The organism is Lysinibacillus sp. NPDC093190 (assembly GCF_050280425.1).
Lineage (GTDB): Bacteria > Bacillota > Bacilli > Bacillales_A > Planococcaceae > Lysinibacillus.
The window spans coordinates 57,672-115,342 of sequence record NZ_JBNNVG010000001.1; the positions used below are offsets into that span (position 1 = coordinate 57,672).

Genomic DNA, 57,671 nt, shown 5'->3' on the forward strand with positions numbered 1-57,671 from the left:
ATTTGGCTTCTTCGGCTTAAAACGTGAAGAAATTCAATCAGCAAAAGCTGGCGATTTAATTGCCGTTTCAGGTATGGAGGACATCAACGTTGGTGAAACTGTATGTCCTGTAGAACACCAAGAAGCTTTAACACCGTTACGTATCGATGAACCAACATTACAAATGACTTTCTTAGTAAATAACTCACCATTTGCTGGCCGTGAAGGTAAATGGGTAACAGCCCGTAAAGTAGAAGAGCGCTTACGTTCACAACTACAAACGGACGTTTCTTTACGCGTTGAAGATACAGATTCTCCAGATGCTTGGACTGTTTCTGGTCGCGGAGAGCTTCACTTATCTATCCTTATTGAAAATATGCGCCGTGAAGGATTTGAGTTACAAGTATCAAAACCACAAGTAATCATTCGTGAAGTTGATGGCGTTAAATGTGAGCCATTTGAGCGTGTACAAATTGACGTTCCAGAAGAAAATGTTGGTTCAATTATCGAATCAATCGGTACACGTAAAGGTGAAATGTTAGATATGGTGAACAATGGCAATGGCCAAGTTCGTTTAACATTCTTAGTTCCTGCACGTGGTTTAATCGGTTATACAACTGAATTCATGTCAATGACTAAAGGCTTTGGTATCATCAACCATACTTTCGATTGCTACCAACCATTTATTCCAGGTCGTATTGGTGGTCGTCACCAAGGTGTACTTGTATCAATGGAAACTGGTAAATCAACAACTTATGGTATGATGCAAGTAGAGGACCGTGGTACACTATTTGTAGAACCAGGTACTGAAATTTATGAAGGTATGATTGTTGGTGAAAATACACGTGATAATGATATCACTGTAAACATTACAAAAATGAAGCAAAAAACGAATGTTCGTTCTGCGACAAAAGATGCGACAAACGTTATTAAAAAGCCGCGTTTATTAACACTAGAAGAAGCATTAGAATTTTTAAGTGATGATGAGTACCTAGAAATCACGCCAGAATCTATTCGCCTTCGTAAACAAATTCTAGACAAAAATGAACGTGAGAAAGCAGCGAAAAAATTAAAAAACGCTGAACAATAATTTTTTGCTTCCATGAAAGGAAGAGGAGTCTTGGATATTAAGTCCGCTTTATTGGGTGAACTAAATGTTATTCAAGTTGCTACACAAGCAAATACAGAGGAAACAGTAAAGGCCTATGAAAAAATGGCAGGAATAACGCGTTTGTTATATGAAAACTTACCGAGCTATGATATGGCAGGCTATGTTCTGTTTGCTCTAGTGTTTTTGCTTTCTGCACTTGTTTATAAACTAGGCTTTGCAAAGAAATTAAAACTATCACAAAATATTGTTATTTATATTTTCCTGTTTTTAGGTTGTATTATATTAACATTTTTTGCGTTATATCTTCCGATGGTAGAAGGGCTCATTGTAGCAGCTTTAATTTTGATCATCTATAAAACACGTTTATGGCGTGAAAAAAGAGAAGAGCAACAAGCTACTAATCAGTGAAATAACTTTACCTTAATAGAAACAGTCTTAGCTTTGAATAGCTAAGGCTGTTTTTTTATAGAAACAAAAGTGATGAATAGAAGTACCAAAGTGACTGATAGAAAGTAATAAAGAGAGGGGCGGAAAGTGTCACACTGTAGAACAATTTGAAAAGATAGGCACCGAAATCTTCCGATATGAATAAGTTAATGCGATAGGCTTATATTCATCAATCAAGGAGGAAATGGAATGCGTTGGCTTAAAAAAGGTTTATTATTTAGTGTTGTCGCTTTGTTACTCCTTTCTTTGACAGCGTGTAATAAAACGGAGCTTGAAAAAGTCAAAGTTGGAGAAGTGACGCGCTCGATTTTCTATGCGCCGCAGTATGTAGCACTTGAAAAAGGGTACTTCAAGGATGAAGGGCTTTCCGTTGAGCTACAAACAATTGCCGGTGGCGATAAGACAATGACGGCGTTACTTTCTGATGGAATTGATATCGCCTTAGTTGGATCGGAAACATCTATATATGTAACGCTACAAGGCGCCAATGACCCGATCCAAAACTTTGCGCAATTAACACAAACGGATGGCACATTTTTAGTTGCGCGCAAAAAGATGGATAATTTTTCGTGGGATCAGTTAAAAGGCTCTACATTTTTAGGGCAACGTAAAGGAGGAATGCCACAAATGACGGGTGAGTTTGTCCTGAAAAAGCATGGCATTGACCCTGCTAATGATTTAAAGCTTATTCAAAACATTGATTTTGCTAATATTTCTACAGCCTTTGCTTCTGGAACGGGGGACTATGTACAGCTATTCGAACCAACAGCGAGCATGCTTGAAAAAGAAGGTAAGGGCTATATTGTCGCTTCGTTTGGTACTGAATCTGGGCAATTACCTTATACATCGTTTATGGCGAAGAGCAGTTTTTTAAAGGACAAAGCGAAGACGGTTCAATGCTTTACAAATGCATTGAAACGAGCACAGGATTTTGTACAAAAAGCGAGTCCGGCCGAAATAGCGAAAATTATTCAGCCATACTTTGAAAATGTAGATGTTGGATTAATTGAAACTGTGGTAGAGCGTTATAAATCACAGGGTTCCTATGCTACAGATCCTATTTTGAATAAGGGAGAATGGGATAACTTGCAAACGATCATGGAGGAAGCAGGTGAACTTCCTCAACGGGTGGATTATGAAAAGCTTGTGAATACAACCTTTGCTAAAAAGGCAGCTGAGTAATATGGAATTTTTAAAAGTAGAAAATATTAACCATAGCTATTTTTCGAATACGCAGGCAAAGGAAGTTTTACGTGATATCAGTTTAGATATTCGCGAAGGTGAGTTTGTTTCTTTTATAGGACCGAGCGGATGTGGGAAAACGACGTTATTATCAATTATTGCGGGCTTATTTTCGTCTACAGAAGGCAAGGTATACATTGATGGTGAGGAAATTTCAACACAAAATCAGTCTCTCATAGGCTACATGCTTCAGCAAGATTATTTATTTCCTTGGAAAACTATCGAAGAAAATGTCACTATAGGTCTGAGAATCATGGAGCGAAGCACTAAAACTCATAAAGTAACTGCAAATGCACTTTTGCGAGAAATTGGTTTACCGCATGTAGGGAACAACTATCCGAGAGAGTTATCAGGTGGCATGCGTCAACGGGTTGCACTTGCAAGAACTTTAGCAGTGGATCCTAAAATTTTATTGCTAGATGAACCATTTTCGGCACTTGATTATCAGTCAAAATTAAAACTTGAGGATTTGGTTGTTGAAACGTTAAAGGCCTATCAAAAAACGGCAGTTCTCGTGACACATGATATTGGTGAAGCGATTGCGATGAGTGAACGGGTATTTCTATTCTCTGCAAATCCAGGTACATTGCATAAAGTATTTGCTATACCTCCAGAGTTACAAGAGCTTTCACCTTTTGATGTTCGACAGCATCCAGCATATTCAGATATATTCCAAACTATTTGGAAGGAGCTGGAGAATCTTGGATAATACATCATTTAAACAGTATCAGCAATTGCTAAAAAAAGAAAAGCGCTATGTTCGATTATATCAGCTGATCATCTTACTCGTATTTTTCGGTGGGTGGGAGCTTCTTTCAAGATGTGGATGGATTGACCGTTTAATATTTAGTTCACCAACGAATGTATGGCACACATTAGTAGAAAAAGTGAGTGATGGTACGTTAACACTTCACGTTGGTGTTACTTTAATGGAAACGATCATTGGCTTTATTGCGGGAACACTAATAGGTACATTAATAGCAATAGTATTATGGTGGTCACCGATGATATCAAAAGTACTTGATCCATATTTAGTTATCTTAAACGCCATGCCGAAAGTTGCTTTAGGACCAATTTTAATAGTCGCACTTGGTCCAGGTTATTTTTCTATTGTAGCAATGGGCGCATTGATTTCAATAATTATTACAACCATCGTAGTTTATACAGCTTTTAAAGGGGTGGATCCAAACTACAGCAAAGTATTACAAACTTTTGGGGCAACCAGGTGGCAAATATTTAGAGAAGTTATTTTACCCGCTTCATTTCCAACGATTATTTCTACTTTGAAAGTAAATGTAGGACTTTCTTGGGTAGGTGTCATAGTTGGTGAATTTTTAGTTGCCTCAAAAGGGCTTGGTTATTTAATTATTTATGGCTTTCAGGTGTTTAATTTTAATCTTGTGCTTATGTCACTTCTCATCATCGCCTTTTTTGCCACGATTATGTATCAGGTTGTCGAGTTGATTGAGAAGGCGATTATAAAAAATAATGGTTAGACGGTTAAAGAGGCTGGGATATAAGTATATTTTATTGAAAAAATTTGACATCAGAAAAGCGCGAAAAATCAACGTTTTTTAAAATTGATTTCTCGCGTTTTTAAAGGTTTTGACAGGATTTGTCCCAGCCTCTTCATAATGTTGAAAAACAAAATGATCAAGGAATTTTTTGTGAATGTTGTGGCTTTTGAGGGTGGCTTCCGTTCTGGGCTACTTGCTTTCACTGCAGGAAGCTTTGCTATGTGACGAAAGTGAAACGACAGGAGCACTCGAATAGCCTTCCACTCCAATCAGCGGTAGAGTAGAGCTTTTATAAATTTTATTCATTTCAAAAGTGATCACTATGGCTACTCACCATAATCGAACAGAAAATATTTATAACAGTGACGCTAATGTACACCTGTTGTTGCTGCCGCTACGTTAACACTTCGCTTTCGCACAGAAGAGACCCTTTTACTATTTGGAAGGTGGATGTCGATAAAAATTAAAAGATGGGTGATAAAATGTGAAAGTTTATCGATAAAATTTAAAAGTTGGGCGATAATTCCTGAAAGTTCCGATAAAACTAAAAAGTTGGATATCATTTTGTTAAAACGCATGTTATGTGAAGAGATTGATTGAAGTGAAGGCTGGGCGACTCCTTGGGGATCAGCGGTAGGGGAACGAAGGCTAATACTTAATAGGACCCTTAATTTCATTGACACAATAGTTTTCAACAACAAAAAGGAGGTGTCTCAAATAATGAGTCACCTCCTTCAGTTGCTGTTAAAATTCTTTATCCATTTGTGGTGAAGTACGATAAAAACGGAAATTTCCTGTTTCAATGCGTGCAACGGTATTTTCTTCAATACGATCATGGCATGTACCACACATATACGTATGAATTGGTCGATTGCGTAATTTTTTCGCTAACGGTAAATTATCATCTAAATTGTTAATTGTATCGCAAATAACGCATTTTACGCGCATTGCATTCCCTCCTACTCAGCACGAATAGCTAATACATTTTTGATAGGGTTGTCTACATTGGAACCGTCTCTAAATAGCACATGAACAGGACCATCTTCTAGTAATGGCTTGCCATCTTGGCTATACTTTAAAATTAATGTATGAGCTTCTTCGATTGTAAATGGATATTCTTTGCCATCTTCACATTCAATGACGATTGTTGTTGCTTCAGGTTTAATTTCAGCATTTTTTAAGAAGGGACTTAATTCGATCCCGAAAGTACCTGTTTCCATCCCTTTGCGGTCAAATTTTCGTTCTGACTTCAATGTTGGCGGGAAAGTAGCTCCTTCCATAATCTCACGTGACCAGTGAGCACCTACTTCACGCATATATTTAATATCCGAATCTTCCTCAATTTCTTTTGCATCGAAGTACGTTTTTAAATCTAATTTACGATCATCGAAAATCCAAACAGTGGGATCTAATGTTAGTTGGAATGTAACTGCGCCTTTAATAGGAATTATTGTTTCCATAATAGAAATCCTCCTCAAATCTTGTATATCCATGAAATAGTATAACGCTAATGACTAGTGATAATAAAGAAATATAATTCGATTTCTCTATTTTCCAATGTAGACACTTGCATTTTTAACGACTAAAAGATAAACTTTATTAAGATAGAATCGAAGAAATATCAGATAATGGGGGCGTCCTCATGGATACTAAATCACAAACTTCTTTTCAAGAGAAGGCTTTGGAGCTTTTAGTTGCTGATGCAGATAAAATTGCTCGCCTCATTCGAGTACAAATGGATCATTTAACAATGCCACAATGCCCTCTATATGAAGAAGTATTAGATACACAAATGTTCGGCCTTTCACGTGAAATTGACTTTGCTGTGAAGCTTGGACTCATTGATCGCGAAAAAGGCAAAGAAATTCTCGATTCACTCGAGAAAGAACTTTCTGTACTACATGACGCGTATACAGACAAATAAAAAGAAAAAACTCAAACGCAATTTGCGATTTGAGTTTTTTTTCTAGAATGAGGTTTTCCGATGAAACAATATTTAAAACGTTATGCACAAAATTTTGATTACCCATTATTTTTTACTTTCTTATTATTAAGCTTATTTGGATTAGTAATGATTTATAGTTCAAGTATGATGGTAGCGATTGCAATAAAAGGAAAGGCGCCAGATTATTATTACCACAAGCAAGTAATCAATTTAACTGTAGCTTTTCTTGGATTTTTAGCAGCGGCATTTTTTCCGTATAAGCATTATGCAAATAAAAAAGTTATGTTGATACTTACGGCTGTATTAGTTGTACTATTTACTTGGGTAAAAGTTGCTGGTAATGGTGATGAAGCAGGAATAGGGTCTAAAAGTTGGATTTCCGTCCCCGGTTTTGGGAACTTTCAGCCTTCTGAATATGCAAAGCTATTTATAATTTTATATTTTGCTGCTGCCTTTTATCGGAAAGGACAAAAATATACACTTGAAAAGCTACAACCAAATGAAATATTTTATCCAATTTTCCTCTGGATTCTAGTTGTTGCTGGTGTTGCATTTGAAACCGATTTGGGAGCAAGTATTATTTTATGTGGAATCGCTGTTTGTGTTGTAGCAGCGAGTGGTATTCCGTTTAAAACATTTTGGAAGTTTTTCGGGGTATTAGGTGCGTTTGGAGGAGTCATCTTTGGTATACTATGGTTGTTTAAAGGGGATATGTTAACGGATAACCGTATGGGCCGTATTAAATCATACATAAACCCGTTTAATTATGAAAGTGGTAGTGGTCACCAGGTTGTTAATAGTTATTATGCCATTGGCGGAGGCGGTTTAGAGGGAAGAGGCCTCGGTCAGTCGATTCAAAAATTGGGGTATTTGCCTGAACCACAAACCGATTTTATTATGGCGATTATTATGGAGGAACTAGGAGTTTGGGGAGTTCTTATCGTTTTAGGTGGTTTAGGATTTATTGTATATAAAGGATTTTCGATTGCGTTACGCACGAAAGATCCACTAGCACGTATGATTGCGGCTGGCATTGCGAGCTGGATTGGCTGGCAAACGTTTATCAATCTTGGGGGTGTAACTGGGTTAATCCCGTTAACCGGTGTAACGCTACCTTTTATTAGCTATGGCGGGACATCTATAATTATTCTATCTTTAGCGATGGGAATATTGATCAATGTTTCTATGTTTGAAAAGATAGAAAGGAGAAAGACACAATCATAAAGGGGGATATCAATGGAATCAATCAAAAAAATTCTTGTAGCCAATCGAGGAGAAATTGCAATTCGTATTTTCCGTGCATGTACGGAGTTGAATATCCAAACTGTAGCCATTTATTCGCGGGAGGACAGTGGGGCATTCCATCGCTTTAAAGCAGATGAGGCCTATTTAGTGGGAGCTGGCAAGAAACCAATTGATGCTTATTTAGATATTGAGGGCATTATTACGATTGCTAAAGATGCTAATGTTGATGCGATTCATCCGGGTTATGGTTTTTTATCGGAAAACGTAGAATTTGCACGTCGTTGTGAAGAAGAGGGGATTGTCTTCATTGGGCCGACTTCCCAGCATTTAGATATGTTTGGAGACAAGGTGAAGGCGCGTGAACAAGCAATTGCTGCAGGTATTCCTGTTATTCCTGGTACAGATGGTCCAGTAGCTGATTTAACAGAGGTAGAGGCTTTTGCTAGCTCACATGACTATCCAATTATGATTAAGGCAGCGCTTGGCGGCGGTGGTCGTGGAATGCGCCTTGTTCATACAGAAGAGGAGCTAGCTTCCTCCTATGAACGTGCTAAATCAGAGGCGAAGGCAGCATTTGGCTCTGATGAGGTGTATGTAGAAAAGGCTATTATTAAGCCGAAGCATATTGAAGTCCAAATTATTGGCGATCAACAGGGTAATATCATTCATCTATATGAACGTGATTGCTCGATTCAACGTCGTCATCAAAAGGTTGTTGAAATCGCACCATCTAACTCAATTTCGGAAGATTTAAGAAACCGAATTTGCGATGCTGCGGTTCAATTAATGAAAAATGTCTCATACATAAATGCAGGGACAGTAGAATTTTTAGTTGCTGGCGATGATTTTTATTTCATCGAGGTCAACCCTCGTATTCAAGTAGAGCATACGATTACTGAAATGATTACGGGTGTTGACATTGTGCACGCCCAAATTAAAGTGGCAGCAGGCTACGGTCTTCACAGTGAGGAAATACACATTCCACAACAGGCGGATATTCCAATGATCGGCTATGCGATTCAAGCACGTGTCACAACGGAAGACCCAGCGAATGACTTTATGCCAGATACAGGGAAACTTATGGTGTACCGTTCAAGCGGAGGCTTTGGCGTTCGTTTAGATGCCGGTAATGGCTTCCAAGGGGCAGTAGTAACACCGTACTATGATTCATTACTAGTGAAAATTTCAACAACAGGAATGACGTTTAAAGAAGCCGCAGCAAAAATGGATCGAAATTTAAAAGAGTTCCGTATTCGTGGCGTGAAAACGAATATTCCATTCTTAAATAATGTCGTAACACACGAGAAATTTTTAACGGGTGCATTTGATACAAGCTTTATCGATACAACACCTGAACTATTTATTTTTCCTGAGCGCAAGGACCGTGGGACAAAGCTTTTAAGTTATATTGGCAATGTGACGCTAAATGGCTTCCCAGGAGTAGAGCAGAAGGCGAAACCAATTTTTGTACAGCCGAGCATCCCAAAAGTCGATAAATTAATCATTCCTCCAGCAGGGACAAAGCAAATTTTAGATGCCCGAGGAGCAGACGGGCTTGTGAAATGGATTCAAGAGCAAGAGGATGTGCTATTAACGGATACAACTTTCCGAGATGCACACCAATCCCTTCTTGCGACACGTGTACGTTCACAGGATATGTTCGGAATTGCAGACGCAACAGCGCGCATGATGCATGATTTCTTCTCACTCGAAATGTGGGGAGGCGCGACGTTTGATGTGGCGTATCGTTTCTTAAAAGAAGACCCATGGGAGCGCCTTGCCAAACTGCGTGAACAAGTACCGAATGTGCTATTCCAAATGTTATTGCGTGGTGCAAATGCAGTTGGGTACACAAACTACCCAGACAATTTAATTCGAGAGTTTATCGCTGAATCAGCGGCATCAGGCATTGATGTTTTCCGCATTTTTGATAGCTTGAATTGGATTAAAGGAATGGAAGTAGCCATAGATGCTGCACGTCAATCTGGTAAAATTGCTGAAGCTGCGATCTGTTACACAGGAGATATTTTTGATGAAACAAGAGCAAAATATTCAGTTCAATACTATAAGGAAATGGCGAAGGAGCTAGAGGCAGCAGGTGCCCATATTTTAGCGATAAAAGATATGGCTGGATTATTGAAGCCAGAAGCAGCGTATCGTTTAATTTCCGAATTAAAAGAGACGACAAGTCTGCCGATCCATCTGCATACGCATGATACAAGTGGCAATGGTATTTATTTATATGCCAAGGCGATCGAGGCAGGAGTGGATATCATTGATACGGCGCTCGGTTCGATGGCAGGCTTAACGTCACAGCCAAGTGCAAACTCCCTGTACTATGCAATGAAGGGCAGTAAGCGTGAGGTTCGTGCCGATATTGATGCGCTTGAAAAGTTATCGTACTACTGGGAAGATGTACGTAAGTATTATAAGGATTTTGAAAGCGGCATGATCAGCCCACATTCTGAAATTTATGTCCACGAGATGCCAGGTGGCCAATATAGTAACTTGCAGCAGCAAGCCAAAGCAGTGGGTCTTGGGGACAGATGGGAAGAAGTGAAGCACATGTATTCCCGCGTAAACCTTCTATTTGGCGATATTGTCAAAGTAACACCATCTTCGAAAGTAGTCGGTGATATGGCGTTATTTATGGTACAAAACGATTTAGATGAAAGCTCTGTACTGACAAGAGGGCAAACTATCGACTTCCCAGATTCTGTGATTGAGTTCTTCCAGGGCTATTTAGGACAACCACATGGTGGCTTCCCAGAGGCACTTCAAAAGGTAGTGTTAAAGGATCGTGAAGCAATTACGGTACGTCCTGGCGAGCTACTAGAGCCTGTGAATTTTGAGCAATTAGAGGCGGTACTAGAGGAAAAATTAAATCGTGCCGTTACGAAACAGGATGTGCTAGCGTTTGCTTTGTATCCGAAAGTGTTTGAAGAGTATGCAAAAACAGTGAACTCCTTCGGTAATATTTCGGTATTAGATACGCCAACATTCCTTTACGGATTAAAAATAGGCGAAGAAATCGAAGTCGAGATCGAAAAAGGAAAAACACTGATTATTAAACTTGTTTCCATTGGTGAATCGCAGCATGATGGTACACGTGTTATTTACTTTGAGCTAAACGGTCAATCCCGTGAACTAGTCATTCAAGATATGACTGTCGAAGTAGATGGCAGCCTGGCATTAAAAGCAGATCCAAGCAATCCAAATCAAATAGGAGCAACGATGCCAGGTACGGTCTTAAAGGTAGTCGTATCGAAAGGAAGCCCTGTAAAACGGGGTGATCACTTATTAATTACCGAAGCGATGAAAATGGAGACGACTGTTCAAGCGCCGAAAGACGGTATCGTGAAAGAAGTACACGCTAGTGCGGGTGACGCCATTTCAACAGGTGATTTGTTAATTGAAATTGAATAATCGATAAAAAAGAAGGTTATTAGATGGCTTTTATAGCATACTAATAACCTTTTTTATTTTGTTATAGCTCTTCACTATAATGTAGGGTTAATTTCCGTTCCGGCTGATTCACATGACATACGTTTTAACAAATGCCATTCCCAACTTTTGATGATGTGCCTATCAATTTACTATTTTTCAATAATAAACTTGCAAATTATTTTACATTTTATTGAGGCAGAAGCGTTTGGAAATAAAAAGATTCGCCATCCAAAAATATGGCGAATCTTTTTCTACTATTATTTGTTTTTTTCATTATAATTGCTACGTGCAACTAGCATTACCATATAGCAAAGTAGACCAAATAGAATTGAAATAAATAATGAATGAAGTAATGCGACTGTTAAATTCAATTTAGTTAGGACTACTAGCATACCAGCAATCACTTGGAAAATTACTATTGTAAAGGCAATAATCCAGCCATAGTAAATAACACGTTGATGTTTATATTCTTTTACAGCGTGCCAAGTTATGTATGCAATCCAAATGAAAAAGATAAGAACAGCTAGGCGATGTCCCATTTGCACCCATTCATACATATTATTAAAAGCTGCGAATGGTGTATCGTTATAGCAAAATGGCCAGTCAGGACATATTAAGCTAGAGTCTGTATGGCGAACAAGCGCCCCTGTATAAACGACTAAATAAGAATAAATTGTGACAGCAATCGTATGCCAACGTAATTTTTTTCCAATAAAAACGTTGTCAGCATCAAATTTCCGATCGACTTCAAATACAATCATAGAAAGAAGGAGAACAGCAGCAAAGGAAATAAGAGAAATCCCAAAGTGGAGTGCTAGTATGAAATCACCTTGTCCCCACAACACTTGAGCTGCTCCAATAAGAGCTTGTGCGATTAAGAAAAAAATCGCTAAGAAACCTAATAATTTTACTTCACGAATATGACCGAGTTTACGCCATGTCCAAACTGTTAACGCAAGAATTGAAAGAGATACGACCCCAGTTACAAGACGATGTGAAAATTCAATTAAGACTGCTGGTGTAATTTCTTTTGGAATAAGAGAACCATTGCAATCTGGCCAGTTTCGACCACAGCCTAAGCCACTATCTGTTTTGGTAACAAGTGCTCCACCTAGTAAAACAAGGAGCATTCCAACTGTAGCGGCAACAGCAAACCATTTCATATACCTGTTGTGTTGCATAAAATGAGTCACCTACTTTATCTATGAACATTACATGAAAGTAATGTTTCTGCTACTAGATGATATCGAAAATACAGGTAAAAAACAACTTGTAAAGAGTAGGGAGTATTAGATGTCGATTCCATTTCACAAATTGTTCATAATTTCGTACTCTAACCTTCACAATTCATTTTAGAAAATGTTTTACTATAGATATGTTGTTTTTAATTATTTTTCTAGACAAAGTTAATTTTTACAACTTCATCTAAATTTCACTTAATGTCTAGAAATCAATCGCAAATTTCGCTATAGTAATTGGTAGCGGAATATGCTTACAAAAATGAAAGGAGAGGTATCATGTCAAACGGTCGTGCACTGACGGCTACTAGAAATAGTGGACCAGCATCAACATCTGTTGTAAAAGATTTCTTAGCACTAATAAAAATTGGCATAGTTAACTCGAATCTTGTCACAACGTTTACAGGGATGTGGCTGGCATTTCAATTTACTAGTAGACACTTCTTGCAAGAGCTCGATGTCATATTGTTCACCATGCTGGGTGCGGCATTAATTATAGGTGGCTCAGGCGCAATGAATAACTTTATTGATCAGGATATTGATCCAATCATGAAAAGAACGAAGGGTAGACCGACAGTAACGGGTAGATTTAAGCCGAATTTTGTATTGACTATTGCCCTCTCATTTTTAATTGTAGGTGAAATTTTGTTATTTGCGGCATCGTTTGCGGCCGGCATGTGGGGACTAGTAGGAATATTTGCTTATGTCGTTCTGTACTCAATGTGGTCAAAGAGGAAGCATGTTAGTAACACGGTTGTAGGAAGTATTTCAGGGGCGATTCCACCAGTTATTGGGTTTGCAGCTGTTGAACCTGCATTAGGTCCTGGAGCACTTGCCTTATTCCTTATCATGTTTGCATGGCAACCACCGCATTTTTATGCACTTGCTATGAAACGTACTGAGGAATATCGTGCAGCTAATATACCAATGCTACCTGTAGTAAAAGGATTTAAACGTACAAAGTACTCGATGTTATTCTGGATTCTTTTATTATTACCATTACCATTCCTTTTACCAGAGCTTGGAGTAGGCTTCTTAATTCTTGCCACTGCATTGAACTTGGGCTGGTTGATTCTAGCTTTTAAAGGCTTTACTACAAAAGATGATATGAAATGGGCAAATAAAATGTTTATCTATTCGTTGAATCATATGACCATACTATTTGTATCCATCATAATTTTTGCGTTGTTTAGCTAAATTTAGGAATTCTTTCTTTTCCTAAAGAATTCATATAGACAGAACTTATTTCCTAGGTACACATGAAAATACAACAAAGAAAGAGGGGTTTAATTAAGCATGATGAAAGGGCTTAAAAAATGGAGTCTTTTTTCACTACTAGCAGTGATGATGGTTTTCCTTTCTGGTTGTGGTGAAGATTATATTTCTGCACTGAAACCATCTGGTCAAGTAGGTAAAGAACAATTCAATCTATTAATGCTAGCTACTGGGATTATGACGTTAGTTGTAGTAGTAGTATCCGTTATCTATTTACTTGCATTCTTAAAATTCCGCCGTTCAAAAGTTGGCGAAAATGTTATTCCTAAGCAAGTAGAAGGAAGTCACACTCTTGAAATAATTTGGACAGTTATTCCAATTATTTTATTATTAATCTTAGCTGTACCAGTTGTTACGGCTACTTACAAATTTGCAGATGTTGCTGCAATGGACGAAGTAGATGAAAACGGTGACAAAACAGCACTTACAGTAAATGTAACTGCTAAATTATATTGGTGGGAGTTTGAATACCCTAACCAAGGTATTGTAACTGCACAAGAATTAGTTGTACCAACAGGTCAAAAAGTTTACTTTAACTTAAAAGCTGCCGATGTTAAGCACTCATTCTGGATTCCTGCTATAGGCGGTAAAATGGATACGAACGTAGATAACTTAAACAAGTTCTATCTAGAATTCGATAAAGAATCAAAAGACCTTAAAGACGGCGTATTCTATGGTAAATGTGCTGAGTTATGTGGTCCTTCACATGCTCTAATGGACTTCAAAGTTAAAGCATTAAGCCCAGATGCATTCGATGCATGGGTAGCTTCAATGAAAGCAACAGATGGAAAAATGCCAGACAAAACTTCAGCTGATCTTGGGGAAGCAACATTTGCTAAGAGCTGTATGGGTTGTCATGCTGTATCTGGTACAAGCGGTTCAGGTTCACAAGGTCCTAACTTAACTGCATTTGGTGACCGTAACCGTGTTGCTGGTTTCTTAGAACATAATGAAGAAAACTTAAAAGCTTGGATTAAGGATCCTGGGCAATTCAAACCAGGTAACTTAATGATGAATGCAGATGGTACTGCGCCAATTTATGGCGACTTAACTGACGAAGAAATTCAAGCTCTAGCAACGTATATCATGGGCTTATCTGTTGAGAAATAATTTTAAGTTTTATGTAACAAACTTTGAGGGAGGTAAAAGTTGTGAGCTCATACACACAGAAAAAGGGCTTTGGAGCAACTGTCTGGGACTACATTACAACTGTTGACCATAAAAAGTTAGCAGTAATGTATTTATTAGCCGGTACATTGTTCTTCGCTATCGCTGGTTTTGAAGCGTTATTAATGCGTATTCAATTAATGAAACCAAATAACGATTTCATCTCAGCTGGTTTTTTCAATGAATTATTAACAATGCACGGAACGACAATGTTATTCCTAGCTGCGACTCCATTACTATTCGCATTTATGAACATGCTTGTACCATTACAAATTGGTGCGCGCGACGTAGCATTCCCGTTTCTTAACTCTTTAGGGTTTTGGTTATTCTTCCTAGGTGCATTATTCCTTCACCTGTCATTCTTTATGGGTGGCGCTCCTGATGCGGGCTGGACATCTTATGCATCATTATCTTTATATTCTCCTGGACATGGTATTGACTTCTATGTTCTCGGTTTACAAATATCAGGGGCAGGTACATTAATATCAGGTCTTAACTTTATCGTTACGATTATTACAATGCGTGCTCCAGGTATGACATTCATGCGTATGCCATTATTCACTTGGACTGCACTTGTTTCAAGTGCATTAATTTTATTCGCATTCCCTCCATTAACAATTGGTTTATTAATGATGTTATTTGACCGCATGTTCGGTGGTAACTTCTTTGACCATACTATGGGTGGTAACACAATTATTTGGGAACACTTATTCTGGATCTTCGGACACCCAGAGGTTTATATCTTAGTATTACCGGCGTTTGGTTTATTCTCTGAGATTATTCCAGCGTTCTCTCGTAAACGATTATTTGGATACTCTTCAATGGTATTCGCAACAATTTTAATCGGTTTCTTAGGGTTCATGGTTTGGGCTCACCACATGTTTACGGTTGGTCTTGGGCCAACAGCCAACGCAATCTTTGCTGTTGCAACAATGGCAATTGCCGTTCCAACAGGTATGAAAGTATTTAACTGGATCTTAACTATTTGGGGCGGATCTATTAAAGTTACAACACCAATGCTTTATGCACTTGGCTTCATCCCGTCATTCGTTGCGGGTGGTGTTACAGGGGTAATGCAAGCATCTGCACCTCTTGACTACCAATTACACGATTCTTACTTTATCGTTGCTCACTTCCACTACGTAATCGTTGGTGGTATCGTAACAGCGTTATTTGGTTCAGCGCACTTCTACTGGCCAATTTTCTTCAACCGTATGTTAAACGAAACACTTGGTAAAATTACGTTCTGGGTATTCTTTATTGGATTCCATTTAACGTTCTTCGTTCAACACTTCTTAGGTTTAATGGGTATGCCACGTCGCGTATTCACTTACATGGAAGGTCAAGGTTGGGATCAGTTCAACTATATCTCTACAATCGGTGCATTAATGATGGGTGTAGGGGTTATCTTAATGGTAATCAACTGCTTAATGTCAATCAAAGGCAAACCAGCAGGTCGCGATCCATGGGGCGATGGACGTACTTTAGAATGGTCAATTCCACAACCAATCCCATTCTATAACTTCCGTCAAACACCACTTGTTCGTGGTTTAGATCCTTGGTGGATTGAAAAACAAGAAGGTAATAAAGAAGTGACATTTGCTGAGCCAATCGGTGATATTCATATGCCAAATAACTCAGCTATCCCATTTGTTATTTCTATCGGTATGTTTATCGCGGCATTCGGTGCTCTTTATAATCCAGATGCAGATAAACCGTGGTCAATTTATATTTTAATTGCAGGTCTTGCAATTACATTTGGTGCTATGATTTTCCGTTCTGTTAAGGACGATCACGGCTTCCACTTACACAAAGAAGAAATTCTTGAAATTGAAGAACATCTTTACGGCAAAGGAGGAAATAAATAATGGATTTCAATACTAAATTTACTCCTCATACTTGGCCAGACCATCCTGAACAAGCTACGATGGAAGGGAAAAATAAAGTTGTTGGTTTCTGGATTTTCCTTGCCTGTGAAGTTGTACTTTTCGCAAGTTTATTCGCTACTTACCTAGCGCTTAAGAACAAAGGGCCTGCTGGCATGGAGTTCACAACACAAGATTTGTTTGAATTACCTTTAGCTTTCGCTATGACGATGTTATTATTAACATCTTCACTAACGTCTGTTTATGCAATTTACCATATGCGTAACTTTAACTTTAAAGCTATGCAAACTTGGTTTGGTATTACGGTACTTTTAGGTCTTGGATTCTTAGGTCTTGAAATCTATGAATTCAATCACTATGTGGGTCTTGGTTTTACATTTGACCAATCTGCATTCTCAACTGCGTTTTATTCATTAGTTGGTACACATGGTTTCCACGTAACATTAGGTCTTGTGTGGATTTCTACGTTAATGCTTCGTAATGCTAAGCGTGGCCTTAACTTATACAATGCACCTAAATACTTCGTGGCTGCTTTATACTGGCACTTTATCGACGTAGTTTGGGTATTCATCTTTACAGTAGTATACTTGATGGGAGTGATCGGATAATATGTCTTCACACGATACACCTATAGTTGCTAAGTCTCAGGCACAATACGAGTATGATCGTCATCATAATGCCGTTCATATGCGTAAACAAGTAATTAACTTTGCGATTATGATTTTCTTTACGTTTATCGCATTCGCAGTAGTTGCAGCTGATTTTTCTAAATACTTAATATTACCACTCATTTTATTGCTTGCTGGTGTTCAAGTTGTTCTTCAACTGTACGCTTTCATGCACTTAGAAGACAAAAAAACACACTTCGGTGGTGTAATTGGCTTCTTCATGTGGATGGGTATATTAATCGCATTTACTTTCTTCTTAGCTTTTTTAACAATTATTTGGTGGTAATCACCAAAGAAGCACGTTCCCTACTTTCAGTAGGAACGTGCTTTTCTTTTTGGGTTCTATTCACGTTATAGTGAATGAGCCGGTAAGAAATAAAATAATTCATGTGAGAGTGATTTTCGTCCAGGCTACTCGCTTTTCTGTGGGCGAGCGTCGAGCCGCTTCCTCCGCTTTTGCTGCGGCTTCGTTAACACTCCGCTTTCGCACAGAAAACATCCGCTCTGTGCAGGGTCTCGCCTGTCTCACTTTCACACAGACAAACTCTTTTGCTAAAGTTAAGTTTTATTACTTAAATTATAGTGACATGGCAGAGGATACATGCTATGTGAATCAGTTGATTGGAGTGGAGGCTGGATGACTCCTTGGGGATTAGCGTCACAGATGAGACCCTGGAGCGAGCTTTGCGAGTGAAGCGGCTCATCGTACGCCCCCAGGAAAGCACCCAGCCGGAACGGAAATCAACCCCACGTTATGATGATGAGCTAGCAAAAAATAATATAATTCATGTTGGGTTATTATACTTTGAATATTTTTTCTATAGATACAATAATCTTGTAAGAAAGGTAAACGATAGATAGTAATTTGTTCACCTTTCGTTCATTGCAGAATAAGTGTAAGCGTTCTATAATAGGAGTACTGAAGTTTAAAGGAGTGCGTTTTGTATGCCACTTAGTATATTTGGTTTCCAAGCTTTATGGAGCCCATACTTAATAGGGGTTCTTGTTTTTATAACAGTCATCTATTTTCTAGTCACAACAAAGTGGCGCAAGGATTTTAAAGTAAGTGAGCCTTTGAAAAAGGAAGAGGCTATTTATTTTGTACTGACAATGGTAACGATTTATATTATTAAAGGATCTCCAATAGATTTAATGGCGCACATTATGTTTACGATGCATATGGTGCAAATGGCTATTTTATTGTTACTTGTACCGATTTTCTTAATTAAGGGGATTCCTTGGTGGGTATGGAAAGTTGCGATTGAAGCACCGGTAGTTAGAACTTTATTTAAAACATTTACAATCCCTGTCGTTGCGGTATTTGTGTTTATTGGTTTATTTTCTTTTTACCACTTACCTGCAGTATTAGACTACATTAAATTAAACGAAACTTTACATAGTACATATACGTTTGTATTATTCGTTTCTGCAGTTTTAATGTACTGGCCTTTGATTCAAAAGATGCCTAATAGTCCACAAATGAAACCTTTGTATAAATTAGGCTATATCATTGCTAATGCGGTATTAATTACACCTGCTTGTGCGTTAATTATTTTTGCATCAGACGCTATGTATGAAACATATACAAATGGTGAGGCATGGTTAAAAGCAATGGAACTTTGTGTACCAGCTTCTACATTATCTAGTTTATCTCTTTCCGGACCAGAGCTCTTTACAAATATGTCAGCTGTTGCCGATCAGCAACTAGGCGGTGTTTTAATGAAGATTTTACAAGAGCTTATTTTTGGGGTATTACTTGGATCAATCTTTATTAAATGGTATCGTTCAGAACAAAAGGATCCGGAAAAAATTACTGCTGATGCATTAAAAGAGCATCAAAAGAAATGGGAAAGTCAGCAGCAACATTAATTATAAAAATAGAAACTTTAATTTGTATAAGGGGTTTTGTCAATGGAATTGCAAATTTTGCCTACTATAAGTACATCATTCATCGTTATTAGTGCGATACTTGTAGCTATTGGTTGGGGCTTAATTATAAAAAAGAAAGTAGAAGCTCATAAAAAAGTAATGCTTGCAGCAGGAGTTGCAGCACTTATCTTCTTTATTATTTACGCTTCACGTACAGTCTTTATTGGTAACACAGCGTTTGGTGGCGGAGAAGATTTAAAACCATATTATACGTTCTTCTTAATTTTCCATATTACTCTGGCGACAACTGGAGCAGTATTTGGTATTGTTAGTATCATCTCTGGTTTGAAGACTAATCTTAAGCTTCACCGTCGTATTGGACCGATTACAAGTATTATTTGGTTTTTCGTAGCTATTACCGGAGTTTTAGTATACATGTTACTATATGTAATGTTTGAACCAGGTGAAACAACATCTGTCATTAAAGCTATACTAGGCTTTTAACTTCTTTCAGCGGGTGTCCAAACATCCGCTGAAAAGAGGAACTCAGGCTAAGAACTTCACATCCTGTGAAAACGCCTGAGTGACCAACATCGTGTTGCTGCTGTCGTTTCGCTTTCACACAGACAAAACACCTTGTTGCTGTTGCTTCGCTTTCGCACAGACAAAACACCTTGTTGCTGTCGCTTCGCTTTCACGCAATAAACGGCGGACATGCAGGCCCAAGCACAAACCGATTCCGGACGCAATTATGCCAAGGCATAATTGATAAAAAAAAATCTCCCTCCTTATTTTTGAGAAGGAGGGAGATTTTTTATGGATGTTTGATTAAATAGGGAAAGGATAACAACAACGAGTAAAGGACCGATTAAAATACCAAAAAATCCAAACATTTTAAAACCTATAAACATTGCAATAAAAGTTGTTAGTGAGGAGAGCCCAACCTTATTTCCAATAACTCTAGGCTCAATCATACGTCGAACTAAAAATTGTAAGATCGTTAGTACGACTAACATAACAGCATAGATATATTCACCTGTAAAGGCTTTGTATATTGCCCAAGGAAGAAGCAAAATAAATGAGTCTAAAAAGGGAATGAAATCTAAAATGACTAGTAAGAGTGATAAAATAAGTGGGAATGGTGTTTTAAGAAAATAAAAGGTTCCAAAAGCTATAGCAAAAATGCAAATACCAACTAAAAATTGTGCTTTCATAAAACCAAATAAAGCAAGTTTTACGCGCTGTCCAATAAATAGTATTTTTTGATGATAATGAAAAGAAATAGGCGCTAACATTTTACGGTTAATATTTGGTAATTCTAAAAGAAACATATATAAGACAATCCAATAAACAAAAATGTCAAACAAACGAGAAGTTATATACGTAAGTGAAGATGACCAAACATTCATATTTGTTAAAGAAAGAGCATATTTCTCGATTGAAGATAGAGCTCGTGCTATCATAAGTTGAATTTGTATAACAAGATCTAAGGGCAAATGATAAGTATAGTTGGAAAGCTTGGATTGTATTTCAATCCATAGTGCTGATAGCTGATTGAGGTACTCTGGAATATGAATGATAAATGTTGAAAATTGTTTCCAACTTATAAATATAATGAGAATACATAATAGTAATGTCATGCTTGAAAAGAACATAAAAAAAATGGATGCGACTATTTTGCGTTTTTTTCGGAACCGTTTACTAATTCGTATGATGACAGGTTCCAATAATAATGCAGTTACGTAGGCAAGCAGTATTGGTAATGACAGGGATATAAACCAGAGAATTGCGATTCCGACAGCTATAACGATGATCGGATGGCGAAAAAAAGGGTGTTTGAAAAATTGTAACATTTATCTCACCTACATCATGTAAAAGATATAGTTAGTATGAGAAGAAATAAAATTTTTACTCAAAATAAAAAAGACTGGACCACCAGTCTTTTCAGATTTAGCTATTGCACTGCATACTGTTGCCAATTTGCTGTTGCCTGATAAATTATAAAATGATTTCGATGTTTAATCGACATGTATGCACCGTGAAATAACTATCTAAAATTATGCATGAATTTCAAAAGCTTGTAGGTCTAATTTAACCTTTTTTAAGATTTCTTCACATTTTTTTACAAGATGAGCTGGGAAAACTTCATCATCACCATACTCAACGCCGTGTGGATAGTAGTACTTACCAAGTGCTGGTTTCATTAATGTTAGGATTGCATCGTGTGCACCAACATCACCAGATTTTGCATATGCGAATACACGTAGGTAATAACGTCCCTCACGAGTATCGAAACGCTTATCAAATGTCATACGCTCGTAATCCCAGCCGCCATCACATTCTAAACCATTGTTTTTCATGACACTTACAATAAGTTCTTGATCAGCTGTTAAATTTTCAAGGTTAGTATTTTCAAAATACATCTATAATCCTCCTTTAGGTTCTCGTACCAAAGTATACGCTCATTTTTATAATAGAGCATATTCGACATTGTTGCAATGACAACATTGTGTCAACCCAATTACAATTGATATAATAACTTAGAATAATGTGATAAGAAGGAGTCATGTATGAAAGCTTTATTTCGCATTTTTATGGCATGTGCTGCAATTGCGTTGATTGGCTTTATGTTTTTTAATACACCACGTGAAAACGAGCCACTAAAAGGCCCGAATGCCAATTCAAATATTATTCCCAAAACCGAATTAAAGCAGCCTGAAATGGGGGCAACAACACGTCCTAAAAGCGGGATGTCGACATTAATCGGTCAAGGAGCAAAGGTAGTTTTGGAGAAATACGGTAAACCAGTACGAAAGGAACCATCATCCTTTGGTTATGATTGGTGGATCTATAATACAAATGCTTCTACATTTTTCATGGTAGGCGTTGAAAATAATGTTGTGACACAAGTTTACATTGCAGGTAAAGATTTAGATGCTTACCCTTTTAAGGTTGGTCAGAAGCGCGATGATATATACCGAATGACAATCATTGATTATGAAGTAACTGCGAATGTCGGTAAAAATATTTTCGTTTTCTCAATGAGTGAAGAAGATATGCAGACACGATTGCTTGTAAAATTCGATGGGCTTTATGCACAACTTTATATAGATAGAGAAACGGGTGAGCTACAAGGAATACGCTTTACTAATAGTAAAACGCTTGTTCTTCATCAACCTTATGAAATGACTTATCAAGGCGAGTTAGTTATACCAACACCACCATCTTCCTTTTTACAGCAGGAAATTAATGAAGCGAGTGCTACAGAGCTTGACGATTTAATAAATGTAACAAGAGTTCAACATGATTTAGCTCCATTAAATATGGATGAATCATTAGAAGAAGTTGCAAAAATGCATAGTGAAGATATGAAGGTTCAAAATTTCCTTGCTCATGAATCACCAAAAAATGGAGATTTTAAAAAGAGATTGGAAACTCATGGAATCAAATATAGTGAGGCGAATGAAAATCTTGCGACTGATTATTTTGATGCGATCGAAGCAATGCATGGCTGGCTTAATTCACCTGAGCATCGAAAAGTCATTTTAAATGATAAATATACGACAGTGGGATCTGGAGTATTTTTAAACTATTATACGCAAATATTTTTAGAATCTTCTTCTCAGGAGCTGGATAGTGAGAATAAAGACTCTGAGGAACCAGTAGAAAATATTCATGAATCAGCACCATAAATAGAAATTTAAGACTGAAGATAAACTTGGCGAAATCAAGTTTATCCTCAGTCTTTTTATTTTTAGGCGAAATAGATAAGCAAATAAATAAGCACAATGAGCGCCTACATTTTTCGTCACACCGGTACATACGCCGTCATATGATAGAGAACCGAAAGGGGGAATGAAGCTTGCAATTAGCTGAGCTATTAAAAGACTGGCCATGTAGCGTAACCGGAGGATCTATTCGCACAAATATTACAGGCGTTGAGGATTATGCTCAGGCAATAAAACCTGGGGATATTTTTATTGTACGTAAGGGTAAAAAAACATCGGGAAGTCGTTTTGTCAAAGAAGCATTAGCTCGGGGTGCAGCCGCTATAGTATCAGAGGAAAGTATTTCACTACCTATTACCGATCAAAATATTCCTTTTGTTTGGGTTCCGAATACATCCCTATTTTTATCGTATGCGAGTGCAAAGCTTTCAGCCTTTCCTGCAGAAGCATTAACCGTCATTGCGATTACAGGTACAAATGGTAAAACAACAGTGAGTCATTTTGTGAGCCAATTGCTAAGAGCGCTACATAAAAACGTTGCAGTTATTGGAACTGTAGGATTTTTCATCAATGAACAGAAACAACAAACAGTGTATGAGAAATTAACTACATTACAGGCAAAAGAGTTGCATCCGATTTTAAAGCAATGTGTACGAAATGGTGTTACACATGTTGTTTTAGAAGCTTCATCAATGGGATTACAGCAACATAGACTTGATCATTGTGATATCGATTGTGGCGTTTTTTTAAATTTATCGGAGGATCATTTAGAAGATCACGGAGGACTTGAGGCATATAAGCGTGCGAAAAAAAGGTTGGCAGATTTATCGAAAAAGCTAGTGCTAAACGGAGATGATAATTTTTGCCGTTCCGTTGGTATTTATGATAAGAAAAAATCCTGCTCATTTGGCTTTGATAATCATAATGATTTACATATCCAAATTGTCAGTGAATCAATTGGGAAAACGGTACTTTGTTTACAAACATCATCGAGTGAGCATATTGTAGAAATCCCTTTTATCGGTAAATATCATGTGCAAAATGCTGTAGCTGCCTTAATGACATTATGGCGTCTAGGTTTCTCAATTGAAGAGATAGCAGAGCATATGTGGTTGTTAAGGCTACCAGAAGGAAGACTTGAGAAAATAGACAATCCATTTGGGATTGATGTGTTCGTAGATTACGCACATACTGCAGAGGCATTACAGGCTGTTTTGCAAACTTTTGATCGCTCGAAAACCCTTTATCTTGTATTTAGCTGTGGGGGAAATCGAGATAAGGCGAAACGTTTTGCGATGGGAGCAGTCGCTAGTAAGTATGCGGATGTCATTTTTTTAACAACTGATAATCCACGTGATGAAGACCCTATTTTAATTAATGAAAGTATTGTAGCCGGTTTTACTGAGCAGCAATATTATGAAATCTATCTAGATCGAAAAGTTGCTATTCATCAAGCATTAGCAAAGGCAGAAAAAGGTGATATTGTACTTGTTGCCGGAAAAGGGCATGAACAGACCCAACAAATAAAAAATCAAAAATTCCCTTTTTCCGATCAACAATGTATTCGAGATTACTTTCTAAATCTTATGTCTGAGGACGGCGTTGAATGACAAAGAAAGAACCAGTCGCAATAGCAAGTTTTCGTCCAGTCTCATCCTCGATATCACATTCCATCACAAGTGTCTGACGCCCTTTATGTACGAAACGTCCACGAGCGATTAGTTCCTTGTTAGTCGTTGTAGCAATATAAGAGATATTCATATTTGTTGTGACAACATTGTAGCCTTCTGGTACGGAACGCGAAGCAAGTCCTCCCATTGCTGCATCTGCAATTGTTGCAATAATCCCACCGTGTGGTACCTTAATGGTATTATGGATTACGGGTGTAATGGGAATACGAACTTCACTAACTTCAGTCTCAAATTTACCAACCATGTGTAAGGCAGCATTAATATAACGTCGATGAATCCCTTCCTGTTTATCGCGAAGACCAGACAATAAATGTAGTAAAACTTCCTCATCTTCAGCTGTACTATGTTGTAAAATCTCTGCTAGTAATTGTTCTATTTGTCCTTTAGATGATGGTACCAATTAAAAAACTCCTTCATTAAAAATTATCAATAATGTAAAATTACCATAAAATCTGTTATGATGGGAAAGAGATTGGGGGAATTAAAAATGATGATGACCTCTGACTGGGCAATCATTTTGGATGAGGCCGATGCGCTTTGTGAGATGATTCTTTCCTCTGAGCCTGCGAAAATGCTGCAGCAAGCGTATGATGCTGTGTACAGTGATATCCAAATAGTTGAAGCTATTTACGCATTTAATCGCATGAAAGAGCAGTATAAAGATGTACAACGTTTCGGAAAATATCATCCGGACTATCATACAATTATGAAATCGATTCGTCAGCAAAAGCGCGCGCTCGATTTAAATGAAAAGGTTTCGGCTTTGAGAATTGCTGAGAATGATTTTCAAGATTTGCTTGATCAAATAAGCTTACTTATAGGGAAAACTGTTTCAGAAGCGGTAAAAGTTCCTGTAAGTAATCCGTTCTTTGCAGCAGGTTCTTCATGTGGTGGAGGATGTGGCTCAGGCGGTTCTTGCTCTTGCTCTGCATAAACAAGGTAATACTTTTTTAGACTGTATGCAAACTCGGTTGAGTTTCTATACAGTCTTTTTTATTACTATGCTATGTTGTAACGACAGCCATAAACATCAGGATGTAATTATTGTGGAAAAATTGTATAGTAATTGAATAGGCGATATATAAATTAAAGGAGGATTAACAGATGAAGACTTATCGAATTGCCGTTATACCAGGAGATGGGATTGGTAAAGAGGTTGTACCAGCGGCGATAGAAGTGCTGAATAAAGCCGCTCAATTAGATGGCAGCTTTCAATTTGAATGGACAACATTCCCATGGGGCTGTGATTATTATTTAGAGACAGGTAAAATGATGCCTGATAATGGTATTGAAATTTTAAAAGGTTACGATCAAATCTTTTTAGGTGCTGTAGGCATGCCGGATTTAGTACCAGATCACATTTCATTATGGGGGTTACTTATTAAAATCCGCCGCGAGATGAAGCAATCTATTAATGTGCGCCCAGCAAAGCTACTTCAAGGTTTGCCTTCCCCTTTACGTAACCCAAATGGCTTTGATTTTGTTGTTGTACGTGAAAACTCAGAGGGAGAGTATGCTGAGAGTGGTGGCAGAATACATAGTGGACAGGATGAGGTTGCTATCCAAAATGCTATTTTTACAAGGAAGGGAACAGAGCGTGCAATGCGATATGCATTTGAAATGGCGAAAACTCGACGCCAGCATGTTACAAGTGCCACAAAATCTAATGGAATTACATACAGTATGCCTTTTTGGGATGAAGTATTTTCAAAAGTAGGTAGAGATTACGAGAACATAGGACAAGTATCTAATCATATTGATGCGTTAGCTGCCTTTTTAGTGATGAAACCAGAAAACTTTGATGTAATTGTTGCATCAAATTTATTTGGGGATATTTTAACCGACTTAGGTGGTGCAATTATGGGAAGTATCGGAATTGCTCCAGCTGCAAATTTAAATATAGAGCGACAATATCCATCCATGTTTGAACCAGTCCATGGCTCTGCCCCTGACATTGCAGGACAAGGGATAGCAAATCCGTTTGGACAAATTTGGACAGGTAAAATGATGCTTGATTATTTAGGCTATCATGAGCTTGGTACAAAAGTGCTAAATGCGATGGAAGCAACATTAGCAGAAGGTATTAAAACAGGTGATTTGGGAGGAAAAGCGACATTACGCGATGTAACAGATGCGGTATTACGTCATTTACAATAAAGTGACATCTTAAACAGCGGGGTTTTCTTCAGCCCTACTGTTTATTGGTATTTACTAGAATAAAATCTGCTGAAAAAATGAAGAGGTGAAGGCCACATGATCAAATTTTTTTGAGTATAACTGGCAAGTAAGAGACGAAGGGTAAAAAATCTCTCAATTGAATTACGAGGAGAAATTATTGAATTTTTGAAGTATTACGAGAGTTTTAGCGATGCGATTGTAAAGGTCTCTTGGGATACAAATACTTATACAAAAAATGAAATTTTACACCATGTTATTGCACATGAAATTCATCATATTGGGCAGCTAACTGTGTGGGCAAGAGAATTAGATTTATCCCGGTACCTGCTAATTATATAGGTAGAGAAATTAATAAAAAGTAAGGGCTGTTAGAAGAAGCCCTCACCAATCAATGTGTTAACCATTATAAAATGGAGAGAAGGCTCCATTCCTATGTTCTTATTTTTGTAGTAATTCTACAGCGATATCAGGTCGATCTGTAATAATACCTTTTGCGCCGTTGTGAATTAATTTATTCATTGTTGTTACGTCATTGATAGTCCAATAATGAACAGGGATGTTTAAATTGTTTAAAAACTGGATAAACTTCGGAGATTCTAATGTAATGACTCCTGATTTAGGCGGTATTTGGAATACATCGACCTTTGGATGATATAAATGTCCGAACTGGCTCGAGAAAGAAGCGAATGCTTTACGAACATCTGATTCACCTGCACCGAGTGCTACTTGATTTTGCGCATATAAATTAAAACGATCTATCTGTTCACCATGAAAGCTTGTGACAACTACTCGATTCTCAGCACCAAGCTCTTCAATTAAACGCCATAGTTTAGAAGGCATTAAACTTCCTTCATACGTATCTGGTGCATCTTTAATATCAATATTTACCAACATGTTTGGGTAAGTTCCTAATAGTTCACGTAATGTTACAACATCTATTTTTTCATCTCGATAAGGAAATTCCCCATCCAAATCTTCAAATTGATAACCGTGGTTTAATGCATTTATTTCTGCTAAAGTCATATCTGCAACAAGTCCATAGCCATCTGTCGTACGATCAACAGTATCATCATGGAAAACGATAATTTCCTCATCTTTGGTTAAGCGAATATCTATTTCAAAACCGTCAACACCTAACTGTGCGGCTTTTTCAAAAGCAGGCATTGTATGCTCAGGTGCTAAATGAGCACCGCCACGATGTGCGAGAATAATTGGGTGATCAAATTGTAATGCCTGTTTACCTTCTCGTTGTTGAGGTTTGGAAATAGCTTTACTACCTGCCCAAGCAGCTGCACTTGCCGCTGCGATTGCAAGCGCAATCTTTGTTTTCTTACCCATATTCGTCCTCCTTAACAATTAAATTAATATAAATAGTACCAGCAATTTCACTTTTTAAATTTCAGCGAGCAAACAAAAAGTTCTAACTTTAACTAGTACTCTATAACTTGCATAAGTGAATGTAAAACTCTTAGTCAACGTTGTATGCTTTTCCATTATAACGGAAAATTGAGCGTTCTGTCAGCTAAACTCTGTTGCTATCATTTTCCGGTCTATGGTATTCTTTTATGTAAGAAATGAGGGGAATACTATATGAACGAACGACAAGGACTAATCGTTTACGTCCATCAATTAAAACATGCGAAGTCTCTTCGAAAATATGGTCATGTTCTTTATATTTCTCGGAGGCAAAAATATGTATTGCTTTATTGCGAGCGAGAGGAAATTGAATCAATGACAACAAAACTTCAACGCCTTCCATTCGTGAAAGACGTTGTAAAGTCTTATCGTCCATTTGTTAAAACAGAGTTTGAAAATGCTAAACCAGATAAAGCGAAAGAATATGACTATAAAGTAGGTCTATAATATTATGTTAATGCTGGAATGTAGTGATGAAGTCTCATTATTCCAATTAAGTATTGATAAAATAGTTTTGCTTCCGAAAATATAGAAGAGTGCTTTATTTCTACAACAACCGCTTTTCTATCTAGTCGTTTAATACTTTCTTCAAATATTTTTTGTCGCTGTGAAGGCTGCTCTTCATTATAAGGGATGCCTTCTCGACAAATATAAATCGGCATGAATTTACTTTCACCGACTGGTTTTAAAGCGACTGCTAAAGAGGCAACCTTTTTTTCTTCTTTAGTGGATGTTAGTATAAAGGCTTGGTGGAAGCGATCTTGATTGGTTCTCACTATTTCAAGTAGCTCATAAACATCACCATAGCCCTCACCTAATTCTATAAATTGTTGTGGCATAATAATTGCACATCCTTTCCAATACACATAGTATCATGCTGCGGGAGGTCAAGCACATGAAATTTACAATGAGTTTTTTTTCTATTCTAGCACTAATCATTACCGGAACGATATTTTTCCAGTACCATGCTTATTCTTCTGACTTAGAAACAGGCGATGGTGAATTCCATTATTCTCAAGAGATAGAAATTGTCTATCGAGAAAATAGCTTGGATATTCGTCAACATTTTAAAAATTTACCCAACCAAAAAGTGAAGATAAAGTGGCCAGAAAATGCGGTAAATCCAAGTTGCTTTATTGATAACGAAAAAAGCTGTGATCGCTTATCAAAAGAAGTCTCACATTTTAAAAAAGGAGAGACTAAATCACAATCTGTTTCATACATAATTCCAATTGAGGGTGGCTTAAAAGATAAAATGCTCATCCAAAATGTTTTCGCCACATTAACGAATGGTGAAGCATCTTATTCCGTTGTACATATTTCAACTGATAGTAAAGTTGTTGGTCAGTGGATAACGGGCTTGCCTTTAGTAGGTCAGCAAAAACTATCACTTGTTAACTATACAATGTTTAGTGGATATGGTACAGTTCGTGATATTTATTGGCAAACGGGTAATTTAAAAGTACAAGAGCAAACCCCTGTGTTATCTATTTATGCCCCGGGAGCTATTTCGAAGGATTTCTTGAAATCATTGGAAAATTTAAAGTTTTTGAATGATCAACACATTGCTATTATTCAAGAAAAGAATCCCGTGAAAGAACATGATGATCGACTTTTATTTTTGCCAGAGCTAACTGAACAAGCTATTGAACAAGAAGTTATACTATCACAAATAAAGTCCCAATATAAGTTTGAAGATTCACCAACATGGTTGTCGGAAGTTGTGGCATCCTATTTAGTGAAGGATACGATTGGTTCAGATAAAGCAAAAAAAATCGTGAAGACGTTAAAAGAATATATGACAGCTAATCAAGAGTCAGCATGGCTAGAAACTTTGAATAAACTTGGGGAAGAGACGATTTCCCCTGCATCAATGGACGATCTTTTATCTGGAGTGTTAGATGCTAAAACATCTTATTTTAAGTTGAATGCGGCTCAAGAAAATGGCACATATCCACTATTATTTGAGGATGATCGAAGTGTTTACGTTAATGACGTTTTAAGAGAAGATGTTCATGTACTTCTTTATGAAGGACAAGTATTATACACTGCTGATACATTGTTGCCTTATCTAGGCTATACTGCTGGTGAAGGTGAAAATGGATATTATATCAATGGTGATAATCGTACTTTCCGATTCCCGAAAGAACCAGGATTTTATGTATTTAATCAACGTAGATATTCTACTATTTCAGAACCGATTATTAAAATTGCCAATAATTATTATGTTGAAGAAGCTTGGCTACAACGATTATTTTTAGTAGAATTACAAAAAAGTGATGGTCGTATTAATATCAAGATGTTAACTCAAGAACAAGAACAAAAATAATTTTTTTGCAGCGAAGGTTCGTCTTTCGCTGCAAAAATGCTTTTATTTTCATTTAGCATGTTTTTTGTAGCGAGAGTGAAGCGACAGCAACAATGTTTTATCTGTGCGACAGCAACAACAATTACGCCAAGGCGAAATTGATATATGGAATAAGAAAGTACGGTGATTTGCCTATGAGAGTTGTAGCAGGAGAACGGAAAGGGATGCCATTAAAGGTGATTGCAGGGAATATAACGAGACCAACAACTGATAAAGTAAAGGAATCCATATTTAATATTATTGGTCCATTTTTTGAAAGCGGTATAGCGCTCGATTTATTTGCAGGGAGCGGTGGCTTAGGTATCGAATCTTTAAGTAGAGGGGCTGAGCACGCTATTTTTATCGAAAAGGATGCAAAGGCGTTCCAAGTGCTACAGGAAAACATAAAAAAATGTCGTTATGAGGATTGTTCTGAGCTATTTCGTATAGATGCGAAACGTGCTGTGAAAGCGTTATTAAAACGTGATATAACGTTTAAATTAGTATTTTTAGATCCACCATACCATCACAAAGAATATTATGACTTAGTGCAGATTCTTGTCGACAATGATAAAATTCAACATGATGGCGTTATTTTATGTGAGCATGCAAAAGAAGTAGAATTACCACAAAGATTTGGGGACTTTGTATTAAAAAGACAAGAAACATATGGTGGAACGATTATTTCAGTTTATTTGTGCGAAAGCGGAGTGTAAACGAAGCGACAGCTACAATTACGCCAAGGCGAAATTGATCGTTGCACAGAGGAAGAGGGAGAATAAGTTGTCAGAGAAGATTGCTGTAGTTCCTGGAAGTTTTGATCCGGTGACATTTGGTCACTTAGATATTATTAAACGGGCGGCAGATGTATTTGACACAGTTTATGTTGCTGTTTTAAATAATTCATCCAAGCACCCATTATTTTCAGTAGAAGAGCGCATGGCTTTAATGGCTGAAGTTACTAAAACATTGCCTAATGTACGTATTGAAAGTTCGTCTGGGCTATTAATAGACTATGCTAAGGAAAAAAAAGCAAAAGCGATTGTCCGTGGTTTACGTGCTGTTTCGGATTTTGAATACGAAATGCAAATTACTTCGATGAACCGTTTTCTTGATGAAACCATTGAAACGTTTTTCATCATGACAAAAAATCAATATTCATTCTTAAGCTCAAGCATTGTCAAAGAGGTTGCGAAATACGGTAGTGATGTCAGCGAGCTTGTTCCAGCTTGTGTTGTAGAAGCTTTGAAAGAAAAGTATGGTTTTAATAAATAAACCAAAAAAGAGGCTGGGACAAAAGTGTTTCAGCCAACAAAAATACCGAACTATTCAATGAAACGCTTATGAAGTGTTTCGGAATAGCTCGGTTTTTCTATTTATCGTGTTTTGTTAATTTAGAAATTATTCGACTTTTCGAAGGAACCATTTAGTTATGTCCCAGCCTCTTTCTTTGATAAAAAGATGGATTTAGGAATTGTCATACTGTTATTTACTGTTACAATTCATAAAATTTAGTATAGTAGAAAAATGATTGAATTCCTCTGTTGTGCTTGCTCTTAAGTCCAGTCTTTACTCCAATCTAAAAAAGCATCACCTCATCTTTACTCTAAAGATGAGGAGGTAGATGATTATTTATTTTAAGAAAAAAAGAGCATAAATAGTGGGTACAATGATTATGCTAAGTAGGCGGAATTTTATATATGGTCGAACGGAAAGTTTGGCTGATTTCGCAATAACAAAAATTTGTAAGTGAATGCTTATACTTTGCATGGTTAACAACATTACAACTAGTAATGGTAAATAGGAAAGATTCGGAAAAGCTGAGACAGTCATTTTAAGGCCATTTGTAACTTCAAGAATTGCAGCTATGGAAAGCTCAGCTGTATAGGGAAGTTTAGGTAGCAGTGAATCTAAGCCTTGCTGGACAATCGTTTGGATGGTAGTGAAAAAAATTATTGTAGTTCCAACTAATAGTATTGTCGGTGCTGTTTCTTTAATGCTTTCAGAAAATGGTGCTGTATGCAAAGGTGTATTGTGGATGGAGATGCTAGGAGGATCCGTTTTACGAAATAAGAAGTAACCAGTTATTAAACAACAAATATTAAAACTATGTAGTAAACATAAAAACATCCATCCGAACGTATTACTGTGTAATAAATCAAGGCTTACAAAGCCTAGCACGAAAAGAGGACTTGGTGCGTGACATACGGCTAATAAAAAATTTGCTTCTTTAGGATGTAGTTGCCCACTGTTTTTTAAATAAACAATGGTTGTTGCTCCAGATGGATATCCCCCGAGTGCGCTAATAATGTAGGCTTGTACGTATAAAGAAGCTCTTTTTGTTTTCGTTCGCATAGGAGCCGTTAAACGGAGAAGCCATTGCGTTAAAATAAGGTAAGGTAATAAGTACGGGAAAAGGGCCTCCATAAAAAGATTTAAACCTAAATCAGTACCGTTATGAGCAGTTTGTGGGAATAACAAGAGTAATAGAATAAGAACTATGCAAATCGCTATTTGAATTATCGCATACATGTTATCATCTCGTTTCAACTTTTTGTCATTCACATAGGCAAATGCTAAAATCAATATATGTAAAAAAGGCAAAAACATGAACGTATGGTTTTGTGAGCGTCCTAGGAGGTGTTTTTCTAATGAAGAAAAAAATTAGTATTTATGCAGTGTTATTAGTCGTGATTTGTTTTTTAATGTTATACCGACTAGACGCTTATATCATGAAGCCAGGAAGTGCTTATGATGTCAGTAAATTTGTTAACGTGGACAATAGCCACACTGAAGATGAAGGTTCCATGAGTTTAATGACAGTGGCTATGCAGCAAGCTACGCCTTTTTCATATCTGTGGGCGAAAACACAAAAATATCAAAAATTAATGGATATTTCCCAAGTTCGAAATCCATTAGAGGATGAAGAGGAATATAATGTTCGGCAGCTTAAATTAATGTCTGATTCTCAATTTAATGCAAAGTATGTAGCTTTTCAGAGAGCCGACATTCCAACAAAAATTCTTTTTAACGGTGTTTTTGTATTAAATGTCCTTGATGGCGGTGCTTCGGATAATTTATTAAAAGCTGGTGATGAAATTATTGAAGTTGACGGACAAAAAATTACAAACCAACAAATGCTTGTAGATCTTTTAAAGCCAAAGCAGCTTGGAGATAACGTGACAATTAAATTTATACGTAATAAAAAAGAACAGGAGGTAACAATTACATTAAAGGAAATCCCTGGATCAGAAGAGAAAAGGGCTGGTTTAGGTATTACTTATACTGAAAGTAAATCTATTGAAACAAATCCAAATGTATCTATGAAAACCGAGGATATTGGAGGTCCGTCTGCTGGACTAATGTTTACTTTAGAAATTTTGGATCAACTTCTCGATGAAGATTTAACGAAAGGCTATGCTATTGCGGGGACAGGGGAAATGCTGGTTGATGGCTCTGTTGGAAGAATCGGTGGAATAGACTATAAAGTCATTGCTGCTGATCGTGATGGTATGGAAATCTTTTTTGCACCAGATGATGAAATTTCTCCAGAAATGAAAGCTAAATATCCTGAACTGGAATCTAATTATGCTACAGCAGTAAAGACTGCTAAAGATATTGGAACAAAAATGAAAATAGTTCCGGTTAAAACGGTTGATGATGCAATCGAATATTTAAAACAGTTACAGCCGAAATAAGAAAATAAAAAAGATGAGTTCCGACTGGGCGCTTTGTTGCTGACGCTTCGCTTTCGCACTGAGCAAAGCTTCCTGGGGGCGTCCGATGAGCCACTTCGCTTCGCTGCAGGGTCTCGGGCCAACAGATGTTTTTTGCGCGAAAGCGAAGCGACAGCAGCACCGATGTTGGTCACGAAGGCGTTATCACAGGACGTGATGTTCTTAGCCTTCGTTCCTCTATCGCTGATCCCCGAGGAGTCGCCCAGCCTCCACTCCAATCAACCACTTTACTCAGCATGTATCTTCTGGTCACTATAATTGTGATAAAAAGAAACTTCGGCAACAGGGTTTTATCTGTGTGAAAGCGTAGTTCTAACGTAGTAGCAGCAACAAGGTGTTTCTATGCGAAAGTGCAACGATGGCAACAAATGTTTATACATATGGCAGTAATAGCAGATGTACAATTGCGTCACTGTAATAAGTCGAATTTGTTTGATTATGATGAGTAGTCATAGTGTTTACTTTTGAAATGCACAAAATTTATATAAGTTCTACACTATTGTTGATTGGAATGGAAGGCTACTCGACTCCCGTGGGAAAGCGAGACAGGTGAGACCCTGCACGGAGCGTAAGCGGAGGAAGCGGCTCAACGCTCGCCCACAGGAAAGCGAGTAGCCTGGAATGTAAATCACCCTCATTTAAAGCGCCACGACATTCCTTGACCATTTTTTTCAACGACATAAAAGGATGCTAGAAGAATTTCTGGCATCCTTTTATTGTGGTCTTCTATTGCTTAAAACCGAATCGGTGGTGTTTGATAATCTTTAGGAAGACTTTGCTCTTTTGTTCCGTGTTCTATACTTAAATTGTATACTTCTGCTGCATGAATATCTACAGCGAGCATAGCGTCATCCATAGCTGCAACACGACTGATTAAAGGTAAAGGTATGTCTTTTTTATGCATCCCTAAGTAGGCTTGTCCCTTCTTACTCATACCAAGTAAGCGTATACTGGATGGGGCTTCAAAGCTTTGCAACTGTTCCTTTGTAAACCCGGTATAAATGTGTGTGAGCATACGTTGAAGTCTTGTCCAAGTATAGCGCTTGGATTTAATTTTCTCCATAAAACTACTGAATGAATGACTTGTTTTCGCCGCTTTAATAAGAGCGTTCTCAATGCCTTCTGTTACTTCAGCATAGCGCGTAAGTTCATTAGGTGTGTGACGAATAAGTGTAAACTGTAAAAATGGCCAAAAAGTTTCCCAATTTGCAAATTTACCATATTTTTCGTGCCAATCAGCTAAATAATCAAACGATGCTTTAGGGAGAAAATCTTGCACACTTTGTAGAGCGTTGGTTGTTGCTAGAGCCTTGCGTATTCCTGTGGCACTAGCAATTGATGCACCTTCTTGTAAAGCGTCATGGTAACCTGCAACAATGCGAGGGATCGTTAAAGGCTTAATGTTACTACCTAGCGCCTTGGCAGCCTCAATATAATGAAAACCAAGTATATTGTTTGGCTGTCCCAAATCAATGTATGTAGCAGGGAACTTTTGAGAAAGCTGTTTATAGGCGTAATGTAGACTTTTAGGATAGCTTGCACCGGTTTTAAGGCTTTCTTTAATAAGAACGTTATATTCAGTGCGATGACTATTAATGAGCTGAAACGTATTCATAAAGGGTTGAATGGAACCATCTTCGCTTCCAAAGGCAAAAGAATCGCAACCAATTGCAGATAGTAAGGAAATTGCTCCTTTCGCGAAATCAGTTGCAGGTGCGGTACTATAAACGTAGGGTAGCTCAATGACCATATCAACACCACCTGCTAGAGCCATTTTTGTGCGTGTCCATTTATCGACCATGGCTGGTTCACCACGCTGCAAAAAATCCCCACTCATGATAGCGATGACAATATCCGCTTGTGCTACTTTTTTTGCCTGTTGTAAATGATAGGCATGTCCGTTGTGAAAAGGATTGTATTCAACAACTATTCCGACTGCTTGCAAATTTAAGCCCCCTTTAATCAATTTTATTTGCTTCTCGTTCTTGTGAATTTGGAGCCTTTTGCTTATTATAGAACGATTTGGAGCAAATTCACTTATTATAATATATAATTATAGGTGGGTTTTATTGTGGTGACAAGAAATTATCTTGACATCTATTTTTACACATTATATAATCAACATTGTTGTCTCGAGGTGATTAAACGAATGAAATGGTCAATTCATCAATTATCTAAATACCGCCAAAACGGGATGCCAATCGATGCCTATGTCCAGTTGGACGAGGTGATGGAGCGAAACCAGGATATTCGAGCAATTTCGCCCGTTCATGTAAAAGGGCTATGTACTTTCGGTGCATCGCAAATGACATGTCAGCTAACAGTGACAGCGACGTTAACACTACCATGTGCACGCACATGGGAAGATGTTGAGTTTCCTATCGAAGTTGAGACAGTTGAAGTTTTCAGCTGGATTGACGAGGATAAACGAGGGGAAGATGACGGAGAACTTCACTATATTGATGGTGAAGTAATCGACATGAAGCCGGTTATCGAGGAGTTAGTGCTTCTTGAAATACCTTTGCAAGTGTTCAAGGAGAATACCGAAGGACAAGTGCAAGGTGGTAAAAACTGGTCTTACGCAACAGATGAAGACGTTGAACTACACAAAAAAGCTGACACACAAAAAGTGGATCCAAGACTAGCTAATTTAGCTAAGTATTTTGATCAAACAGACGAATAGACGATCTGTAAGGAGGTGCCATCAATGGCTGTACCATTTAGAAGAACTTCTAAAACTGCAAAAAGAAAGCGTCGTACGCATTTCAAACTATCTGTACCTGGTATGGTAGCTTGCCCAAACTGTGGGGAAGCAAAATTATCACACCGTGTTTGCAAAGCTTGCGGACAATACAAAGGTAAAGAAGTAGTAAGCAAATAATACAGTGTTTGCTCACTTAAAAGGCTAGTAGAGAGACCATGGCTCTTTACTAGCCTTTTTGTTGACTAGAAAAGACGGAATCTTTCGGCAATAATGAAAAGATATATAGTACTATAATAATTGTGTGATACAATTTATCCATCGGGACAAAGGGGGAAATAGTGTGGCTTACATAATTGATAATAAAGAAGGTATTATGACGTTTACGATTAATCGAGAAGAAAAACGGAATGCGGTTAATGATGAGGTTATGGATGGGCTCCAAGAAGTCATCACATATATTCGAAATCATGATGATGTACGTTTTTTAGTCGTGACGGGTGCGGGGGATAAATCATTTTGCTCAGGAGGCGATTTATCTGAATTTCATTCGCTCGAAACAGAGGATGAGGCGTTCGGGATGTTAGGTAAGATGGGTAAAATATTATATGACCTTGCAACATTGCCTGTACCAACGATTGCGTTGATTAATGGAACAGCAGTTGGTGGAGGTTGTGAAATTGCAACAGCTTGTGATTTTCGTCTAGTGGCAAGTCATGCGAAGTGTGGTTTTATACAGGGGACATTAGCAATTACGAGCGGCTGGGGAGGCGGTACATACTTATTCGAACGAGGACTTCGCCATGATCGTGCGATGAAGATGCTAGTCGATGCGAAGCCTTATCCAGCAGAATTACTATATGAAATTGGCTGGGCGATGCGTGTTTTTGAAGGTTCAAAAGAAGTGGCGTTGAATGATTTTATCGAACATATGCGTAAAATTCACCCTTCTGTTCATAAGGCTTATAAAGAAATTGAGCTTCGTAAGTGGCGTGAGCGTAATATGTATGAACGTGTTATGGAGGAAGTTCGTACATGTGCGAAATTGTGGGAAAGTGAAGCTCACCACGAGGCAGTTGCTAATTTCCTAACAAAGAAAAACAATAAATAATGTATAACGGCAGTGATTATAGCAAAACATAATCACTGTCTTTTTGAATTCCATGATTCTATTTTGCTCGCTCATGCATATAGTAGTAAAAAATGCGAGGGTGATAGATTATGGAATTGAAAAAAAGAAAAGATCAATGGACGAAGGAAGACGATGAAAGATTAGCAGAAATTGTGTTGCATAATGTGCAAAATGGCAAAACACAGTTAGAAGCTTTTGAAATGGCTGCTACTGAACTAGGTCGTACAAAACAAGCATGTGGTTTCCGTTGGAATAAAACATTACGTAGTCAATATAGTCAGTCACTACTAGCTGTGCGGAATCAGCCGCAACAATCTATGCGAAGCCATTTGAAATTGGCGTTAACGAGTTTTGATGAATTAACAGAAGCCTATCAAAGTCTCGAAGTAAGGCACCGTGAATTACAAAATGAGCACGATAAACTAGTGAAATGGTTGCAGCAAGGATATTCTTTAATGAAAGATTAGAATATGGAAGCCGACGAAAGGTAAAAGTATTGTAGAGTAAGGTACTTAGAAAAAATGTAAACTTGAACGAAAACATAATGCTGCGCTAAGTGTTTCAACAACTATTTATCCTGCATTAACGGACGGTAATTGATTTGTACCGAAAGTAAAGCGTCAGATACAAAGCTCCTACCTTGAAATTCAGTAAAAACAAAGAAGAAGTTAGGTTATGGTCCGTAAAATCCCGATTGGTGAAGATTGATAATCAATGGGAAAAAACCACTGATTAAATTTTCAATTTTTATATTATCGTAAACACTTAGTCAATCCTGTATAATAAAAGAACCTGCATAGGAGGTGCCTTAGAGATTATTCTAAGGCACCTCCTTCTGTAGAAAGGGACAAAAAGGACCATTTAACTTCTTTTAGTAGGTGTCCAAACATCCGCAGAAATAGAGGAACTCAGTCTAAGAACGCCACGTCCTGTGGTAATTTATCTGTGCGAAAGCGAAGCGGCAGCAATAAACATCTGTTGGCCTAAAGCCTCCGGCGGATGTCACGGTAGCGGCTAGGGTGTAATTGCGGTAGAACTGTTTAGGAGGGCGTTATCTTATGTTAGATTGTCCATTATAAATGTGGGAGGTGTGATGTATTGTGGATATAGCGATTATTGGTGCAGGGGCTGTAGGTCAGTTAACGGCAAGTTTTTTAGCTGAGTCTGGTATGTCTGTAACGTTGGTTACAAGAACGCAGGGACAAGTAGATGAACTTAATGAGAAATATTTAACACGAGTGAATGTTGATGGAACGAAAACTATACAAAAAATTGCTTCGACTACGAAATTAGTGGAGCTATCACAGCAAGATTTAATTGTAATAGCTGTTAAATACGGTCAATTACAAGAACTTTACGAACAATTATCTGCGTTACCTAGTACAGTATCGTTGTTGTTTATGCAAAATGGTTTAGCGCATTTTGACGAAGCACTACGATTGCCACAAAAAAATATTGCCTTTTGTTCTGTGTCATTCGGTGCTCAAATGATAAATCAGTCAACTGTACAACATAGAGGTGTAGGAGTTTGCAAAATTGCGATAGAGCGAGGGAATAGTGATGCGTTTAACGATTTGTTACAAGTAAGAAATTCCTTATATCCAGTTGAATTGGTTGCTAATGCTGAACAAATGTTATTTGAGAAAGCTGTATTCAACTGCTTGATTAATCCATTAACGGCTATATTGCAAGTGAAGAATGGTGAATTAGTAACGAATAAACAAGCGTTTTTGTTAATGCAAACTATCTACCGAGAATTAACGGATGCTTATGAAGGTATAGAACAAGCTATACCTTTATTCAAGGTGATAGACTTATGTGAAAAAACAGCAAATAATACATCATCTATGCTAGCGGATCGGATACAGGGGAGAAAAAGTGAAATTGACACGATTGTAGGAGTAATACTAGAAAAAGCTCTAGCGAATGGTCATAATTTGCCTACTTTACGTACTTTATATTACCAAGTACTTGCAATAGAGGAGAGCGGTGAAAGACGTTGAAAGATTTTTTACATATTGTTATAAGTATCATTATTTTTTGTCCAATCCTCCTTTTTGTGATTGTCTATTTAATTAGTCGAAAGGTTAAAATTCGAGGCACTCATGCTTTTGGAATGGCATCGGACGTGACAACATTGTGTTTGTTTTTTTCAGTACCACTAGCAATTGGTGTACTATGGAATGTCAATGTTAGTGCACTATTAGTAACATTGGCGATAATGATGGCAATGATTTTTACATATATTGATTGGCAAACAAAAAAAGAAATTGAAGTGAAATCGCTACTTAGGAAAATTTGGCGCTTTCAATTTTTAGTACTAAGTACGGCGTATATTGTTATTTGTATAGTAGGTGTTATTCGATCTGTTATAGAATATTTACAGGCAGTCTAAGCATTTTCTTTTCATGTTGAAGCCATAAGCGTTAAAATAATAGCATTAAATATTGCTTTTTAGTAATAACTCTATATGTGCAAAAAAATAAATAAAATTCCAATGTACAACAACGTTTGAGTATCTAACAAAAATCGTATTATGTTTTTCCGAAACTTGTTAGGGAATGTCATTTTGAATAAACGTTCTAAGGGTAACAGTAAAGGGATTTATATTATTTCAAGTTTGCTTATGAAGAGTAAGAAGATGATTTAGTGAGTAGAGGAGTTTGTGTTAAATGAAACTGGAGTCAATCCGAGTACCCATAAAAAATCGTTTGCTAGCAGATTATTGGTCGTCGAATACTGCCATCCATGAGTTTTTTGAATACGAATATAACGATAAATCTTTTGAAAAACGAGTGCAATATTTAGATCAGCATGTGTATGATCAAAAAGAATTAACAGCCATCATACGTCAATTTATGGAGCCGCTTGGTATATCAAAGAAAGCGAATGAACATTTGCAACAACTAGAGCAAGGAGCTGTTGCAGTTGTCGGTGGACAACAAGCGGGTATCTTAACAGGCCCTCTTTACTCGGTGCATAAGGCGATTTCGGTCATTGCATTAGCGAAAGAGCAAAGTGTAAAACTTCAGCGACCGGTTGTTCCTGTTTTTTGGATAGCTGGTGAAGATCATGATTTAGAGGAAATTAACCATACGTATACAGTACATGGTGATGATATTAAAAAACGAGCTTACGGTGAACGTTCAAGACGTAAAACAATGGCTTCTGAAACAAGTATAAATAAAGAATCAATGACACAATTAATAAATACTATTGCGAAAGATATGGGTGAAACAGAATTCACTGAAACGCTTATTAAACAATTATCGGATACTCTTAATAAGTGTGACACATTTACGGACTTCTTTGCGCAACTTATGAACCAATTGTTTAAAGATGAAGGTTTATTGATGATTGATGCAGCGGACTTTAAATTCCGTCAATATGAACGTGAGAATTTTACCCGTATCATTCATAAAAATGAAGAAATTGCTAAAGTGGTAACAGAAAAAGAAGTGGAGCTTGAACGTGCAGGCTATGGCAATCCTATTTTGGCAACAAATGAAGCGGCCAATTTATTCTATGTAGAAGATGGGGAGCGACATCTTTTAGAAAGAAAAAATCAGCAATTTGTAAATCTAGCTGCAAATATCAAGCTATCTCGTGAAGAAGTTTTAAGAATTGCTGAAAAACATCCTGAGCAGCTAAGTAATAACGTTGTGACGCGCCCGTTAATGCAGGAAATGACATTGCCTGTGCTAGCGTTTGTTGGTGGACCAGGGGAGCTTGCGTACTGGGCGACATTGAAGGATGCATTTGCGGTATTAGGCTTACAAATGCCGATTTTTGCTCCACGTCTTCATATCACGATTGTCACACGTCACGTAGAACAACTTTTACGTGAATATCGTTTAAATGTTGCTGAAGTTTGGGATGGGAAAGCATTGCAGCTTAAAGAACAGTTTATTGCTGAAGTACAAGATACTGAGGTGACACGTCAAATTCAGATGATGCAACGAGAGCTTTTAGAAAAATATGATGCACTTCAACTTTATTTAGAAGAGCAACATTTATTACTAGATAAAATTCTTGTAAAAAATAAAGAGAATCATCTAAAGCAATTTGAGTATTTACATCAAAAGGTTGAACAAACTGTTCTAAACAAGCATGAAACGACAATTCGAAAATTTATGACGCTACAAAATGAGTTATATCCAAATGAAGGATTCCAGGAAAGAACTTATAATCCTTATCAATATTTCAATGAGTTTGGACCTATGTTAATTACTGAAATGCTGAAACAAAATTATAGCATTGGCGATCACCACTATTTAATTTATTTATAATTCCAATGTTTGTAACTTTATACCCAATTAACAATTTAATACAATGTTGATTTGATGAACAATGTCGACATAAATAGTAAATAGAGAGCTATCCTACTAAGGGTAGCTCTTTTTTTATGTCATTTAGCATGGATTCAATAATTTGTTAAAGGTCTATTCACACATTGAGTGTTAAAATGTCAAGTTTTTTTTAAAAAAAGTGGAGGAAAGTGGGGGGATGTGGTACATTATTTAATAAAGTGGGGTGAATAGCATGTTCATGGGAGAATATCAACACTCTGTTGATGCGAAAGGACGATTAATCGTGCCCGCAAAATTTCGTGACGCCTTAGGTGAAACATTTGTTGTGACACGCGGACTTGATAATTGTTTATTTGGCTATCCTATGGATGAATGGCGAAAACTCGAAGAAAAATTAAAGGGCTTACCGATGACCAAAAAGGATACACGTGCTTTTGCAAGGTTTTTCTTTTCTGGAGCAACGGAAGTAGAAATAGACAAGCAGGGGCGTATTAATATTCCTTCAACTCTTATGCAATATGCACATCTTGTGAAAGAATGTATCGTGTTAGGAGTTTCGAATCGAATTGAAATATGGGCGAAAGATGCTTGGGAGGCTTACTTTAGTGAGTCGGAACAATCCTTTAATGAAATTGCAGAAAATATGATTGGCTTTGATTTTTAATTTTTTTAGTTAAGGCCTGGAGGGAGCGAGTGGTATGTTCGATCATACAACCGTGCTATTAAAAGAAACAGTTGATGGGTTGAACATCGATCCTGATGGTGTGTATGTGGACTGTACGTTAGGTGGAGCAGGACACAGTGAATATTTAGTACAACAATTATCTGAAAAAGGGCGTTTAATTTGCTTTGATCAAGATATGACAGCTATTAACAATGCAAAAATTCGATTGGCGCCGTATATTGAGCGTGTGACATTTGTTCATTCGAATTTCCGCTATTTAAAAGAAGAGCTATTAGCGCTTGGTATTGAGCAAGTTGATGGTGTTTTATATGATTTAGGCGTATCTTCACCACAGCTAGATACACCAGAACGAGGTTTTAGTTATCACCATGATGCACCGCTAGATATGCGCATGGATCAAACGGCAACACTGACAGCTTTTCATGTCGTGAATGAATGGGCATATGAAGATTTAGTACGTATATTTTTCCGTTATGGAGAAGAGAAATTTTCAAAGCAAGTTGCTCGTAAAATCGAAGAGGCACGTAAGGTGGCGCCGATCGAAACAACCGGCCAACTTGTAGAACTTATTAAAGAGGGTATTCCAGCAGCGGCTCGCCGTAAAGGTGGACATCCAGCGAAGCGCATATTCCAAGCAATACGAATTGCTGTTAACGATGAGCTAGGCGCGGCAGAGGATTCATTAGTCGATGCGATTGATATGATAAACGTAGGTGGACGCATTAGTGTCATTACGTTCCATTCTTTGGAGGACCGCCTATGCAAGACTATTTTTAAGGAAGCGTCATCATTACCGGAATTACCACCGAATTTACCGGTGATTCCCGATGACATGAAGCCGACTTTAAAGCTTATCACGAGAAAGCCGACTGTTCCTTCTGATGAAGAATTAGCAGTAAACAATCGTTCTCGTTCAGCAAAGCTTAGAGTGGTTGAGAAAATTAACGACAAAGGGCGTGAGTAAATGGCAGCAGTTCGTGTAAGGCAGCACCAGCAACAACAAGTGCAACAACCGATAACACCCCCTAGCCCACAACCCACTATCATACGTCGCAAAAAAACGAACCAGAAGTTTGAAAAGACAATGCTAATAGTTTTAGTTAGCATTATTGCTGTATTATCAGTACTAGCTTTAAATAAGCAAGCAGCAATTCAAACAACAAGCATGGACATTCAAAAAATCGAAGCAGAAGCAGAAGAGATTGCTAAAAAGAATGTTGACTTGACAGTTCGTGTAAGTGAACTTTCTACATACGAAAACATATGGAAAAAAGCTAAAGAACTCGGTTTAACTCAAAATGAGAAAAATGTAAAGGTAGTGCCGGGAGAATGAAAAAAAAGAGATTTCGATTCCAATGGGGAGCCTTTCTATTATTAATTTTTTATGGAGGGCTCTTTTTTCTATTGTTCTCAAGAATGTTTATGTTACAGGCGACAGGTGAAGTGGAAGGACAAGAGCTTGCGGCTAGGGCAGCTGCGAAATATAGCAAAGAAAGTGCAATATCAGCAAGCCGTGGGAAAATTTATGATACAAATGGACAAGTCATCGCTGAGGATACACTTAGTTATCGAATAATCGCAATCGTCAATGAAAAGGCCACGACGGATGAAAAAAACCCTCGACATGTAGTTGATCCAGAAAAAACTGCGAAAATATTAGCAGAATATATTCCTATGGATGAAGAAAAAATCTATAAACAACTTACTAGAGTAAATGATAAAGGCGAAAAGCCTTATCAAGTTGAATTTGGAAGTGCGGGCCGTGGAATAAGTCATGACACTATGAGTAAAATCAAAGCGGAGAAATTACCAGGGATTTTATTTATAAACGATTTAAAACGTTATTATCCAAATGGTATCTTTGCCTCGCACTTAATTGGTTTCGCGCTAAAAGAGGAAAATAAAGATGGTACGTTCACGACAAAAGGAAAAATGGGTCTTGAGCTTACTTATAACAAAGAACTAACCGGAAAAGACGGTAAGGTTGAGTATGAGACAGATGCTTTCCATTATTTATTGCCGAATAGTGAAAAAATGGTGACACCTGCGAAAAATGGTGATGACATTTATTTAACAATTGATAAAACAATTCAAAGCTTTTTAGAGGAAGCGATGACATCGGTTGAAAAGGAATATAACCCTGAATCGATGACAGCTATTGTGGCAGATCCGAAAACAGGTAGAATTTTAGCGATGACTCAGCGGCCTACGTTTAATCCTGATACACGCGAAGGCGATAATATGAAATGGCTGAACGAGGCTATTGAAGAGACCATTGAACCAGGCTCGACGATGAAAACGTTCACGCTCGCTTCGGCTATTGATACAGGGGCGTGGGAACCAAATGCAAAGTATATGTCAGGTCAATACAGAGTCCTTGATCGTGTAATTAAAGATTACAATAAAGTTGGTTGGGGCCAGATTACTTATTTACAAGGCTTCCAACGTTCATCCAATACTGCAATGGCACACTTATTAAAGCTTATTGGTGAGGATGTCTTTTTTGACTATCTAGATCGATTTGGGTTTGGCAAAAAAACAGGCATTGATTTACCAAATGAAGCGTCGGGTACACTTTTATCGAAATATCCAGTAGAACGAGTGACAACAACGTTCGGTCAAGGTTCTACGGTAACGCCGATTCAGTTAATTCAAGCATTAACAGCGATTGCGAATGATGGGAAAATGATGCAACCTTATGTAATAGATCGTATCGTTGATCCTTCGACAGGAAAAACTATTCAAAAGCATGAGCCGATTGTCAAGGGAAAACCAGTTTCAGCCGACACTGCAAAACAGGTAAAAGAAATCCTTGCATCTACGTTAACAGCTAAGGATGGTACGGCGAAGGATTATATACTTGAAGAGTACGAAGTAGCAGGGAAAACAGGTACTGCTCAAATTCCTAAGCCAGATGGCAAATATTATGAAAACGAGTATCTGTATTCATTCCTAGGAATGGCTCCTGTAGATAACCCACAGCTCATTATGTATGTCTCGGTAAAAAGACCAAAGTTAAAGCAGGGTGAACTTGGTTCTGTACCAGTTTCAAAAATATTTAACCCAGTTATGTTAAATAGTTTAAAGTATTTAAACGTTAATCCAGAAGATGTAAAGCATGTTGACGAGACTACAATACAAGATTACACAGGTCGAAGTGCTGAGGCTATACAAGTAGAGCTTGCGAACGATGGTCTACAGCCCGTTATTGTAGGTGGTGGCGGTAAAATTATTGACCAATATCCAAAAGGTCCTCAAAAACTTGTTAAAGGCAATTTTGTGTTTTTAAAAACAGCAGGTGATGTAACATTACCAAACTTCACCAATTGGTCGTTACGCAATGTACTTGCTTTTAAGACAATGGCAAATTTAGAAATTGAAGTTGTTGGAGAGGGCTTTGTAGCTAGTCAGAGCGTCTCGGCAGGTACTGTAATTTCAGATAGTTCACCGATTGTCGTGAAGCTGAAAACGCCAGCTGAAAGCTTTAAGCAAGATGTAGAGACCCCACCCGAGGGTGAAACAACTGAATAAACCTGAATAGAAGCCCACTTTATTTCATACGTTGTAAAAAACAAGGTGTGATGTCGAATGAAGTGGATTTCTATCCATTCCAAAAAGCGATTGCGTATTTTATACGTATTGTTTATGTTTGTAGCCGCTGCGATTATTATTAGGCTGTTATTCTTGCAAGTATTAGATCAAAAAGATCTGACAAAGAAAGCCGAAGAGAACTGGGACCGAGAAATTCCTTTTGCCAATGAGCGAGGGCATATTACGGACCGTAAGGGGAAAAATATTGTCACAAATAAGCTTGCGCCAACTTTATATTTCATGCCTTCGCAAAGTAAGGATATTGAAGGGGCAGCAGCGAAAATTGCACAAGTTTTGGGAGTAGATGAACAAAAGCTTTTGGAAAAAATGAAGAAAAAAGCATACTTAGTAAAGCTGGCACCTGAAGGGAAAAATATTCCCTATGAAAAAGCAGTGGAGTTACAAGGTATGCAGATTGAGGGATTATATAGTGGTGTCGATTATTCAAGGGATTATCCATACGGTACACTATTATCCCGTTTTTTAGGTTTCACAGGTTATGATGCACAAGGTTTAGCGGGAATTGAATATGAATACGATAAGCTGTTACAGGCCAATTCTTCGGCAATACGGATCTTTACAGATGCGAAAGGGAATAATTTACCGAACGTAAAGAGCGCCTGGAAGGCTGGTGAAGATGGCGCAACAATCGAGCTATCGATAGATGTAGATGTACAACAGGTCGTCGAGCGTGAATTGTCACAGGCAATGGAGCGTTATGATGCTGACCAAGCAATGGCGATTGCCATGAATCCAAACACTGGCGAGATCTTATCGTTAGCATCATATCCAACCTTCAATCCAGCAGAATATCAAACGGTAGAGCCTGCTATCTACAATCGGAATTTACCAGTTTGGATGACATATGAGCCCGGGTCAACGTTCAAAATTATAACTCTTAGTGCTGCTTTAGAAGAAAATGTAGTGGATTTAGAGAAGGATACTTTTTATGATCCAGGGTATTCAATGGTTGCTGGAGCAAGATTACGTTGTTGGAAGCGTGAGGGTCATGGCTCTGAAACCTTCCTCGAAGTTGTAGAAAATTCTTGTAACCCAGGCTTTATTGAATTAGGTCAGCGAATAGGTAATGAAAAACTACTACAGTATATTAAAGATTTTGGTTTTGGTGAAAAAACAGGGTCTAATATCGCTGGCGAAGCTTCAGGGATTTTATTTTCCAAGGATTCTTTTGGACCTGTTGAGCAGGCCACAACTTCATTTGGCCAAGGTGTTGCCGTTACACCAATTCAGCAAGTGCAAGCAGTAGCCGCAGCAATAAATGGGGGCAAGCTTTATACGCCATATGTTGTGAAGAAAATTCTTAATCCTAATACTGGAGAAGTTATAGAAGAGACTAAACCGGAAGTTAAAAAACAGGTTATTCGTGAGGAGACGTCTGCAAAGGTTCGAGGTGCATTAGAATCTGTTGTAGCGAAGGGCTCAGGACGTCAAGCTTACCGAGATGGATTACGGATTGGCGGCAAAACAGGTACAGCACAAAAGGTAGAGAATGGCCGTTATAAAGACGGCGAATATATCGTATCGTTTATTGGTTTCGCACCTGCGGATAATCCGCAAATTGTCGTTTATGTAGCAGTAGATAACCCGAAAAAGGGAACACAGTTTGGCGGTGTGATAGCAGCTCCAATCGTTGGTCAAATTATTGAAGATGTTGCGCCTTTTGTTGGCATTGAAAAATCGAAGGAACAGCTTGAAAAGGATTATCGTTGGGGTGACCCAATCACTGTGAAGGTACCAAGTTTTATTGGTCAAACGAAGGACGATATTGCCAAGCAACAATATCCATTCCGTATTGTATGGCATGGAGAAGGGACTAAAATTGGCAATCAACTGCCTGAAGTGGATAGTGTTATCAAACAAGATGGCACCATTCATCTTTATTTAGAAAACTAATTTAACTTTACCTTTAAAAAATGGGAAAGAACCACTATTATTATGAAGGGTAGTAATAAATACATGAAAGTTTGTGCTTTTTTCTTTAAGAAGAAAGTGAAACAAGATTTAAAGGAGATTTTTCAATGAAACTCGCAACAACGCTTACCATTTTAGCTCTTGCTTTTATAGTAACAGTTATCCTGGCACCAATTAGTATTCCACTTCTTCGCCGATTAAAGTTCGGTCAAAGTATTCGTGAAGAGGGACCAAAATCCCATATGAAAAAAGCTGGTACACCAACAATGGGCGGCATTATTTTCTTACTTGCCATTATCCTCACTACTGTTGGTGTAGGTAGCTTTTTAGATTTATTTACAACACAAACCGTCGTACTGTTATTAGTATTAGTAGGGTTTGGGTTAATCGGCTTGTTAGATGATAGCTTAAAGGTTGTTTTTAAACGTAATTTAGGACTAACATCATTTCAAAAGCTTATCGGTCAAATTGTTATTGCGGTCTTGGCTTATTTCTTACTACATGTAGGATCTTTTGATACAACACTTGCTATACCATTGACAGATTGGACGATCGATCTTGGTAATTTCTATATAGCCTTTTTAATTTTCTGGTTAGTTGGCTTCTCGAATGCGGTGAATTTAACAGATGGATTAGATGGACTTGTGGCAGGTACTGCATCCATTGCCTTTGCAGCATTTGGTGTTATTGCTCTATTCCAAGATCAAGCTGATATTGCCTTATTTGCATTTGCGGTGACAGGTGCATTATTAGGATTTTTACTTTTCAATGCGAATCCTGCAAAGGTATTTATGGGAGATACGGGTTCGTTAGCATTAGGTGGAGCTTTAGCCATGGTTTCTGTTTTAGAAAAAGTAGAATTCTTACTGTTATTAATTGGATTGGTGTTTGTTATTGAAACATTATCCGTTATTTTACAAGTAGGTAGCTTCAAACTTCGTAAAAAACGTATTTTTAAAATGAGTCCTATTCATCATCATTTTGAATTATCAGGTTGGTCAGAATGGAAGGTAGTACTTGTCTTTTGGTCAACTGCTTTAGCAGTAGCATTGATTGCAGTTTTATCGGAGGCGTTCTTATGAGAAACTTTACAGATTTACAACATAAAAAAGTCCTTGTTTTAGGTCTTGCTAAAAGTGGTGTGGCTGCAGCTGAGATTTTACATGAGCTTGGCGCCTTTGTGACGGTCAATGATTCAAAACCATTTGATGAAAGCCCAGATGCGCAAGGTCTATTGCAAAAAGGAATTACGGTTATTTGTGGGCGTCATCCAGAGGATTTACTCGATGAAGGCTTTGAATTAGTGGTGAAAAATCCAGGGATTCCTTATAGCAACAAAATAGTAGCAGATGCAATAAGCCGTGGAATCCCAGTTTGGACAGAAATTGAGCTTGCCTATTTAATTAGTGAAGCGCCGTTTATCGGTATTACAGGGTCTAACGGTAAAACAACTACGACAACATTAATTTTCGACATGCTGAATAACGGTGGTTTAGAACCGTTAATTGCAGGGAATATAGGAACAGTTGCATGTGGTGTTGCAAGAGAAGCACACAAGGATAATGTAATTGTTACAGAGTTATCATCTTTCCAATTAATGGGGATTAAAACATTTAAGCCAAAAATTTCTATATTAACAAATCTTTATGATGCGCATCTTGATTATCATGGGACATTTGACAACTATGCAGAGGCAAAATTTGGTGTTACACGTAATCAAGATGAAAGCGATTATTTTATCTACAATGCTGATCAGCCAATTGTTGTTGGCTATGCAACAAAATCAAATGCTAAAAAGGTACCATTTAGTTCTAACGGACGTACGAATGAAGGAATTAGTGCGGATGACACAACAATTTACTGGCAAGGTGAGCCGTATCTAGATCGAGCAAATATCGCTTTGCCTGGTAAGCATAACTTAGAAAATATTTTAGCGGCTGTCGCAGCTTGTATTTTAGTCGGCTGTGACAAAGCTAAAATGGAAGAAGTTTTATCGAAGTTTGGAGGAGTTCGTCACCGTACTCAGTTCGTGCGTGAATGGAACGGACGTAAGATTTACAATGACTCAAAAGCAACAAACTGCTTAGCTACAAAAAGTGCTTTAGATGCATTCCGAGCACCTGTTATTTTACTTGCAGGTGGCTTAGATCGAGGACATTCGTTTGAAGAATTACGTCCATGCATGAGCCATGTAAAGGGTGTTGTTGCCTTTGGAGAAACAGGACTACGCTTTGTAGAATTTGCGAAATCATGTGGTGTACAACAAACTGTCATTGCCCAAAATGTTGAGGATGCAGTACATTATGCGGCGCCGATGTCAGCAGAAGGCGATGTTATTCTATTATCTCCAGCATGTGCAAGCTGGGATCAATATGACAGCTTTGAAATACGAGGCGATGTTTTTATTGATGCTGTAATGAAGCTGTAATGAGCCTGTAATTATTTTAGAATATACTTGACTTGGAAGGATGGCATTACTGAGAGGGAAAGAAAGCTATTTATTGCTCGTCACAACATTGATGCTTTCTATAATCGGCATTATTTTTGTCTATTCTGCAGGTACCTATTGGAGTGCCGTTCATTATAGTGGGAAAATGCCGTTTTATATGAAGCAAAGTCTATACTTTGCCGTAGCCATTGTAGTGTTTTTAATCACGATTCGATTAAATATTTTGAAAGAGCAGTCCTTTTGGAAAATGGCCTATATATTTTCGTTAATTTTACTAGTCCTTGTACTTATACCAGGAATTGGACTTGTACGAAATGGTTCTCAAAGCTGGATTGGTGTAGGTCCTTTAACAATTCAGCCAGCAGAGCTAACGAAAATTACAGTCATTGTATACATGAGCCATATTTTAGCGCAGCATAAAACGGGTACTTCGATTATTAATTGGCGGCATGGATTGATCTTATTATTGCCAGTTGTACTTATTATGCTACAGCCTGATTTTGGTTCAGTTTTTATTCTCGTTGTTTCTGTGTTTTTATTGTTTTTTGTGGCAGGGTATCCTTTAAAGCTTTATGCGATGTTTATGGTTGCTGGGATTGCTGGGTTAGTAGGCTTGATCGTCACAGCGCCATATCGATTAAAGCGGATTCAGGCATTTGTTGATCCGTGGGTCGATCCTTTAGGAAGTGGGTTTCAGGCTGTACAATCGTTAATGGCTATAGGCCCTGCTGGGATTTTCGGGCATGGTTTTGGACAAAGTAGGCAAAAGTTTTTATATTTACCTGAACCACAAAATGACTTTATTTACGCAATAATTCTTGAAGAGGTTGGCATGTTTGGTGGACTTGTTATTTTAGCACTTTTCGTACTGGCGATTTATGCAGGCTATAAATTTGCAGTGCGGGCTAAAACAAGAACATCCTATTACGCGATCATTGGACTTGTAACAATGCTGGCCGTACAAGCATTTCTAAATATAGCAGTAGTAATTGGCTTAGTTCCTGTAACAGGAGTCACATTGCCTTTTATCAGCTATGGAGGAACATCTTTAGTAACAATGTGGCTAATAATAGGTATTATTTATCAATTAGCGAAATAAATATAAAGGAGGAGTACTTTTTGGAGAAAGTAATTGACATAGAAGATCGCATACCTACGCTAAAAAAGCGACGAAAAAAGCGTACAAATCGGAAATTTATAGTGCTAATATTACTTTTCTTTATCGTGTTAGCAGTACTCCTTTATTTTCAATCTCCTTACAGTAAAATCAACAAAATAACAGTCAACGGTGCTCGATTAGTAGAAGAACAATATTATTTGAAGGCAAGTACTCTTGCAACTGGGAAGTCAATGTGGGGATTTAAAGTAGATGACGTAGAGAAATTATTGCTAAAGGATAAATGGGTGAAAGAAGCACATGTTAAACGTAATTGGCTTCAAGGCGTGACAATAGAAATTAAGGAATGGAAAAAAGTTGCGTACTTAGCTGGTGACGGTACTTATTATCCATTGCTTGAAAATGGCAAGCGCTTTGAACAAGCTGGGGATGACATCCCGATTGATGCACCTGTATTTATCGGCATAACTGGCGAAAAGACAATTAAGAAGCTTGTAAAGCAATTAGCACAACTAAATCCAGAAGTATTAGCATTAATTTCTCAAGTCAATACAAACAGTAATGAAACAAATCCTAATGCAATCAGGCTCTACATGAACGACGGCTACGAAGTTCGTGCTGTTATTCAAACTTTAGCAGAAAAGCTAAATCATTACCCTTCACTTGTAGCACAAATTCCAAATTTGGAAAAGGGGGTTATCGATTTAGAGGTCGGCTCGTATTATCGCCCTTTCAATAATGAGTATAACCAAGCAAACCTTGATATGGAAAAAGATGCGGCCAACCAGGAAGTGAAAAAAGATGAACAACAAGAAAAAGAATAGCAAAGAAAATTTCTTTTCAAGAAAACAATTTCAGTTGCTTATTGTTTGTATAACTATGGGGTTTATCATCGGCTATTCCTACAACCAGGCAAAAGATAATCGAGATGCAGGTTCTTCGACTAATTCAAAGCTTTTCGAGCAAGAGGATTCATATCGTGAGGAGTTAATTGCACAGCAAGAGCGTAATAAAGAATTGACAGATGAGGCGAATGCTTTACAAGAAAAAATTCGCAAGTATGAAAAGTCATTTGTCGCTAGCAAAAAGGATTATTCAAAGCTTGTTGAAGAAGCGGAGGATTTACGCTTGTTGTTAGGCGATTTAAATTCAGAAGGAAAAGGGATACGTATAACTCTTCAAGATGGTGATTACGATCCAAAATCTGCTAATCCTAATGATTATATCGTGCATGAAAGCCATATTTTTAAATTGCTTAATGAGCTTAAAATTTCCGGTGCTCAAGCAATTGCTATTAATGGTCAACGAGTTTTGGCGAATTCTTATATACGCTGCAATGGACCTGTCATTACTATTGATGGCAAGCAGCATCCAGCTCCATTCGTCATCGAGGCTGTCGGAGATTCCGCAACATTAATAGCTTCCTTAAACTTAAATGGTGGCGTTGTGGATCAATTATTAAATGACAATATTGTTGTATCATTAGAAGCAGATCAAAAGCTTACAATGCCAAAAGCAAAAGTAGAAAGTTAAACGCTCTCTAGTCAATATTTACAGATGAAATTTAGTTATTTTTTAGCATGTATTTTTGCATAATTCAAGATCTAATGCGTAAATCTATGAGGGGTTACGATACGTCTAGGAGGGGCTATTTTGAAAAAAAATATGTATACCCGAATAACGATCGTGCTATTTATTATCGGTTTGATGATAGCGGTACAATACAATACCATAAAGCAACCAGCTGAGCGAGATACACGAGATATTTGGGCCATACGAGAGGAATTAGCAGAAGAAAAGCAAAGGCATTCCACGTTATTAGCAGAAATTCGCTCACTTAATGAAGTAGTGGGTCGCTATGAGCAATCTGAGAAAGCAAATTTACAGTCAGCATTATATGAAACGCTCCATCATTTAAAGCTACAGGCAGGGCTAACGGAAGTCACAGGGCCAGGAGTTATAATTCGTGTTGAACCAGCGCCCGAATTAGTAGAAATGGGGTATGAAATCAAAGAAATTTCACCTGATTTACTAACCCAATTACTAAATGCTCTGTTTAAAAACAATGCAGCGAGTGTCTCGATAGATGGAAATCGCGTTGTCCAGACGACAGCCATTCGAGACATAAATGGAAAGACTACAGTGAACAGTGTACCACTGTCCTCACCACCCTTTGAAATTTATGTTGGGACAAGCTCATTTAAGGAAGCTCAAAAAATGTACAATTCGTTACAAGCCTCAACATTTATCGATTCCTTTTATTTGGATAACTTTAATTTAATAATTGAGGAACCAACTGAGCATTTAACAATCCCAGCATTTGATCAGCCATTGACAAATGATTATTTAACAGAGGTGGAAAAAGGAGAATAATATATGTGGCTACCATTTTTAGGTTTGGTATTTGGACTTGCCCTTGGCTTGTTAACAAATATACAAATACCCTCTATATATGAAAATTATCTGTCAATAGCTGTTTTAGCAGCCTTAGATACGTTATTTGGCGGTATTCGTGCTCAATTACAGCAAGTATATGACGATAAAGTATTTGTATCAGGATTCTTTTTTAATATAATTCTGGCAGCGGGGTTAGCCTTTTTAGGTGTGTATTTAGGGATAGATTTGTATTTAGCTGCCATTTTTGCTTTTGGAGTACGATTGTTCCAGAATATAGCAATAATTAGGCGTATTTTACTAACTCGGTTGGATGAGAAACGTCATAAAAGGAACAAAAATTCCATAGAATGAGAGAAAAATTGAGCAAAATACTCGATTTGCTTAGACATTATGCTGAATTTACAATAGAATGAGAATAAGAGCATTTTTTCAAGGAGGTGCAGTGAATTGAATCAGCAAGATTTATATATTTCTCTTGATATAGGATCATCCTCTATCAAGGTATTAATAGGTGAAATGAGCGACGGTCAATTACATGTAATTGGAGTCGGAAATGTAAAATCGAATGGAGTTCGAAAAGGTGCAATTGTTGATATTGATGCAACAGTTCAATCGATTCGAAAAGCAATAGATCAAGCTGAACGAATGACAGGATATCAAATAAATGAAGTCGTTTTAGGAGTTCCGGCTAACCAGACGATGTTACAGCTAGTTAAAGGTGTTGTCGCTGTAAATAGTGAAAATAGAGAAATTACAGATGATGATTTAGATAGAGTAGTAGAATCTGCACAAGTCATGTCAATACCTCCTGAACGTGAATTAGTGAATATTATTCCTAGACAATTTATTGTGGATAATTTAGATGAGATTAAAGATCCACGAGGTATGATTGGTATTCGTTTAGAAATGGATGCCACGATGATCACAACTTCCAAAACACTTTTACACAATGTTCTACGCTGTGTAGAACGTGCAGGTTTAAGTATTCGAGAAATATATTTGCAACCATTAGCAGCAGGTTTTTTTGCATTAACGGAGGATGAAAAAAACCAAGGTACCGCTTTCGTTGATTTAGGAGGCGGTTCAACTACTATCACAGTATTCGAAGAGGGACTGTTAACACATACGGGTGTCATTCCTGTTGGTGGCGATCATATCACGAAAGATATTTCGATCGTCTTAAAAACACCAACAGAACAGGCAGAACAAATTAAACATCAATTTGGACATGCCTATTATGATGACGCATCAGATGATGAACTCTTCGAAGTACCGGTTGTAGGGACAGATTCAACAGATCAGTACAGCCAGCGCTTTATATCAGAAATTATTGGCGCTCGTTTGGAAGAATTATTTGAGTTAGTCATCGACGAGTTAGCCCGTCTAGGTGTTAGGGATTTACCAGGCGGTGTTGTTTTGACAGGTGGCGTTGCAAAGCTTGATGGTATTGCGCAACTGGCACGCCAGATTCTGCAAACGCGTGTTAGAATATATACACCTGACTATATTGGCGTTAGAGAGCCTTCATTTACGACGGCAGTTGGACTTATTCGTTACGCCTATTTAGAAGATGATTTTTATGGAAAAAGTATTAATACGCAGCCTATTGAATATGCAGTTGTAGGATCTCCTGCAGCCACACCTAAAAAGCAAGAATATGCTGCACCTTCAGAATCAAAAGGAAGCGTAATCGGAAGAGCAAAAAAATTATTTGATAAGTTTTTTGATTAACTTCTTTCAGCAGAAGTCTCCCACCTCTATAGGTGGTGAAATGAATGCGGATTTAAGCTACTTTTCAGCAGATGTCCAAACACTTGCTGAAAGAAGTTAAAGCCTCCGGCGGATGTCACGGAATCGGAAAGGAGTTCTTTGTGCAAGCACAAAGCCGATTCCGGACGCAATTATACCGAGGCATAATTGATCTTAAATGCGTAATGAATGATACAGAGTCGAGTTACCGTGGGAGGAAAAAGAAATGTTAGAATTTGATACAAGTGTTGATCAACTTGCAGTAATAAAAGTCATTGGTGTTGGTGGCGGCGGTAACAACGCTGTCAATCGAATGATAGAACATGGTGTACAAGGTGTTGACTTTATCGCAGTAAACACAGATGCACAGGCGCTAAATTTATCGAAAGCAGAAATAAAGCTACAAATTGGTACAAAACTTACACGTGGATTAGGTGCAGGTGCAAATCCTGAAGTAGGGAAAAAAGCTGCAGAAGAGAGCCGCGAACAATTAGAAGAAGTTCTACGTGGTGCAGATATGGTATTCGTTACAGCTGGAATGGGCGGAGGAACTGGTACTGGTGCCGCGCCAGTTATCGCGCAAATTGCTCGCGATTTAGGAGCTCTTACAGTCGGTGTTGTAACGCGTCCATTTACGTTTGAGGGTCGCAAACGACAAACTCAAGCTATCGGTGGTATTGGTGGCATGAAGGAGTCTGTTGATACTTTAATCGTCATTCCAAACGACAAGCTATTACAAATTGTCGATAAATCTACGCCAATGCTTGAGGCATTCCGTGAAGCAGATAATGTTTTACGACAAGGTGTACAAGGTATTTCAGATTTAATTGCAACGCCAGGTCTTATAAACTTAGACTTTGCAGACGTAAAAACAATTATGTCTAACAAAGGTTCAGCGTTAATGGGTATTGGTATTGCTACAGGTGAAAACCGTGCTGCAGAGGCTGCTAAGAAAGCTATTTCAAGTCCTTTACTTGAATCATCAATTGATGGTGCTAAAGGTGTCCTTATGAATATTACAGGAGGCTCGAATCTTAGCTTATTTGAAGTACAAGAGGCTGCGGATATCGTAGCTTCAGCATCAGATGAAGAAGTAAATATGATTTTCGGTTCTGTTATTAACGAAAATCTAAAAGATGAAATAATTGTGACAGTAATTGCGACTGGTTTCTCAGAGGAAGCTCTACAGCAACAGCGTAATACTACACGACCGACGTTAAATACAAATAGACAAGCTGTACAGCAACAGCAAGCTCCGATTCGTGAACAACGTCAAGATGTGCACGTACAGCAAGAGCAACCACGTCAAAATCAACAAAATTATGCGCAGGATGACATGCTTGAGGTACCAGCATTTTTACGTAACCGTAAAAATCGTGGATAAATCAGCATCCAACCTTCTAAAAAGCTCGTATTTTACATTATGTGAAATACGAGCTTTTTATGTTGTTAATATGTCAGGCTGTCCTATTAAA

The 57,671-nt window shown here is 37.8% G+C and carries 56 protein-coding genes (1 of these 56 only partly in view); 46 read left to right on the plus strand and 10 right to left on the minus strand.

The features are described from left to right. The 5 genes from typA to ACQKOF_RS00315 form a co-directional block, all read left to right on the plus strand. On the plus strand, nucleotides 1-1,069 hold the 3' portion of the coding sequence (typA, locus tag ACQKOF_RS00295; RefSeq protein WP_427552543.1) for a translational GTPase TypA. 776 nt of this gene lie to the left of the window's left edge; the window shows 1,069 of its 1,845 coding nt (coding positions 777-1,845); the start codon falls outside the window, past its left edge; it ends in the stop codon at nucleotides 1,067-1,069. A 30-nt stretch (nucleotides 1,070-1,099) separates the two neighbouring features. Continuing rightward, nucleotides 1,100-1,498: a YlaH-like family protein gene (locus tag ACQKOF_RS00300; protein ID WP_427552546.1), complete on the plus strand. Its 399-nt coding sequence runs from the start codon at nucleotides 1,100-1,102 to the stop codon at nucleotides 1,496-1,498. Nucleotides 1,499-1,726: 228 nt separating this feature from the next. Next, complete coding sequence (locus tag ACQKOF_RS00305) at nucleotides 1,727-2,719, plus strand: ABC transporter substrate-binding protein (RefSeq protein WP_427552549.1); 993 nt, start codon at nucleotides 1,727-1,729, stop codon at nucleotides 2,717-2,719. 1 nt (nucleotide 2,720) lies between these two features. Continuing rightward, nucleotides 2,721-3,488, plus strand: coding sequence for an ABC transporter ATP-binding protein (locus ACQKOF_RS00310; RefSeq protein ID WP_427552552.1), 768 nt, complete (start codon nucleotides 2,721-2,723; stop codon nucleotides 3,486-3,488). Continuing rightward, a complete protein-coding gene (locus ACQKOF_RS00315; protein ID WP_427552555.1) occupies nucleotides 3,481-4,275 on the plus strand; it encodes an ABC transporter permease in 795 nt (264 codons plus the stop codon). The genes ACQKOF_RS00310 and ACQKOF_RS00315 overlap by 8 nt, the downstream gene beginning before the upstream one ends. A 765-nt stretch (nucleotides 4,276-5,040) precedes the next feature. Here the strand turns inward: ACQKOF_RS00315 and ACQKOF_RS00320 are convergent. Continuing rightward, nucleotides 5,041-5,244: a YlaI family protein gene (locus ACQKOF_RS00320; RefSeq protein WP_053483434.1), complete on the minus strand. Its 204-nt coding sequence runs from the start codon at nucleotides 5,242-5,244 to the stop codon at nucleotides 5,041-5,043. Nucleotides 5,245-5,255: 11 nt separating this feature from the next. Next, nucleotides 5,256-5,756, minus strand: a complete 501-nt coding sequence (locus tag ACQKOF_RS00325) for a peptidyl-prolyl cis-trans isomerase (protein ID WP_427552557.1) — start codon at nucleotides 5,754-5,756, stop codon at nucleotides 5,256-5,258. 182 nt (nucleotides 5,757-5,938) lie between these two features. Between ACQKOF_RS00325 and ACQKOF_RS00330 the strand changes: the two genes are divergently transcribed. From ACQKOF_RS00330 to pyc, 3 genes are read left to right on the plus strand one after another with little or no spacing between them, the layout of a single operon-like run. Beyond that, entirely contained in the window at nucleotides 5,939-6,220 is a 282-nt protein-coding gene (locus tag ACQKOF_RS00330; RefSeq protein ID WP_053483432.1) for a YlaN family protein, read from the plus strand. Between the two features lie 60 nt (nucleotides 6,221-6,280). Continuing rightward, the gene (locus ACQKOF_RS00335; RefSeq protein ID WP_427552560.1) at nucleotides 6,281-7,465 is read left to right on the plus strand and encodes an FtsW/RodA/SpoVE family cell cycle protein; all 1,185 of its coding nucleotides are present in this window, start codon (nucleotides 6,281-6,283) and stop codon (nucleotides 7,463-7,465) included. 12 nt (nucleotides 7,466-7,477) lie between these two features. Next, nucleotides 7,478-10,912, plus strand: a complete 3,435-nt coding sequence (gene pyc / locus ACQKOF_RS00340) for a pyruvate carboxylase (protein WP_427552563.1) — start codon at nucleotides 7,478-7,480, stop codon at nucleotides 10,910-10,912. Nucleotides 10,913-11,190: 278 nt separating this feature from the next. Here the strand turns inward: pyc and ACQKOF_RS00345 are convergent, their stop codons facing one another. Then, a complete protein-coding gene (locus tag ACQKOF_RS00345) occupies nucleotides 11,191-12,114 on the minus strand; it encodes a COX15/CtaA family protein (protein ID WP_427552566.1) in 924 nt (307 codons plus the stop codon). Nucleotides 12,115-12,450: 336 nt separating this feature from the next. Here ACQKOF_RS00345 and cyoE point away from each other — a divergent pair, with 336 nt between their 5' ends. The 7 genes from cyoE to ACQKOF_RS00380 all read left to right on the plus strand — a co-directional run bounded on the left by cyoE (nucleotide 12,451) and on the right by ACQKOF_RS00380 (nucleotide 19,540). Then, nucleotides 12,451-13,368, plus strand: coding sequence for a heme o synthase (cyoE, locus tag ACQKOF_RS00350; protein WP_100545563.1), 918 nt, complete (start codon nucleotides 12,451-12,453; stop codon nucleotides 13,366-13,368). 99 nt (nucleotides 13,369-13,467) lie between these two features. Then, complete coding sequence (gene coxB, locus ACQKOF_RS00355; RefSeq protein ID WP_427552571.1) at nucleotides 13,468-14,556, plus strand: cytochrome c oxidase subunit II; 1,089 nt, start codon at nucleotides 13,468-13,470, stop codon at nucleotides 14,554-14,556. 41 nt (nucleotides 14,557-14,597) lie between these two features. Then, nucleotides 14,598-16,481: a cytochrome c oxidase subunit I gene (gene ctaD / locus ACQKOF_RS00360; protein WP_427552573.1), complete on the plus strand. Its 1,884-nt coding sequence runs from the start codon at nucleotides 14,598-14,600 to the stop codon at nucleotides 16,479-16,481. Continuing rightward, the gene (locus ACQKOF_RS00365) at nucleotides 16,481-17,107 is read left to right on the plus strand and encodes a cytochrome c oxidase subunit 3 (RefSeq protein WP_427552576.1); all 627 of its coding nucleotides are present in this window, start codon (nucleotides 16,481-16,483) and stop codon (nucleotides 17,105-17,107) included. The genes ctaD and ACQKOF_RS00365 overlap by 1 nt, the downstream gene beginning before the upstream one ends. A 1-nt stretch (nucleotide 17,108) precedes the next feature. Then, nucleotides 17,109-17,453 (plus strand): cytochrome C oxidase subunit IV family protein, encoded by a 345-nt coding sequence (locus ACQKOF_RS00370; RefSeq protein WP_053594672.1) that lies wholly within the window; start codon nucleotides 17,109-17,111, stop codon nucleotides 17,451-17,453. Between the two features lie 659 nt (nucleotides 17,454-18,112). After that, entirely contained in the window at nucleotides 18,113-19,036 is a 924-nt protein-coding gene (gene ctaG, locus ACQKOF_RS00375) for a cytochrome c oxidase assembly factor CtaG (protein ID WP_427552579.1), read from the plus strand. Between the two features lie 42 nt (nucleotides 19,037-19,078). Then, nucleotides 19,079-19,540: a DUF420 domain-containing protein gene (locus ACQKOF_RS00380; RefSeq protein ID WP_427552582.1), complete on the plus strand. Its 462-nt coding sequence runs from the start codon at nucleotides 19,079-19,081 to the stop codon at nucleotides 19,538-19,540. Between the two features lie 284 nt (nucleotides 19,541-19,824). On the opposite strand, the gene ytvI is transcribed toward ACQKOF_RS00380, so the two are convergent. Both ytvI and ACQKOF_RS00390 read right to left on the minus strand, forming a co-directional pair. Next, nucleotides 19,825-20,889 carry a sporulation integral membrane protein YtvI gene (ytvI, locus tag ACQKOF_RS00385; protein ID WP_427552584.1) on the minus strand — a complete coding sequence of 355 codons (1,065 nt, stop codon included), beginning with the start codon at nucleotides 20,887-20,889 and terminating at the stop codon, nucleotides 19,825-19,827. A gap of 204 nt (nucleotides 20,890-21,093) precedes the next feature. Continuing rightward, nucleotides 21,094-21,459 (minus strand): YugN family protein, encoded by a 366-nt coding sequence (locus ACQKOF_RS00390; RefSeq protein ID WP_370045550.1) that lies wholly within the window; start codon nucleotides 21,457-21,459, stop codon nucleotides 21,094-21,096. A gap of 147 nt (nucleotides 21,460-21,606) precedes the next feature. Between ACQKOF_RS00390 and ACQKOF_RS00395 the strand changes: the two genes are divergently transcribed. Both ACQKOF_RS00395 and ACQKOF_RS00400 read left to right on the plus strand, forming a co-directional pair. Then, nucleotides 21,607-22,728, plus strand: coding sequence for a CAP domain-containing protein (locus tag ACQKOF_RS00395; RefSeq protein ID WP_427552587.1), 1,122 nt, complete (start codon nucleotides 21,607-21,609; stop codon nucleotides 22,726-22,728). Nucleotides 22,729-22,898: 170 nt separating this feature from the next. Continuing rightward, nucleotides 22,899-24,374 carry a UDP-N-acetylmuramoyl-L-alanyl-D-glutamate--2,6-diaminopimelate ligase gene (locus tag ACQKOF_RS00400; RefSeq protein ID WP_427552590.1) on the plus strand — a complete coding sequence of 492 codons (1,476 nt, stop codon included), beginning with the start codon at nucleotides 22,899-22,901 and terminating at the stop codon, nucleotides 24,372-24,374. Here the strand turns inward: ACQKOF_RS00400 and ACQKOF_RS00405 are convergent. Beyond that, nucleotides 24,349-24,855, minus strand: coding sequence for a PaaI family thioesterase (locus ACQKOF_RS00405; RefSeq protein WP_370045555.1), 507 nt, complete (start codon nucleotides 24,853-24,855; stop codon nucleotides 24,349-24,351). The two genes, ACQKOF_RS00400 and ACQKOF_RS00405, sit on opposite strands and share 26 nt — an antisense overlap. Before the next feature lie 87 nt (nucleotides 24,856-24,942). On the opposite strand from ACQKOF_RS00405, the gene ACQKOF_RS00410 reads away from it, so the two are divergent. The 3 genes from ACQKOF_RS00410 (at nucleotide 24,943) to ACQKOF_RS00420 (ending at nucleotide 26,972) form a co-directional block, all read left to right on the plus strand. Beyond that, nucleotides 24,943-25,389, plus strand: a complete 447-nt coding sequence (locus ACQKOF_RS00410) for a YlbF family regulator (protein ID WP_427552593.1) — start codon at nucleotides 24,943-24,945, stop codon at nucleotides 25,387-25,389. 170 nt (nucleotides 25,390-25,559) lie between these two features. Beyond that, nucleotides 25,560-26,612 carry a tartrate dehydrogenase gene (locus ACQKOF_RS00415; protein WP_427552595.1) on the plus strand — a complete coding sequence of 351 codons (1,053 nt, stop codon included), beginning with the start codon at nucleotides 25,560-25,562 and terminating at the stop codon, nucleotides 26,610-26,612. Between the two features lie 186 nt (nucleotides 26,613-26,798). Continuing rightward, nucleotides 26,799-26,972, plus strand: coding sequence for a DinB family protein (locus tag ACQKOF_RS00420; RefSeq protein ID WP_427552598.1), 174 nt, complete (start codon nucleotides 26,799-26,801; stop codon nucleotides 26,970-26,972). A 99-nt stretch (nucleotides 26,973-27,071) separates the two neighbouring features. Here the strand turns inward: ACQKOF_RS00420 and ACQKOF_RS00425 are convergent, their stop codons facing one another. Next, entirely contained in the window at nucleotides 27,072-27,971 is a 900-nt protein-coding gene (locus ACQKOF_RS00425) for a glycerophosphodiester phosphodiesterase (RefSeq protein WP_427552601.1), read from the minus strand. 252 nt (nucleotides 27,972-28,223) lie between these two features. Between ACQKOF_RS00425 and ACQKOF_RS00430 the strand changes: the two genes are divergently transcribed. Further along, nucleotides 28,224-28,496: a YlbG family protein gene (locus ACQKOF_RS00430; protein ID WP_370045562.1), complete on the plus strand. Its 273-nt coding sequence runs from the start codon at nucleotides 28,224-28,226 to the stop codon at nucleotides 28,494-28,496. Nucleotides 28,497-28,498: 2 nt separating this feature from the next. Here the strand turns inward: ACQKOF_RS00430 and ACQKOF_RS00435 are convergent, their stop codons facing one another. Beyond that, complete coding sequence (locus tag ACQKOF_RS00435; protein ID WP_427552604.1) at nucleotides 28,499-28,888, minus strand: DUF7147 family protein; 390 nt, start codon at nucleotides 28,886-28,888, stop codon at nucleotides 28,499-28,501. Between the two features lie 56 nt (nucleotides 28,889-28,944). On the opposite strand from ACQKOF_RS00435, the gene ACQKOF_RS00440 reads away from it, so the two are divergent. The 3 genes from ACQKOF_RS00440 to coaD all read left to right on the plus strand — a co-directional run bounded on the left by ACQKOF_RS00440 (nucleotide 28,945) and on the right by coaD (nucleotide 31,671). Further along, a complete protein-coding gene (locus tag ACQKOF_RS00440) occupies nucleotides 28,945-30,378 on the plus strand; it encodes an RNA polymerase II (protein ID WP_427552607.1) in 1,434 nt (477 codons plus the stop codon). A gap of 173 nt (nucleotides 30,379-30,551) precedes the next feature. Then, complete coding sequence (gene rsmD, locus ACQKOF_RS00445; protein ID WP_427552610.1) at nucleotides 30,552-31,112, plus strand: 16S rRNA (guanine(966)-N(2))-methyltransferase RsmD; 561 nt, start codon at nucleotides 30,552-30,554, stop codon at nucleotides 31,110-31,112. A gap of 67 nt (nucleotides 31,113-31,179) precedes the next feature. Then, on the plus strand, nucleotides 31,180-31,671 hold the full coding sequence (gene coaD / locus ACQKOF_RS00450) for a pantetheine-phosphate adenylyltransferase (RefSeq protein ID WP_427552613.1): 492 nt from the start codon (nucleotides 31,180-31,182) through the stop codon (nucleotides 31,669-31,671). A gap of 357 nt (nucleotides 31,672-32,028) precedes the next feature. On the opposite strand, the gene ACQKOF_RS00455 is transcribed toward coaD, so the two are convergent. Continuing rightward, nucleotides 32,029-32,928 carry a hypothetical protein gene (locus ACQKOF_RS00455; protein WP_387079799.1) on the minus strand — a complete coding sequence of 300 codons (900 nt, stop codon included), beginning with the start codon at nucleotides 32,926-32,928 and terminating at the stop codon, nucleotides 32,029-32,031. A gap of 119 nt (nucleotides 32,929-33,047) precedes the next feature. Here ACQKOF_RS00455 and ACQKOF_RS00460 point away from each other — a divergent pair, with 119 nt between their 5' ends. Next, nucleotides 33,048-34,094, plus strand: coding sequence for a SepM family pheromone-processing serine protease (locus ACQKOF_RS00460; RefSeq protein ID WP_427552617.1), 1,047 nt, complete (start codon nucleotides 33,048-33,050; stop codon nucleotides 34,092-34,094). Between the two features lie 772 nt (nucleotides 34,095-34,866). On the opposite strand, the gene ACQKOF_RS00465 is transcribed toward ACQKOF_RS00460, so the two are convergent. Next, nucleotides 34,867-36,078, minus strand: a complete 1,212-nt coding sequence (locus tag ACQKOF_RS00465; protein WP_427552619.1) for a nucleotidyltransferase — start codon at nucleotides 36,076-36,078, stop codon at nucleotides 34,867-34,869. A gap of 204 nt (nucleotides 36,079-36,282) precedes the next feature. On the opposite strand from ACQKOF_RS00465, the gene ACQKOF_RS00470 reads away from it, so the two are divergent. The 21 genes from ACQKOF_RS00470 to ftsZ all read left to right on the plus strand — a co-directional run bounded on the left by ACQKOF_RS00470 (nucleotide 36,283) and on the right by ftsZ (nucleotide 57,580). Then, complete coding sequence (locus tag ACQKOF_RS00470; RefSeq protein WP_427552622.1) at nucleotides 36,283-36,816, plus strand: YceD family protein; 534 nt, start codon at nucleotides 36,283-36,285, stop codon at nucleotides 36,814-36,816. Between the two features lie 24 nt (nucleotides 36,817-36,840). After that, entirely contained in the window at nucleotides 36,841-37,014 is a 174-nt protein-coding gene (gene rpmF, locus ACQKOF_RS00475) for a 50S ribosomal protein L32 (RefSeq protein ID WP_010858320.1), read from the plus strand. Between the two features lie 163 nt (nucleotides 37,015-37,177). Further along, entirely contained in the window at nucleotides 37,178-37,945 is a 768-nt protein-coding gene (locus ACQKOF_RS00480) for an enoyl-CoA hydratase/isomerase family protein (protein WP_427552625.1), read from the plus strand. 110 nt (nucleotides 37,946-38,055) lie between these two features. Further along, complete coding sequence (locus tag ACQKOF_RS00485; RefSeq protein WP_053483404.1) at nucleotides 38,056-38,433, plus strand: transcriptional regulator; 378 nt, start codon at nucleotides 38,056-38,058, stop codon at nucleotides 38,431-38,433. 633 nt (nucleotides 38,434-39,066) lie between these two features. Further along, nucleotides 39,067-39,969: a ketopantoate reductase family protein gene (locus ACQKOF_RS00490; protein WP_427552630.1), complete on the plus strand. Its 903-nt coding sequence runs from the start codon at nucleotides 39,067-39,069 to the stop codon at nucleotides 39,967-39,969. Continuing rightward, on the plus strand, nucleotides 39,966-40,361 hold the full coding sequence (locus ACQKOF_RS00495; protein WP_370045581.1) for a DUF3397 domain-containing protein: 396 nt from the start codon (nucleotides 39,966-39,968) through the stop codon (nucleotides 40,359-40,361). Before ACQKOF_RS00490 ends, ACQKOF_RS00495 begins: the two co-directional genes overlap by 4 nt. Nucleotides 40,362-40,638: 277 nt before the next feature. Next, nucleotides 40,639-42,255, plus strand: a complete 1,617-nt coding sequence (gene bshC, locus ACQKOF_RS00500; RefSeq protein WP_427552634.1) for a bacillithiol biosynthesis cysteine-adding enzyme BshC — start codon at nucleotides 40,639-40,641, stop codon at nucleotides 42,253-42,255. A 253-nt stretch (nucleotides 42,256-42,508) separates the two neighbouring features. Further along, on the plus strand, nucleotides 42,509-42,940 hold the full coding sequence (gene mraZ / locus ACQKOF_RS00505) for a division/cell wall cluster transcriptional repressor MraZ (protein ID WP_053483400.1): 432 nt from the start codon (nucleotides 42,509-42,511) through the stop codon (nucleotides 42,938-42,940). A 34-nt stretch (nucleotides 42,941-42,974) separates the two neighbouring features. After that, complete coding sequence (gene rsmH / locus ACQKOF_RS00510) at nucleotides 42,975-43,925, plus strand: 16S rRNA (cytosine(1402)-N(4))-methyltransferase RsmH (protein ID WP_053483399.1); 951 nt, start codon at nucleotides 42,975-42,977, stop codon at nucleotides 43,923-43,925. Next, entirely contained in the window at nucleotides 43,926-44,294 is a 369-nt protein-coding gene (gene ftsL2 / locus ACQKOF_RS00515) for a cell division protein FtsL (protein WP_427552639.1), read from the plus strand. Next, nucleotides 44,291-46,492 carry a penicillin-binding protein gene (locus ACQKOF_RS00520; RefSeq protein ID WP_427552642.1) on the plus strand — a complete coding sequence of 734 codons (2,202 nt, stop codon included), beginning with the start codon at nucleotides 44,291-44,293 and terminating at the stop codon, nucleotides 46,490-46,492. Before ftsL2 ends, ACQKOF_RS00520 begins: the two co-directional genes overlap by 4 nt. Before the next feature lie 57 nt (nucleotides 46,493-46,549). Next, on the plus strand, nucleotides 46,550-48,466 hold the full coding sequence (locus tag ACQKOF_RS00525) for a stage V sporulation protein D (protein ID WP_427552645.1): 1,917 nt from the start codon (nucleotides 46,550-46,552) through the stop codon (nucleotides 48,464-48,466). Nucleotides 48,467-48,591: 125 nt separating this feature from the next. Continuing rightward, nucleotides 48,592-49,566 (plus strand): phospho-N-acetylmuramoyl-pentapeptide-transferase, encoded by a 975-nt coding sequence (gene mraY / locus ACQKOF_RS00530; RefSeq protein WP_427552648.1) that lies wholly within the window; start codon nucleotides 48,592-48,594, stop codon nucleotides 49,564-49,566. Continuing rightward, nucleotides 49,563-50,912, plus strand: a complete 1,350-nt coding sequence (gene murD, locus ACQKOF_RS00535) for a UDP-N-acetylmuramoyl-L-alanine--D-glutamate ligase (protein WP_427552651.1) — start codon at nucleotides 49,563-49,565, stop codon at nucleotides 50,910-50,912. The genes mraY and murD overlap by 4 nt, the downstream gene beginning before the upstream one ends. 40 nt (nucleotides 50,913-50,952) lie before the next feature. Beyond that, on the plus strand, nucleotides 50,953-52,032 hold the full coding sequence (locus tag ACQKOF_RS00540; RefSeq protein ID WP_427552654.1) for an FtsW/RodA/SpoVE family cell cycle protein: 1,080 nt from the start codon (nucleotides 50,953-50,955) through the stop codon (nucleotides 52,030-52,032). 20 nt (nucleotides 52,033-52,052) lie between these two features. After that, nucleotides 52,053-52,874 carry a cell division protein FtsQ/DivIB gene (locus tag ACQKOF_RS00545; protein ID WP_427552657.1) on the plus strand — a complete coding sequence of 274 codons (822 nt, stop codon included), beginning with the start codon at nucleotides 52,053-52,055 and terminating at the stop codon, nucleotides 52,872-52,874. Next, nucleotides 52,852-53,583, plus strand: a complete 732-nt coding sequence (locus ACQKOF_RS00550) for a DUF881 domain-containing protein (protein ID WP_370045599.1) — start codon at nucleotides 52,852-52,854, stop codon at nucleotides 53,581-53,583. Before ACQKOF_RS00545 ends, ACQKOF_RS00550 begins: the two co-directional genes overlap by 23 nt. Nucleotides 53,584-53,703: 120 nt before the next feature. Beyond that, nucleotides 53,704-54,423: a DUF881 domain-containing protein gene (locus tag ACQKOF_RS00555; protein WP_427552661.1), complete on the plus strand. Its 720-nt coding sequence runs from the start codon at nucleotides 53,704-53,706 to the stop codon at nucleotides 54,421-54,423. A gap of 3 nt (nucleotides 54,424-54,426) precedes the next feature. Next, complete coding sequence (locus ACQKOF_RS00560; RefSeq protein ID WP_427552664.1) at nucleotides 54,427-54,798, plus strand: small basic family protein; 372 nt, start codon at nucleotides 54,427-54,429, stop codon at nucleotides 54,796-54,798. A gap of 96 nt (nucleotides 54,799-54,894) precedes the next feature. After that, nucleotides 54,895-56,178 (plus strand): cell division protein FtsA, encoded by a 1,284-nt coding sequence (gene ftsA / locus ACQKOF_RS00565; protein WP_427552667.1) that lies wholly within the window; start codon nucleotides 54,895-54,897, stop codon nucleotides 56,176-56,178. A 244-nt stretch (nucleotides 56,179-56,422) separates the two neighbouring features. After that, the gene (gene ftsZ / locus ACQKOF_RS00570) at nucleotides 56,423-57,580 is read left to right on the plus strand and encodes a cell division protein FtsZ (RefSeq protein WP_053483387.1); all 1,158 of its coding nucleotides are present in this window, start codon (nucleotides 56,423-56,425) and stop codon (nucleotides 57,578-57,580) included. The last annotated feature ends 91 nt before the right edge of the window (nucleotides 57,581-57,671 follow it).

Coding starts and splice junctions, on each gene's coding strand:
- ACQKOF_RS00305 (WP_427552549.1), top strand. CDS start 1,727: ATGCGTTGGCTTAAAAAAGGTTTATTATTTAGTGTTGTCGCTTTGTTA.
- ACQKOF_RS00310 (WP_427552552.1), top strand. CDS start 2,721: ATGGAATTTTTAAAAGTAGAAAATATTAACCATAGCTATTTTTCGAAT.
- ACQKOF_RS00320 (WP_053483434.1), bottom strand. CDS start 5,244: ATGCGCGTAAAATGCGTTATTTGCGATACAATTAACAATTTAGATGAT.
- ACQKOF_RS00325 (WP_427552557.1), bottom strand. CDS start 5,756: ATGGAAACAATAATTCCTATTAAAGGCGCAGTTACATTCCAACTAACA.
- ACQKOF_RS00330 (WP_053483432.1), top strand. CDS start 5,939: ATGGATACTAAATCACAAACTTCTTTTCAAGAGAAGGCTTTGGAGCTT.
- ACQKOF_RS00335 (WP_427552560.1), top strand. CDS start 6,281: ATGAAACAATATTTAAAACGTTATGCACAAAATTTTGATTACCCATTA.
- pyc (WP_427552563.1), top strand. CDS start 7,478: ATGGAATCAATCAAAAAAATTCTTGTAGCCAATCGAGGAGAAATTGCA.
- ACQKOF_RS00345 (WP_427552566.1), bottom strand. CDS start 12,114: ATGCAACACAACAGGTATATGAAATGGTTTGCTGTTGCCGCTACAGTT.
- cyoE (WP_100545563.1), top strand. CDS start 12,451: ATGTCAAACGGTCGTGCACTGACGGCTACTAGAAATAGTGGACCAGCA.
- coxB (WP_427552571.1), top strand. CDS start 13,468: ATGATGAAAGGGCTTAAAAAATGGAGTCTTTTTTCACTACTAGCAGTG.
- ACQKOF_RS00365 (WP_427552576.1), top strand. CDS start 16,481: ATGGATTTCAATACTAAATTTACTCCTCATACTTGGCCAGACCATCCT.
- ACQKOF_RS00370 (WP_053594672.1), top strand. CDS start 17,109: ATGTCTTCACACGATACACCTATAGTTGCTAAGTCTCAGGCACAATAC.
- ctaG (WP_427552579.1), top strand. CDS start 18,113: ATGCCACTTAGTATATTTGGTTTCCAAGCTTTATGGAGCCCATACTTA.
- ACQKOF_RS00380 (WP_427552582.1), top strand. CDS start 19,079: ATGGAATTGCAAATTTTGCCTACTATAAGTACATCATTCATCGTTATT.
- ytvI (WP_427552584.1), bottom strand. CDS start 20,889: ATGTTACAATTTTTCAAACACCCTTTTTTTCGCCATCCGATCATCGTT.
- ACQKOF_RS00390 (WP_370045550.1), bottom strand. CDS start 21,459: ATGTATTTTGAAAATACTAACCTTGAAAATTTAACAGCTGATCAAGAA.
- ACQKOF_RS00395 (WP_427552587.1), top strand. CDS start 21,607: ATGAAAGCTTTATTTCGCATTTTTATGGCATGTGCTGCAATTGCGTTG.
- ACQKOF_RS00410 (WP_427552593.1), top strand. CDS start 24,943: ATGATGATGACCTCTGACTGGGCAATCATTTTGGATGAGGCCGATGCG.
- ACQKOF_RS00415 (WP_427552595.1), top strand. CDS start 25,560: ATGAAGACTTATCGAATTGCCGTTATACCAGGAGATGGGATTGGTAAA.
- ACQKOF_RS00425 (WP_427552601.1), bottom strand. CDS start 27,971: ATGGGTAAGAAAACAAAGATTGCGCTTGCAATCGCAGCGGCAAGTGCA.
- ACQKOF_RS00430 (WP_370045562.1), top strand. CDS start 28,224: ATGAACGAACGACAAGGACTAATCGTTTACGTCCATCAATTAAAACAT.
- ACQKOF_RS00435 (WP_427552604.1), bottom strand. CDS start 28,888: ATGCCACAACAATTTATAGAATTAGGTGAGGGCTATGGTGATGTTTAT.
- ACQKOF_RS00440 (WP_427552607.1), top strand. CDS start 28,945: ATGAAATTTACAATGAGTTTTTTTTCTATTCTAGCACTAATCATTACC.
- rsmD (WP_427552610.1), top strand. CDS start 30,552: ATGAGAGTTGTAGCAGGAGAACGGAAAGGGATGCCATTAAAGGTGATT.
- ACQKOF_RS00455 (WP_387079799.1), bottom strand. CDS start 32,928: ATGTATGCGATAATTCAAATAGCGATTTGCATAGTTCTTATTCTATTA.
- ACQKOF_RS00460 (WP_427552617.1), top strand. CDS start 33,048: ATGAAGAAAAAAATTAGTATTTATGCAGTGTTATTAGTCGTGATTTGT.
- ACQKOF_RS00470 (WP_427552622.1), top strand. CDS start 36,283: ATGAAATGGTCAATTCATCAATTATCTAAATACCGCCAAAACGGGATG.
- rpmF (WP_010858320.1), top strand. CDS start 36,841: ATGGCTGTACCATTTAGAAGAACTTCTAAAACTGCAAAAAGAAAGCGT.
- ACQKOF_RS00485 (WP_053483404.1), top strand. CDS start 38,056: ATGGAATTGAAAAAAAGAAAAGATCAATGGACGAAGGAAGACGATGAA.
- bshC (WP_427552634.1), top strand. CDS start 40,639: ATGAAACTGGAGTCAATCCGAGTACCCATAAAAAATCGTTTGCTAGCA.
- mraZ (WP_053483400.1), top strand. CDS start 42,509: ATGTTCATGGGAGAATATCAACACTCTGTTGATGCGAAAGGACGATTA.
- rsmH (WP_053483399.1), top strand. CDS start 42,975: ATGTTCGATCATACAACCGTGCTATTAAAAGAAACAGTTGATGGGTTG.
- ftsL2 (WP_427552639.1), top strand. CDS start 43,926: ATGGCAGCAGTTCGTGTAAGGCAGCACCAGCAACAACAAGTGCAACAA.
- ACQKOF_RS00520 (WP_427552642.1), top strand. CDS start 44,291: ATGAAAAAAAAGAGATTTCGATTCCAATGGGGAGCCTTTCTATTATTA.
- ACQKOF_RS00525 (WP_427552645.1), top strand. CDS start 46,550: ATGAAGTGGATTTCTATCCATTCCAAAAAGCGATTGCGTATTTTATAC.
- mraY (WP_427552648.1), top strand. CDS start 48,592: ATGAAACTCGCAACAACGCTTACCATTTTAGCTCTTGCTTTTATAGTA.
- murD (WP_427552651.1), top strand. CDS start 49,563: ATGAGAAACTTTACAGATTTACAACATAAAAAAGTCCTTGTTTTAGGT.
- ACQKOF_RS00540 (WP_427552654.1), top strand. CDS start 50,953: ATGGCATTACTGAGAGGGAAAGAAAGCTATTTATTGCTCGTCACAACA.
- ACQKOF_RS00550 (WP_370045599.1), top strand. CDS start 52,852: ATGAACAACAAGAAAAAGAATAGCAAAGAAAATTTCTTTTCAAGAAAA.
- ACQKOF_RS00560 (WP_427552664.1), top strand. CDS start 54,427: ATGTGGCTACCATTTTTAGGTTTGGTATTTGGACTTGCCCTTGGCTTG.
- ftsZ (WP_053483387.1), top strand. CDS start 56,423: ATGTTAGAATTTGATACAAGTGTTGATCAACTTGCAGTAATAAAAGTC.